Annotated in this window: 58 protein-coding genes; all 58 read right to left on the bottom strand. The window is 49.2% G+C overall.

All coding sequences use genetic code 11. The features are described 5' to 3' along the window. On the bottom strand, positions 1–1,565 hold a 1,565-nt coding region (locus WC592_01605), incomplete at its 3' end, for a hypothetical protein (protein ID MFA4981152.1). Positions 1,566–1,696: 131 nt separating this feature from the next. Continuing rightward, positions 1,697–2,290 (bottom strand): hypothetical protein, encoded by a 594-nt coding sequence (locus tag WC592_01610; protein ID MFA4981153.1) that lies wholly within the window; start codon positions 2,288–2,290, stop codon positions 1,697–1,699. Further along, a complete protein-coding gene (locus WC592_01615) occupies positions 2,291–3,274 on the bottom strand; it encodes a PDZ domain-containing protein (protein MFA4981154.1) in 984 nt (327 codons plus the stop codon). A 9-nt stretch (positions 3,275–3,283) separates the two neighbouring features. Then, a complete protein-coding gene (larC, locus tag WC592_01620) occupies positions 3,284–4,456 on the bottom strand; it encodes a nickel pincer cofactor biosynthesis protein LarC (GenBank protein MFA4981155.1) in 1,173 nt (390 codons plus the stop codon). A gap of 59 nt (positions 4,457–4,515) precedes the next feature. After that, positions 4,516–4,965: a four helix bundle protein gene (locus WC592_01625; GenBank protein MFA4981156.1), complete on the bottom strand. Its 450-nt coding sequence runs from the start codon at positions 4,963–4,965 to the stop codon at positions 4,516–4,518. 8 nt (positions 4,966–4,973) lie between these two features. Next, positions 4,974–5,717 (bottom strand): nickel pincer cofactor biosynthesis protein LarB, encoded by a 744-nt coding sequence (larB, locus tag WC592_01630; protein MFA4981157.1) that lies wholly within the window; start codon positions 5,715–5,717, stop codon positions 4,974–4,976. Positions 5,718–5,720: 3 nt separating this feature from the next. Beyond that, positions 5,721–6,119, bottom strand: coding sequence for a helix-turn-helix domain-containing protein (locus WC592_01635; GenBank protein MFA4981158.1), 399 nt, complete (start codon positions 6,117–6,119; stop codon positions 5,721–5,723). 10 nt (positions 6,120–6,129) lie between these two features. Further along, a complete protein-coding gene (locus tag WC592_01640; GenBank protein MFA4981159.1) occupies positions 6,130–6,669 on the bottom strand; it encodes a polymer-forming cytoskeletal protein in 540 nt (179 codons plus the stop codon). A gap of 29 nt (positions 6,670–6,698) precedes the next feature. Beyond that, positions 6,699–7,370: an MgtC/SapB family protein gene (locus tag WC592_01645; GenBank protein ID MFA4981160.1), complete on the bottom strand. Its 672-nt coding sequence runs from the start codon at positions 7,368–7,370 to the stop codon at positions 6,699–6,701. A 37-nt stretch (positions 7,371–7,407) separates the two neighbouring features. Next, positions 7,408–8,415, bottom strand: a complete 1,008-nt coding sequence (gene tsaD, locus WC592_01650; GenBank protein ID MFA4981161.1) for a tRNA (adenosine(37)-N6)-threonylcarbamoyltransferase complex transferase subunit TsaD — start codon at positions 8,413–8,415, stop codon at positions 7,408–7,410. Between the two features lie 10 nt (positions 8,416–8,425). Next, on the bottom strand, positions 8,426–9,274 hold the full coding sequence (locus WC592_01655; GenBank protein ID MFA4981162.1) for a divergent polysaccharide deacetylase family protein: 849 nt from the start codon (positions 9,272–9,274) through the stop codon (positions 8,426–8,428). Beyond that, on the bottom strand, positions 9,271–10,566 hold the full coding sequence (locus tag WC592_01660) for a S41 family peptidase (protein ID MFA4981163.1): 1,296 nt from the start codon (positions 10,564–10,566) through the stop codon (positions 9,271–9,273). The genes WC592_01655 and WC592_01660 overlap by 4 nt, the downstream gene beginning before the upstream one ends. Beyond that, complete coding sequence (gene gatB / locus WC592_01665) at positions 10,563–11,993, bottom strand: Asp-tRNA(Asn)/Glu-tRNA(Gln) amidotransferase subunit GatB (protein MFA4981164.1); 1,431 nt, start codon at positions 11,991–11,993, stop codon at positions 10,563–10,565. Before gatB ends, WC592_01660 begins: the two co-directional genes overlap by 4 nt. Positions 11,994–12,062: 69 nt before the next feature. Further along, complete coding sequence (locus tag WC592_01670; GenBank protein ID MFA4981165.1) at positions 12,063–12,434, bottom strand: four helix bundle protein; 372 nt, start codon at positions 12,432–12,434, stop codon at positions 12,063–12,065. Positions 12,435–12,466: 32 nt separating this feature from the next. Further along, the gene (gene gatA, locus WC592_01675) at positions 12,467–13,924 is read right to left on the bottom strand and encodes an Asp-tRNA(Asn)/Glu-tRNA(Gln) amidotransferase subunit GatA (protein MFA4981166.1); all 1,458 of its coding nucleotides are present in this window, start codon (positions 13,922–13,924) and stop codon (positions 12,467–12,469) included. Then, entirely contained in the window at positions 13,925–14,275 is a 351-nt protein-coding gene (gatC, locus tag WC592_01680) for an Asp-tRNA(Asn)/Glu-tRNA(Gln) amidotransferase subunit GatC (protein MFA4981167.1), read from the bottom strand. A gap of 151 nt (positions 14,276–14,426) precedes the next feature. Then, complete coding sequence (gene rsmA / locus WC592_01685) at positions 14,427–15,266, bottom strand: 16S rRNA (adenine(1518)-N(6)/adenine(1519)-N(6))-dimethyltransferase RsmA (GenBank protein MFA4981168.1); 840 nt, start codon at positions 15,264–15,266, stop codon at positions 14,427–14,429. A 151-nt stretch (positions 15,267–15,417) separates the two neighbouring features. Further along, a complete protein-coding gene (gene pdxA, locus WC592_01690) occupies positions 15,418–16,392 on the bottom strand; it encodes a 4-hydroxythreonine-4-phosphate dehydrogenase PdxA (GenBank protein ID MFA4981169.1) in 975 nt (324 codons plus the stop codon). Continuing rightward, on the bottom strand, positions 16,370–17,317 hold the full coding sequence (locus tag WC592_01695) for a peptidylprolyl isomerase (protein ID MFA4981170.1): 948 nt from the start codon (positions 17,315–17,317) through the stop codon (positions 16,370–16,372). Before WC592_01695 ends, pdxA begins: the two co-directional genes overlap by 23 nt. Positions 17,318–17,324: 7 nt before the next feature. Then, positions 17,325–18,209, bottom strand: a complete 885-nt coding sequence (locus tag WC592_01700) for a peptidyl-prolyl cis-trans isomerase (protein ID MFA4981171.1) — start codon at positions 18,207–18,209, stop codon at positions 17,325–17,327. Between the two features lie 51 nt (positions 18,210–18,260). Next, a complete protein-coding gene (mfd, locus tag WC592_01705; GenBank protein MFA4981172.1) occupies positions 18,261–20,165 on the bottom strand; it encodes a transcription-repair coupling factor in 1,905 nt (634 codons plus the stop codon). A 170-nt stretch (positions 20,166–20,335) separates the two neighbouring features. Next, a complete protein-coding gene (gene argS / locus WC592_01710) occupies positions 20,336–22,021 on the bottom strand; it encodes an arginine--tRNA ligase (GenBank protein MFA4981173.1) in 1,686 nt (561 codons plus the stop codon). Positions 22,022–22,035: 14 nt separating this feature from the next. Next, positions 22,036–22,449 (bottom strand): ribosome silencing factor, encoded by a 414-nt coding sequence (gene rsfS / locus WC592_01715; GenBank protein ID MFA4981174.1) that lies wholly within the window; start codon positions 22,447–22,449, stop codon positions 22,036–22,038. A gap of 66 nt (positions 22,450–22,515) precedes the next feature. After that, a complete protein-coding gene (locus WC592_01720; GenBank protein ID MFA4981175.1) occupies positions 22,516–22,659 on the bottom strand; it encodes a DUF5679 domain-containing protein in 144 nt (47 codons plus the stop codon). Positions 22,660–22,742: 83 nt separating this feature from the next. Continuing rightward, positions 22,743–23,312 carry a nicotinate-nucleotide adenylyltransferase gene (gene nadD / locus WC592_01725; protein MFA4981176.1) on the bottom strand — a complete coding sequence of 190 codons (570 nt, stop codon included), beginning with the start codon at positions 23,310–23,312 and terminating at the stop codon, positions 22,743–22,745. A gap of 115 nt (positions 23,313–23,427) precedes the next feature. Continuing rightward, complete coding sequence (locus WC592_01730; GenBank protein ID MFA4981177.1) at positions 23,428–24,684, bottom strand: glutamate-5-semialdehyde dehydrogenase; 1,257 nt, start codon at positions 24,682–24,684, stop codon at positions 23,428–23,430. A 9-nt stretch (positions 24,685–24,693) separates the two neighbouring features. Beyond that, positions 24,694–25,785: a glutamate 5-kinase gene (gene proB / locus WC592_01735; GenBank protein ID MFA4981178.1), complete on the bottom strand. Its 1,092-nt coding sequence runs from the start codon at positions 25,783–25,785 to the stop codon at positions 24,694–24,696. Then, positions 25,772–26,758, bottom strand: coding sequence for a GTPase ObgE (gene obgE / locus WC592_01740; protein MFA4981179.1), 987 nt, complete (start codon positions 26,756–26,758; stop codon positions 25,772–25,774). Before obgE ends, proB begins: the two co-directional genes overlap by 14 nt. A gap of 4 nt (positions 26,759–26,762) precedes the next feature. After that, positions 26,763–26,993 carry a bL27 family ribosomal protein gene (locus WC592_01745; protein MFA4981180.1) on the bottom strand — a complete coding sequence of 77 codons (231 nt, stop codon included), beginning with the start codon at positions 26,991–26,993 and terminating at the stop codon, positions 26,763–26,765. A gap of 68 nt (positions 26,994–27,061) precedes the next feature. Beyond that, a complete protein-coding gene (rplU, locus tag WC592_01750; GenBank protein MFA4981181.1) occupies positions 27,062–27,385 on the bottom strand; it encodes a 50S ribosomal protein L21 in 324 nt (107 codons plus the stop codon). A 173-nt stretch (positions 27,386–27,558) separates the two neighbouring features. Further along, a complete protein-coding gene (locus tag WC592_01755; GenBank protein ID MFA4981182.1) occupies positions 27,559–29,430 on the bottom strand; it encodes a hypothetical protein in 1,872 nt (623 codons plus the stop codon). A gap of 79 nt (positions 29,431–29,509) precedes the next feature. Then, complete coding sequence (locus WC592_01760; GenBank protein ID MFA4981183.1) at positions 29,510–31,027, bottom strand: Rne/Rng family ribonuclease; 1,518 nt, start codon at positions 31,025–31,027, stop codon at positions 29,510–29,512. Further along, positions 31,027–31,320: a TIGR03936 family radical SAM-associated protein gene (locus WC592_01765; GenBank protein MFA4981184.1), complete on the bottom strand. Its 294-nt coding sequence runs from the start codon at positions 31,318–31,320 to the stop codon at positions 31,027–31,029. The genes WC592_01760 and WC592_01765 overlap by 1 nt, the downstream gene beginning before the upstream one ends. A gap of 1 nt (position 31,321) precedes the next feature. Next, complete coding sequence (locus WC592_01770) at positions 31,322–32,998, bottom strand: secretin N-terminal domain-containing protein (protein ID MFA4981185.1); 1,677 nt, start codon at positions 32,996–32,998, stop codon at positions 31,322–31,324. Then, complete coding sequence (locus tag WC592_01775; GenBank protein ID MFA4981186.1) at positions 32,991–33,371, bottom strand: hypothetical protein; 381 nt, start codon at positions 33,369–33,371, stop codon at positions 32,991–32,993. The genes WC592_01770 and WC592_01775 overlap by 8 nt, the downstream gene beginning before the upstream one ends. Positions 33,372–33,394: 23 nt before the next feature. After that, positions 33,395–33,973 (bottom strand): type 4a pilus biogenesis protein PilO, encoded by a 579-nt coding sequence (pilO, locus tag WC592_01780; protein ID MFA4981187.1) that lies wholly within the window; start codon positions 33,971–33,973, stop codon positions 33,395–33,397. 20 nt (positions 33,974–33,993) lie between these two features. Beyond that, positions 33,994–34,674 carry a hypothetical protein gene (locus WC592_01785; GenBank protein MFA4981188.1) on the bottom strand — a complete coding sequence of 227 codons (681 nt, stop codon included), beginning with the start codon at positions 34,672–34,674 and terminating at the stop codon, positions 33,994–33,996. 121 nt (positions 34,675–34,795) lie between these two features. After that, entirely contained in the window at positions 34,796–35,827 is a 1,032-nt protein-coding gene (pilM, locus tag WC592_01790) for a type IV pilus assembly protein PilM (protein ID MFA4981189.1), read from the bottom strand. Further along, a complete protein-coding gene (locus WC592_01795; GenBank protein ID MFA4981190.1) occupies positions 35,827–36,327 on the bottom strand; it encodes a hypothetical protein in 501 nt (166 codons plus the stop codon). The genes pilM and WC592_01795 overlap by 1 nt, the downstream gene beginning before the upstream one ends. Positions 36,328–36,339: 12 nt before the next feature. Beyond that, positions 36,340–37,683 (bottom strand): hypothetical protein, encoded by a 1,344-nt coding sequence (locus tag WC592_01800; GenBank protein ID MFA4981191.1) that lies wholly within the window; start codon positions 37,681–37,683, stop codon positions 36,340–36,342. Between the two features lie 13 nt (positions 37,684–37,696). Next, a complete protein-coding gene (locus WC592_01805; GenBank protein ID MFA4981192.1) occupies positions 37,697–38,302 on the bottom strand; it encodes a hypothetical protein in 606 nt (201 codons plus the stop codon). Continuing rightward, entirely contained in the window at positions 38,277–38,777 is a 501-nt protein-coding gene (locus WC592_01810) for a type II secretion system protein (protein ID MFA4981193.1), read from the bottom strand. The genes WC592_01805 and WC592_01810 overlap by 26 nt, the downstream gene beginning before the upstream one ends. Continuing rightward, entirely contained in the window at positions 38,774–39,130 is a 357-nt protein-coding gene (locus WC592_01815; GenBank protein ID MFA4981194.1) for a prepilin-type N-terminal cleavage/methylation domain-containing protein, read from the bottom strand. Before WC592_01815 ends, WC592_01810 begins: the two co-directional genes overlap by 4 nt. A 247-nt stretch (positions 39,131–39,377) precedes the next feature. Next, positions 39,378–39,737 carry a prepilin-type N-terminal cleavage/methylation domain-containing protein gene (locus WC592_01820; GenBank protein ID MFA4981195.1) on the bottom strand — a complete coding sequence of 120 codons (360 nt, stop codon included), beginning with the start codon at positions 39,735–39,737 and terminating at the stop codon, positions 39,378–39,380. 166 nt (positions 39,738–39,903) lie between these two features. Next, positions 39,904–41,118: a type II secretion system F family protein gene (locus tag WC592_01825; protein ID MFA4981196.1), complete on the bottom strand. Its 1,215-nt coding sequence runs from the start codon at positions 41,116–41,118 to the stop codon at positions 39,904–39,906. A 1-nt stretch (position 41,119) separates the two neighbouring features. Continuing rightward, positions 41,120–42,844: a GspE/PulE family protein gene (locus WC592_01830; GenBank protein MFA4981197.1), complete on the bottom strand. Its 1,725-nt coding sequence runs from the start codon at positions 42,842–42,844 to the stop codon at positions 41,120–41,122. After that, on the bottom strand, positions 42,841–44,568 hold the full coding sequence (locus tag WC592_01835) for an ATPase, T2SS/T4P/T4SS family (protein ID MFA4981198.1): 1,728 nt from the start codon (positions 44,566–44,568) through the stop codon (positions 42,841–42,843). The genes WC592_01830 and WC592_01835 overlap by 4 nt, the downstream gene beginning before the upstream one ends. Positions 44,569–44,603: 35 nt before the next feature. Beyond that, entirely contained in the window at positions 44,604–45,053 is a 450-nt protein-coding gene (locus WC592_01840; GenBank protein MFA4981199.1) for a hypothetical protein, read from the bottom strand. A gap of 21 nt (positions 45,054–45,074) precedes the next feature. Further along, positions 45,075–46,139, bottom strand: coding sequence for a type IV pilus twitching motility protein PilT (locus tag WC592_01845; GenBank protein ID MFA4981200.1), 1,065 nt, complete (start codon positions 46,137–46,139; stop codon positions 45,075–45,077). Positions 46,140–46,170: 31 nt separating this feature from the next. Next, the gene (locus WC592_01850; protein MFA4981201.1) at positions 46,171–47,586 is read right to left on the bottom strand and encodes a diguanylate cyclase; all 1,416 of its coding nucleotides are present in this window, start codon (positions 47,584–47,586) and stop codon (positions 46,171–46,173) included. Between the two features lie 90 nt (positions 47,587–47,676). Next, positions 47,677–49,365 carry a TIGR03960 family B12-binding radical SAM protein gene (locus WC592_01855; GenBank protein MFA4981202.1) on the bottom strand — a complete coding sequence of 563 codons (1,689 nt, stop codon included), beginning with the start codon at positions 49,363–49,365 and terminating at the stop codon, positions 47,677–47,679. Between the two features lie 565 nt (positions 49,366–49,930). After that, positions 49,931–50,725 (bottom strand): hypothetical protein, encoded by a 795-nt coding sequence (locus WC592_01860; GenBank protein ID MFA4981203.1) that lies wholly within the window; start codon positions 50,723–50,725, stop codon positions 49,931–49,933. Positions 50,726–51,116: 391 nt separating this feature from the next. Further along, the gene (gene rodA / locus WC592_01865) at positions 51,117–52,205 is read right to left on the bottom strand and encodes a rod shape-determining protein RodA (protein ID MFA4981204.1); all 1,089 of its coding nucleotides are present in this window, start codon (positions 52,203–52,205) and stop codon (positions 51,117–51,119) included. Continuing rightward, a complete protein-coding gene (mrdA, locus tag WC592_01870; protein MFA4981205.1) occupies positions 52,206–53,927 on the bottom strand; it encodes a penicillin-binding protein 2 in 1,722 nt (573 codons plus the stop codon). Beyond that, positions 53,924–54,436, bottom strand: coding sequence for a rod shape-determining protein MreD (gene mreD / locus WC592_01875; GenBank protein ID MFA4981206.1), 513 nt, complete (start codon positions 54,434–54,436; stop codon positions 53,924–53,926). The genes mrdA and mreD overlap by 4 nt, the downstream gene beginning before the upstream one ends. Continuing rightward, entirely contained in the window at positions 54,424–55,203 is a 780-nt protein-coding gene (mreC, locus tag WC592_01880; GenBank protein MFA4981207.1) for a rod shape-determining protein MreC, read from the bottom strand. The genes mreD and mreC overlap by 13 nt, the downstream gene beginning before the upstream one ends. A gap of 37 nt (positions 55,204–55,240) precedes the next feature. After that, positions 55,241–56,314, bottom strand: a complete 1,074-nt coding sequence (locus WC592_01885; protein MFA4981208.1) for a rod shape-determining protein — start codon at positions 56,312–56,314, stop codon at positions 55,241–55,243. A gap of 62 nt (positions 56,315–56,376) precedes the next feature. Next, complete coding sequence (gene aroA / locus WC592_01890) at positions 56,377–57,648, bottom strand: 3-phosphoshikimate 1-carboxyvinyltransferase (protein MFA4981209.1); 1,272 nt, start codon at positions 57,646–57,648, stop codon at positions 56,377–56,379. Positions 57,649–57,671 lie beyond the last annotated feature (23 nt).

The raw sequence follows: 57,671 nt of genomic DNA on the forward strand, positions 1-57,671 counted from the left end.
GTATGGCCATCCGGTAGAGCGGCCTCTTTCAACATGCCGGCGAAGGATCCGGAATCGTAATAGGTATAGATGGTGCCGTCGGGGAGGGTTGTTTCAGAAAGAACCCTATTATTATCGTAGAGCTTAATCACTTCATCTTTCATTCTAAATACGGAGCCGGTATAAACGCCATTTTCATCGTAATTATGGGTAAAGATACCGTTGTCTATCTTAAAATCTTCAAACTTCCACGAGGCGTCATACTCATACACACCGCCATTTGCCTCTATGCTGAATTTACCGCTTGCGGGGTCTTTCAGGTATTTAAACCGCCTCACGTTCCCATGATCATCTATGGTGACATCGCAGCTTAATCCGTCTTCTGCATAGCTATACGATGTCTCCACACCCAGCGCGTCTATAATACCTGTTATTTCCCTGTCTTTGACCGTAACCTTGACATCATCGGCATATTCGATCGTTCCGCTTATCAGCTCACCAACCTCATTCAACTCAAAATTCCTTATCATTCTATCCGAAAGCTGGATCGCCGAAATATTATTATTCACCAGCAGATATTTAATATTGCCTTTAGTTATAGAATTAAGCGATACGTTATATTCTGCCTCGTCACCCTCGCCGGTCCCGATCTCCTCATATTCATAGATAGTCCCATCGTCATCTTCTGCGGCCGATAAGATACCGCTATTGTATACAACTTCCCTGCCTGTAGCGAATATGACGTTTTTAAGCTTACCCTCGCTATCGTAATAAGACGTCTTTTTCGGAGGCGAATTAAAAGAAAAACCGGTTTCTATTGTCCCTGAATAACTGCCCTGCACGAAATCTGCTACGGTAATATCACCGGAATTATCTGCCGGATAGGTATAAACGCTTAATGCGCCGTCCTGATACATAACGAACGTGACGCGCTCGCCTTCGCCGTAATACAAGACAGTGCCGTCCGGCATCGTTACCGAAAACGTCCGGGATTGCCTAATTTCCTGGATCGTACTATCTCTGTACTCGACAGTAGCCCCTATTAATTCACCGTTCTGAATATCCAGGTTTCTTATGAGCTGTATTACCGGGTCATTAATCGTTTCGATATAGTCGATTTTGCCGTCTGCCTTATAATGAATGATGTCGCCCGCCGAGGTGGTGACGCTGAGTAGAGCACCTTCATCTAAACCGGGAAGCGACTGAATCGGCGATCCTTCACCGGATGCGTCCATACTGACAAGACCGCCGGTTTCGCCTGAGCCCATGGGGCCTTTCAGGCTTACTTTATCATCGTCCGCGTTCTCTGCCGCGGGTTCGCTGCCTTCGGCAAGTGAGGAGCTCAGCTGACTTTGATAGTCTTCGATATCCTGATTCAGATTTACGAGGTCCTGGTGGAGAGCCTGCTGATTTTGCAGATAGGCCGGCGCGAAGGTCTGGGTCTGCTCGGCGTCCTGGCGGTTGATTGTGTCGGTTGCCCAATTAGCCAGATCGCCTGCCCATGAGATCTGCTGGAATAAAAAAATCCCGGCTACAATAGCCGAGATCGTCCTGAATAGCATCTTTAGGTTCCTTGGCAAAATCATGGGGTTCCTCTTATTATGTCCAGTACCGCCAAGCACTTCAAAGTATAGCACGCATTTCCAAATTTGTCAATTATATTTTCATCTTTTGTCAAATCATAATATTCTTTCGCTATATATTTTATATTAACAGTCTATACCTTATACTTATTCAGGTCCTTGATGAGGTCTTTGATCTGGTGGTCGACGCGGCCCAGGCCCGCGATGACGGAGGCCTGCTCTTCCGGCTTTGAGCCGGATATGGATTTGAGACCGTCAAGTTCGCCGGATATCTTCTGCAGGCGGTTCCTCTGGTCGGTTAGATTACCCTTCATCGTCTTGATGAGCTGGTTTATCTTTTCGGCGAGGCTCATTAACTCGTCGCCTTTCCTGAGGATAAGATATGCGCTAAAATCGCCGTATGTCATATTGTTTATGAAACGTTCGATCCTGACGAGCGGGCCGGCTATCTTATGGGACAGGAAAATTCCTATTACGGCCACTAACGGCGTCACTATCAAAAGGCTAAAAAATATCTTAAGGTTTATTGCCTTCATTATTGAGACAAAACGGCCCTGGGGATATATGAGCGCAAGCTTTTCACCGAAACTCGCCAGGCTCGTCTGGTATACGGCATATGAGCACAGGGCCGCCGTGCAGAACATGAATATCAATATCATCCCCACATATTTAAGCTGGAACTGCCTTGATACGAGATACTGTTTCCTTTTAACAGCGGATATCGGCATTTAGTCGCTCCTCCACATTATAATTTCACGCCTTAACGTAAACCTGGCCGTGTCTCTCTTCGAATCCTTTATCATCCCAACAGCGTCATTAATCGGCATATAACGCGTAGGCCGGCCATCTATCGCGGTGACGAGGTCGCCTTTCTTCAGGCCCGCGCCGGCCGCGGCCCCTTTCCTGTCAACCTCTGTAACCGTCAATCCATCGAATTCCATCCCGAACGACGCGCCCATAAGAGACTTGATGCTCGACAGGAAGTTCCTGCGCGGATTTATCATGACGTCCACAGTCCGCTCGATGGAGCACTTTATTTCAAGGGCCGGCTTATCGAGAAGCAGGTCCATTATCTCTTCCTCCTGCATATAACCCGTCAGTTTGCCCCATATCGCGACAAGGGCGTCGCCGGGCTTTATGCCGGCTTCGGCCGCCGAGGATCTCGGCGCGACCTTTTCTATTATAATAACACCGTCTTTCGACCTGAGGGTAATGCCGAGCGTCCTCTTTGTTTTCGCCGCTTTTTCGGCGAGCCCTTCCCTGTCGCCTTTGTCTTTTGCCACAAAACCGCCTGTGCGCTCTATAACCTGCTGCCTCTCCACGCTGTCCTCTTTGCCGCCTTCCTCTTTGCGGAAAAGATAGCCGTCCAGGAAGATCATCCCGTCCCTTGCCGCTTTGAAATTTGGATTCAGGCCGAGAGCCATCTTGTAATACGCGTAAGCCCTGTTATAATCGCGGCGCGACCACGCCCCTTCAGCCAGCCTTACGAGGTTGTCCTCGGGATTGTCGAAACGCATTTCGCGTATCGCCGATTTCAGGACGGCAATCTCGCCTTTCTCCGTAGAGAGCACAACCCTGTCTTTATATTCTTCGACGACTATCCCCTTAAGCTCATTCCCGTCACCGGTATAAATGGTGTCGGCAAGCGCCAAGCCGCAGGCCGCGGCCCCGACACCTGTAATAATAATTAGCGCTGCCAGCATCAGACGCATAGTAATCCCCTAAATTTTTACCGCCCTCTTCGCCTCATCGTAAACAGACTTTAACGGAACTTTCTTTTTGCGCGCGAGCTTCACGCATTCGTCGTATTCGGGCGACGCCGTGAGGATGCCTTCCGGGCCGCTCGACAGCTTCACCGTAATATTGCCGTATTTTGTCTTTACAGAGGTGGATGCGCGCTCAAGCTTTAGCCTGTCCGCTTCATAATATCGAAGGCCTATGGCGGTACTCTCACTGAATATCGCCGACGATATACGCCCTATCAGGCGAGGCTCAGCCAGGACAGTCAACTTGAACGCCGGTCTCGTTTTCTTCATCTGGATCGTCGTCGTGTAGACATCCAGCGCGCCTTCTTTGAACAATTTTTCAAACAGATATTCGAAACTCTGGGGGCTCATGTCATCGATATTAGTTTCTATAACGAATATCCTGTCTTCAATGAAAGATGGCTGGGTCTCGCCTATGAGGACGCGAAGCATGTTCGGCCTCGTCTCCAACACCCTCGTCCCGGCGCCGTAACCTATACTCGAGATCTTCATCTGCGGTATACTGCCGAAACCTTTCGAGAGCGTCTTCAATATGCCGGCCCCGGTCGGCGTTACGAGTTCGGCTTCTATCTCTGAAATATTAAGAGGGACGCCTTTTAGTAGTTCCAGCGTCGCCGGCGCCGGTATCGGCAGGACGCCGTGCTTAGAATTGACGAATGTCCTACCCAGACTTATCTTCGACGAATAGACGGCTTCTATGCCGAGTTCATCGAGTGCTATCGCGGCGCCGACGATGTCTATAATGGAATCGATGTCGCCGAGCTCGTGCAGCCGCAAGTCGCTCGACTTACTTACCCCGTGGATCCCGGCCTCGGAGCTTCCTATATTTGTGAATATCGCTTTCGCGCTATCTTTGACCTTCGCGCCCAATGAACTGTTGTCGATTATCAAGAATATCTCTTTTATGGAACGGTGCGAATGGCCCGCCGATCCGGTTACAACGCATTCAAATCTTGTCCCGCTGATCCCGCCCCGCATCGCCTTAGTCTTCTTTAACTCATAACCCCTAAGCTTAAGCTTCCCGAGAGCTTTGGTAAGAGCGTCGAAATTGAGCCCGGCGTCGAGTAACGCAGCGATGGTCATGTCGCCCGATATGCCCGAGAAACAGTCGAAATAAGCAACTTTCATAATAAACATCCCTTGAATGTTACGTAAGGTTATAGAACGTTAATTAAGGTTACGTAAGGTTACTTTCGAAATTTCTCTCCCGGTACCTTCCATGTCCCTTCCCGTTCCATCTTATATAGCGATTTCATAAATTGATTTGCCATATATGTAGCACTCTGAAACATTCTTGAAAACTCATCAAACTCTTCATTTGATATCAGACCATCTTCAAGGCAATCTTCGATATCGCCACTTAACTCTTCTAATGATCCAAGGCTAATTTTTATGCTATGACTATATTCTCCTACAGTTCCCTTTCTGTAACCTTCGCGTATATTTTGTTTTGCACTTCTAGCGGCGTCTCGCATCTGAGAAACCAATCTAAAATGATTCTTAGAAAATCTTTCTGTTAAATTATGAATAATCTTGCGTATTTGACAAATATCCTGATAAAATTTCAAATTTTCATAAGCTGGCTTTCGCCATCGTCGCTGTAACCTTACGGAACCTTCTCTAACCTTACGTAACATTATGTAACCTACCTATTGACCAGACTCGCGAAATACGCCGCTCCAAAACCGTTATCGATGTTCACTACCGCCACCCCCGGAGAGCAGCAGTTCATCATCGTAAGAAGCGGCGCGAGCCCGCCGAAAGAAGCGCCGTAACCCACGCTCGTCGGGACCGCTATGACCGGCTTAGAGACGAGCCCGCTCACTACGCTGGCCAACGCGCCCTCCATCCCCGCTATCACTATGATCACGCTCGAGCGCTCCAGTTCGGCCTTCTTATCGAGAAGCCTGTGGAGGCCCGCCACGCCAACGTCATACAACATCTTAACCCTGTTGCCCATAAGCTCGAGAGTGACTCTCGCTTCTTCGGCAACCGGCATATCGGCAGTGCCCGCTGTTATCACCAGCACCTCGCCTTTTTTAAACACAGGCCTGGCCCTGCAATAGCTTATCGCGTTCGCGTCTTTATCGAATCTGGCTTTGGGGCACGTCTTCTTGAGCAGGCGATAGACTTCTTCGTTTGTGCGGGTCACGAGCAGGATGCCGTCGTGGGCTATAATGCGTTTGGCTATTTTAATAATCTGGGCCGGCGTCTTCCCTTTACCGAACACTACCTCGGGAAAGCCGCGGCGAAGGCTCCTGTGGTTATCGATCTTGGCAAATCCGAGATCCTGGTAGGGAAGGTCCTTCAAGCGCGCGAGCGCCTCGCATACGGAGACGCGGCCCGACTTCAAATTATTCAAAACCTTACTGATCTTTTCGGTCATTATATTTTATCTGAAGATAAGAAACATCAATACGCCTATTATAAGGAAGGAAAGGATGTAGAAATCGTTGAAATAGAAAAAATCTTTCACCCTTTCGACCGTAGTATAGTCGTATTGGCCCGTCACAGGCTCCCTGCGCTTTATCTCCCTCTCCATGTCCGTGTATGGATGGCCGGGGGCATTTTTGCCGGCCGGCGCGGCTGGGCCCTGCCCGGCGGGAACGCCCTCCTCGATCTCGGAGATATCGAGCTTTATGGCGTCAATCTGCTCTTTCCTGAACCGCAGGAAGGAGCCGCCTATCTTGTATGCCGGTATCTCGCCGATATCCACGAGCCTCATGACCTCTTCTTCGGATACCTTAAGATAATCCGCGACCTCTTTTATACTCATTAATTTCTCGGGCATATGCGCTCTCTTATTTGATCTTCTCCGACGCCACCCATTCGTCTATCTTCGAGCGGTCGAACCTCCAGCTGTCGCCGTCCTTCATGCCCGGCAGCTTTCCGGAGTTCACCCACTCTGCGATCATGGCGGAATCCACCTCCAGATATTTGGCCAGCTCATCCGGCGACATGGTATTCAGCCTATGTGCGTGTTCGGCTTTTGCTTTTGACATCATATTGCAGTTCCCCTCAAATACCGCGCCCTCGGCTACACTCAAGAGCGGCGTCTTTATATCGCCTACCACAACGGCAGGGGCTATCAATTTCAATTCCTTCAGGGCGCTAATATTGCCGTTGACCTTGCCGGCGATGACGATAGATTCTCCGGTGATATCGGCGATCACCGCGGCATGTTCGCTTATCATGAGATTTCCCTTGGTATGGAGCGTGCCTTCGAACCTGCCGTTGATCTTCAGATTTACAGGATCCTTGAATACGAGCGACCCTTGCATCGAAGCGTCAACATCCAACACCCTCTCCCCTTCATGCCTTCTATCCTTTTTTCCCATCATATCTCACCTCCTGATTTTGCGAAGCAAAATCAATCCGTCTCCCACTTCACGTTCCTGACTCCGTCCAGATGGCTTATCTCCGTTAATATCTGGTCGGCAAATTTCGTCTGATAAAATTTCAAGCCGAGTTTCAATATCATATTGGAGCCGTCCTTGGAACGCTCAACTTCGAAATCGGTTATCTCGGTCCTGTATTCCGCCAATATCTCCCTGATGATCTTCAACTGCTCTATACCGTCTTTTGTGTCAATGATTATATTCCTGTACCAATCCTTCCTGATCATCGCGTGTTCAAGGCGCGAAAATATCATCAGCGCTATCAGGGTCAATGCCGCCGTTACCACCGCGCCGAAATATAATCCCGAACCTACGGCAAGCCCTATGCCGGCCGCGACCCACAGGCTCGCCGCTGTCGTAAGGCCTCGCACTGAAGAACGGTAATGCATTATCGCGCCCGCCCCCAGGAATCCTATACCCGTGATGACACCGGCCGCGATCCTTGCCGGATCGATGGGAGCCTTGGATGAATATACGTCGAACATGTGTATCGACGTCAGCATCACAAGCGTCGATCCTACACAAAGCAGTATGTGCGTCCTGAACCCCGCGGCCCTGCCGTGGAATTCGCGCTCAAAACCTATTGCCCCGCTCAATACCGCTGCCAGCACAAGCCTGAATAGCATCACCCAATTCGTCAACATACGCAACAACCCTCCGGCGAAGTTAAAAGATACACTTTTACCTTAATTCTAAATTCGGTTCAGCGCTCAGATAAAGATCGGACTTATAGCCTTTCTTATATAATGCCTCACCCAGGACCCCGACCATGGCCGCGTTATCGACGCAATATTCCATTTTCGGAAAATAGACCTTTACGCCAAAGTGCTCCGAATCTATAAGAAGTTTCTGCCTGAGCCTTTTGTTCGCGGCCACGCCGCCGCCTATAACTATCCTGTTGGTCTTGCAAAACCTTGCGGCGCGGTACGCCTTCTCGACCAGCACATCCAGGATCGCCTCCTGGAATTCATAACATATATCATTGACGAGCGCCTTATCCGGCTTTTCCTGCCTTGCCCTTACATAATATAATACCGCAGTTTTGACCCCGCTGAAACTAAAATCTAAAGAATCTTTTCCGAGATAACTTCGCGGAAAAGAGACATTGGTTTTGCCCGTCGCAAGGCCTGCCGCCTTTTCGATGACCGGCCCGCCCGGATATCCCAGGCCCAGCAGCTTCGCCACTTTGTCGTAAGCCTCACCCACAGCGTCGTCCTGCGTCTGCCCGAGGAGCTTCTGCTTATCCACGTCTTCACAAAGGAAGAGCGCCGTGTGGCCGCCCGATACAACAAGCCCCACAAAAGGGAATTCAGGCCTGTCATCCTCATTCAGGAACGAGCTGTAAAGATGCGCGAGTATATGGTTCACTCCTATGATAGGAAGATCGAGGCAGTAACTCAACGATTTGGCCATCGATATTCCTATTAATAGAGCCCCGACCAGGCCGGGCCCGTTCGTTACGGCAATAAGTTTTATATCTTTAAGCCCTTTGCCGGAATCCTTCAGCGCTCCGGCCATCACCTCGGAGATATATTCCACGTGGTACCGTGAGGCTATCTCGGGAACAACGCCGCCGTATTTCTTATGAAGGTGGACGCTCGATGATACCTCATTAGACAGGACAGATCTGCCTTCCGACACCGAAACGCCTGTTTCATCGCATGAAGTCTCTATACCGAGCGTCAACATATATTCGATATCACTCCATCATCCTGGAAAGAGGCACGAAGATTATGCCTTCCCTGCGCATCTCGGGCATCATCTTCGCAAGGACCGAGATCGTATTCTTCCTGTCATGGCAGACCGCTATAGCCCTGCCGTTCCTGAGCGCCGATCTCTTAAGCTCCATTAGCTGCTTTTCTATATACGCGGGATCGTTCGAATTGTCCAGGAAGACGTCCCTCCTCGCGTAACGGATCCCCGCGGCGGCTGCCGCTTGCCGGCATATGGAATTCTCCGAAGTAAGGCTGTCAAAAAAATACAACCCATGCTTTTTTAAACGCTTGAATACGGCCGACATGACCTTCACATCTTCGGTAGCCTTCGAGCCCATATGGTTCGACACGCCCTTTATCCCGGGAACACTCGCTATCTCCTTGTCAACCACCGCGAATATCTCCTCCTGAGTCATCCCGGACTTTATCGTATCCTGTTCTTCCCTGACGTCTTTCCGGTGAGGCTCTAACGGCATATGCAAAATAACTTCCTGGCCGCGCAGGTTCGCCAGCCTCGCTATCTCGGAGGAGTAACGCAGGTTCGGCAGCACCGATAATGTTATCGGCTCTTTTATATCAAATAGATCGTCCAGATTGGACACATTGTAACCGAAGTCGTCCATCACTATGGCGACTTTGGGGCCGCCTGCTTTCTTCTTCGCGGCAGTGGCCGCGGAAGCCGCCGGGGCTCTCTTCTTCGCGGCCGGAGCGGCGACGCGTATCCTCGGCGTTTCCTGTTTCGGCCGGAAGAGATGCGTATTCCGCCAGTATATTACTCCTGCGATTATGACCAATGCCGCTATTACCGCAAATCTGATTAATCTGGTATTCATTTTTCCTGTGGTTTATATATTTTAAAGGCCTTTATCAAATTCACCGCCATATCTAGCTGGTTATCCATCTCGACCTTATCCTGATCGAGCGCCTCTTTCGGGCGCGGCGCGCCTTCTCTTTCGACCTTCTCAAAGACGTCGGAACCATCCGGTTTCTTTTCATCCCTGGACTCTTCTCTATCTATTACCACGTCCGGCACAACACCGGCATTCTTGATAAGCTTGCCGCTCGGCGTTAGATATAAGGCTGTTGTGAACCTGACAGCCGAATTATCCCTTAGCGGGACCACCGTCTGGACAGACGCCTTGCCGAACGTCTTTGTGCCGAGGACTATCCCCCGCTTATTATCCTGGACCGCTCCGGCGACTATCTCCGAAGCGCTTGCCGACCCTTCGTTCACCATCACGACAAGCGGATAGTCCGGGTGCGTAGACTTCCCGCTCGACTTGAATACGGCGTCATTCTCGGAGCTCCTCGATTTTATCGATACAATGACCTTATCCTTAGGCAACAATCTTTCGGACACTCCTATCGCGCCCTCCAGGAGGCCTCCCGGATTATTGCGAAGGTCCAGTATGAGCGCGTTCATGCCGTCGGCTTCGAGCCTCTTCATAGCCGCCTCAAGATCGCGCGCAGTATTCTCCTGGAACTCTACAAGCTTTATATACCCTATCTTATCCTCGAGGAAAACGGCTTTCTTTATGCTCTGTATCTTTATCACCGCTCTCTTAAGCGGCACCTCAAGGATCTTCTGGTCTTTCTCCCTCCATATCGTAAGGGCAAGCGGCGTACCCGGCTTGCCGCGCATCTCTTTCACAGCCTCATCGAGGGTCATCTTCTTCGTAATCTTGCCGTCTATCTTAACTATCTTGTCGCCCGGTTTTATGCCGGCCGTCTCCGCGGGAGTGCCGGATATGGGCGCGATCACCGTAAGTATCCCGTCCTTCATCGATATCTCTATGCCTATCCCGCCGAACTCGCCTTTAGTCTCAAGCCTCAGGTCGTTGTACTCGTCCGGCTCGAGGAACTGGCTGAAGTCGTCCATTGACGAAAGCATCCCCTTCAGCGCGCCGTAAACAAGTTTTTTTGAATCCACTTCTTCGACGTAATCGCTCCTTAAGATGCTTATGGCGTCGGCAAAGAGTTCCAGCTGCGCGTACAGGTTGTCTTTGGACCTCTCTTTATCCGGTTTGCCTTTTTCGAATCCGCCCGTCGCGATCGACGTTACAAGGACCAGCAATATCATGAAAAAGAATATCTTCCAACGCCTTGATATCGTCATTATCTTCATTCCCCCAGGACCTTTTTAAGAATCTTATTCACGACCGCGGGATTCGCTTTGCCTTTCGTCTGCCTCATGACCTGCCCAACGAGGAAAGTGAACGCGTTCTTCTTCCCGAGCCTGTAATCATCGACTGATTTTTTATTAACCTCCAGAACAGCCTTCACCGCTTCCTCCAGCTTCCCGGCGTCGCTTATCTGAGACATCCCCTTGCTCTTCACGATCTCATGCGGTTCTGTTCCGGTCTCGATCGCCTCCGCAAGAACCGACTTCGCCATCTTTCCGCTTATAGTGCCGTCGTCGATCATCTTTATCAGGCCCACCAGCCCTTCAGGCGGAACCTTCAGTTCCTTTATCGATATTCCCTTCGTATTCAGGTGGGCCATGATATCGCCCGTAATCCAGTTCGTCAGCGCCTTTGCGCCGGTATATAGTTTTACGCATTCTTCAAAATAATCGGCCAGGTCTATCTCGCTCGTCAGGACATTGGCGTCGTACTCGGAAAGGCCGAGATCCTTCTTATACCTCTCTGACCTCGTCTCCGGCAGCTCGGGCATCTGGTCGAGAGCCTTCCGGACGACCTTAGCGTCGACTACAAAAGGGACAAGGTCAGGTTCGGGAAAATACCTGTAATCCTCGGCGTACTCCTTGGAGCGCATCGATACGGTGACCTGCTTTTCCGCGTCCCACAACCTCGTCTCCTGGACGATCTTCTCGCGGTCCGCCATTGCCGAGACCTGCCGCTTCGATTCATGCTCGAGGGCGAGCCTCACGCCTTTGAATGTATTCATGTTCTTGACTTCGACTTTCGTGCCGAGGACCTTCTCACCCTGCGGCCTGATCGATATATTCGCGTCACACCTGAGCGAACCCTTCTCCATATCGCAATCCGACACCTTTAGATACTGCAGTATCGATTTCAGCCGCGTCAGGTAATCATAAGCTTCGTCCGGCGCGCTCAGGTCGGGTTCCGTCACTATCTCCAGAAGCGGCATTCCGCTGCGGTTATAATCGACGAGGCTGTAACTCTCGCCTTCCGGATGAATAAGCTTGCCCGCGTCCTCTTCGAGGTGGACGCGCTTTACCCTGATGCGCTTCTTCGCGCCCCGGGGGGCTATGTCGACGTATCCGTCGTAAGAGAGCGGCATATCATACTGCGATATCTGGAAATTTTTCGGCAGATCCGGATAGTAGTAGTTCTTCCTGTCGAACTTAATAAGTTTCTGTATCTTGCAGTTAAGGGCAAGCGCGACTTTTATCGAATAGAAGAACGCCTCTTCGTTCAACACGGGCAGGCTTCCCGGAAAACCCATGCATACCGGACAGACCTGAGAATTCGGCCTCTGTCCGAATTTCGTCGCGCATCCGCAGAACGCTTTAGTCTGCGTCGCAAGCTGCAGGTGGACCTCAAGCCCTATTACTGTCTCGTATGTCATATCATAATTGTGTAATGTTTATTGTGTAAAGTGTAATGCAAGTTTAATGTTTTATTGTGTAACGGAAAATTATACAGACGCTATAAGCTTCCCGAGCATATTACATATATGGATACAATTTTGTCTCAGTCCCGTGTGGCGCTGTTCTGAAATAATATTTTGCCTGGCCAGTATAGTCAGCATAGGAATACATTCTCGTGCAGAATTCAAAGAGATGCGATAGAATTGAGTCTTTTCTCTCTTCGATAATTTACCACTGCCCTCTGCCATATTATTAACTATCGATAGAGATGCTCTGCGTAATTGATCCGCCAGGGAGAATTGGTAATCCCGCGGCAATTCTTTTGTCACATTAAATATATCCTGCACAAATTCTAATCCCATCCCATACACTTTTAATCTTTCAAAATCAAATATATATAGTTCTTTTTCATTATACATAGCAACATTCCACCATCATTACACATTACACCTTACACATTACACAAATCTGGCTTTCTTCTATGGTGTTCTGTCGACTGCTCAAACGCGTACGCCGCGCGCAATATCGTCTCTTCATCGAACGCCTTCCCTATCACCTGCAGCCCTATCGGGAGCCCCGCCTTAGTGAAACCGCACGGCACCGATATCGCGGGAAGCCCCGCCAGGTTCGCGGGAATAGTAAATACGTCCGAGAGATACATGCTTATCGGGTCTTCGGACCTTTCTCCGATCTTAAACGCGGCTGTAGGCGACGTCGGAGTGACGATGCAGTCGCAGTTATTCTCAAAAGCCTTCTCAAAATCCTCTTTAATCTTCGTCCTGACTTTCAAGGCTTTCACATAATACGCGTCGTAGTAACCCGTCGAAAGGCAATAGGTCCCGAGAAGGATCCTGCGCTTAGCCTCATCGCCGAAACCCTGCGAGCGCGTTTTGATATACATATCTATCATGTCTTTCGGGTCTTCCGCGCGGAGCCCATATTGGACGCCGTCGAAACGCGCGAGGTTCGAGCTCGCCTCTGCCGGACCGATAATATAGTAAGTGCTGACCGCGTATTCGGTGTGCGGCAGGCTTATCTCTACGATCCTGGCGCCGAGGCCTTTCAACACCTCAATGGCTCCCCTCACGCCTTTTTCTACCTCTTCCTCGATACCCTTTATGAAATATTCTTTCGGGACGCCGAGGCGCATCCCTTTTATGTCTTTGACGAGCGACTTCGTGTAGTCAGGCACCGGCGCGTCGACAGACGTTGAATCCATCTCATCGTGGCCCGCGATCACGCCAAGGAGAAGCGCGGCGTCCTCCACGTCCTTTGTTATCGGCCCTATCTGGTCTAGGCTGGAGGCGAACGCAATGAGCCCGTAACGGGAGACCCTGCCGTATGTCGGCTTCATACCGACGACCCCGCAGAGGCTCGCGGGCTGTCGTATAGATCCGCCCGTGTCGGAACCGAGGGCGAGTATCGTCTCATCGGAGGCGACTGCCGCGGCGCATCCTCCGCTCGAACCGCCGGGGATCCTGTTAATATCCCACGGGTTCTTCGTCGGACCGTAGCAGGACGTCTCGCATGACGAGCCGAACGCGAACTCGTCCATGTTCGCCTTCCCTATCAGGATCGCGCCCTCTTCGTTCATCTTCCTGATCACGGTCGCGTCGTACGGCGGCTTGAAGCCTTTCAATATCCTCGAGCAGCAAGTCGTCTCTTCTCCCAGGACGCACATATTGTCTTTTACCAGGACCGGGATGCCGGAGAGCCTCCCGCGCTTATTGGCCTGGGTCTTTGCGCGCTCGACCGCCTTCTCCTTGCCCGGAAGCGCGAATGCCCTGATGCTCGGCTCGACAGCGCTTATCCTGTCGAAAAGCTCGTCGACTATCTTAGACGGCTGCAACCCTTCGCCGCTGATCAGTTTTTTCAGTTCATGGGCCGTCAATGAATACAATTTTTCCATCTATTTGCCTTCTATCCTTCGACGGGGCTCAGGATAGAATCCTGAGCTTTTGCCGAAGGATTCTATTATCTGCGGAACTTTAAAAAAGTCGCCTTCTTTCGATGGCGCGTTCTTGAGGGCCTCTTCCGGCTTTAACGATCCCTTAGGCGCGTCTTTCCTGAAGACGTTCTTAAGGCTCGCCAAAGGGTGGCTTGTAGGCTGGACGTTATCGGTGCTTAATTGATTTAATTTGCTTATATAAGATAATATAGATTCCAATTGTCCGGAATAAGAGCTAAGCTCTTTGTCGCTAAGACGAAGCCTGGCGAGAAGAGCGACATGTTTTACGGTCTCTTTGTCAATCTTTGGCATAATATTATTACCTTTTGATATACCTTACCACAGTATATCGAGAATGTCAAATTTGCGTGCAAATTTGATACTGAGGCATCGAAAAAAATGCGACTAGCGAGAGCATTTTTAGATGCCGAAGTATCTTTAAAATTTGCGTGTAAATTTGGTATCAATCGATTGAGTTCGCGATCCGCGCGAAGTCGGCGAGGCTTAAAGATTCCGGCCGGGAGGCCGGATCTACGGCTATCTTTTCTAATATCGAGGAAAGGCGCTCTTTTGGGATGCCGAGGACCTCTTCCCTGGAGAGGGAATTTATTATCGACTTGCGCCTCTGGTTAAAAGATCCTCTTATGACCTTAAAAAGCGCTCCGTCATCCTTCGCCTCTACGGAAGGCCTGTCCAGGATATCGAGCCTTACCAGGCTTGAATCGATGTCAGGCGACGGATAAAAAGACGTCCTCTTTATTTTGTATATATGCTTTGGTCTTGTATAGTATTGGATAAAACAGCTGAGCGAGCTGTAATCTTTCGCGCCCGGTTCTGCCAGGATGCGGTCGGCAAACTCTTTCTGGACCACCATCACCACATATTTTATCGACAATCTGTTATCGATCAGGCACTCGATGATCGGGGTCGTGATATAATACGGCAGGCACCCCACCACTTTAAGCTTGCCCGCGGCGGAGGCCTTTTTGATGTCGAATTTCAATATGTCTTCGTTAAAGATACGCAGGCTGGGAAAGTCGTCTCCGATTATCTCTTCAAGTATGCCGTATGCCTTCTTATCCTTTTCCACCGCGGTCACGGCCGCGCCGGAACGCGCGAGGTCTATCGTAAGCGCGCCAAGCCCCGGGCCTATCTCCAGGACTCTATCGCCGGATAAGGCGCCCGCCTCGGATATTATCTTATCCCTTATATTCCCATCGATGAGATAGTTCTCTCCAAGCCTCTTCAAAGGCCTGAATCCGTATTTCGCAAACACTTCTTTTAGCTGAGTCTTGGTTAACATGTTTTAGTTCAAACAACTTTGTGCAATGTGTAAAGTTTAATGTGTAATGTTGGTGTAAAGTAATCATGTGTAATGGAAAATTCGCTCAATTCAATCTTTTTTCATTACACAATAATCCATTAAACCTGCTTTACACATTACACATCTAACATTACACAAAAGTGTTATGCGTACAAAGCCGGTATGCCAGGAGAATCGCCTCGATCATCGATGATGGGTCGGCCGTCCCTTTGCCCGCTATGTCAAACGCCGTCCCGTGGTCGGGGGAGGTCCTGACGAACGGCAAGCCTATGGTCAGATTAACGCCATCCTTAAAATATAGCAGCTTGAACGGTATAAGGCCCTGGTCGTGGTACATGGCAACGACCGCGTCGTACTTCCCGTTCATTAGATCGGCAAATATCACGTCGGCCGGGATCGGGCCGCTTATCCGGCCGACCTTTGCCGTGGCTTTCTCTATGGCGGGGATTATCGCCTTATCTTCTTCGTCGCCAAAGGCGCCGTTCTCGCCCGCATGCGGATTTAATCCCGAGACCCCTATGCGTGGATCTTTTATGTTGAAATATTCGCGCAGGTATTTATGGGTTATGCATATCGTCCTGCATATCGGCTCCACTGCAAGACTTCCAGGCACGCGCCTTAACGCGATGTGTCTGGTCACGAGCGTGATCTTAAGCCTGCCGCCGACGAACATCATCGCGAAATTCTTCGAGCCCGTCTTTTCAGCGAGATACTCGGTGTGTCCCTCGAACTTTTTAATTCCGGCCATCCTTATGGACATCTTGTTTACGGGAGCGGTTACGAGAGCGTCGGCTTCGCCCTTACGCAGGAGCCGGATGGCAGCGTCCAGATATCCTATCGCGGCTTTTCCAAAGACCGGGCTCTGAACGCCGTATTTAAAAGAGGCTGCAGGTACATTGGCTAGGTCTAAGAGCTCACACTTAAACTTCAGGGCCATGTCGCCCGCCGTCCTGTCCAGGGCGGCCCTGTCCCCTATAAGCAAAAAATCGGCAAGCCCTTTTATCTTTGGACTTGCCAGCGCCTTGAGGGTCACTTCCGGCCCTACGCCGGACGGGTCACCCATAGTAATGACTATCTTTTTTTTATTTGAACGCGATGTATGCATTCTTCTTGAGGCCTTCTATCCACCCCTTTACCTTTTCATTCGTCTTCTCCCTGTACAGAGCCTCCTCCACGTCCCGACGGGCTTCATTCAGGGTAAGCGTCCTGGCAGGCCTCTTCTCGTCGATCTTGAATATATGATAACCGAGGCTCGTCTGGATGACATCAGAGACCTCGCCTTCGTTCATATTGAAGACCGCTTTCTCTATTTCCGGGAGCAGGTCTCCTCTCTTCACATATCCCATGAGCCCGCCCTCTTGCGCGCCCGGGCCTTCCGAGTAGGAACTCGCCAATTCCGAAAAATCTCCGCCCTCTTTAAGCTTCCCGGAGATCTCCCTGGCCAGTTCCAGCGCCTTATTGATATCGGTCCCCTCCTTGACCCTTATAAGTATATTACGAAGCTTCAAAGCTTCTTCCTGGGAAAAATCGTCCAGGTGGTTGTTGTAATAATTATTCACCTCGACGGGCGTAATAGATATTGTGCTTCCGACCTTCATGTCCATCATCTTCCGCGTCATTATCTGTTCCCTGTACCGGCCCTTAAGCTCCTTCAATGTAAGGCGCTGGCTTGCCAGCGCTTCCTCGAAGACCTCCTGAGAACCGAAACGCCTCTTCGCGTCTGCGACCTTCTCCTCTACCTCCCTGTCATCCACTGTTATGTTCTGTTTTTTGGCCTCGCTGAGGACGAGGCGGTCTTCTATCAGGCGTTCTACCGCTTTTTGTCTGGCATCTTCCAACTTTGCCATGAGCGCTTCGCCGCTGTATACCGTCTTGAATTTATCATATACGGGGACGAGCATGCCCTCTATCTCGCTGTCACAGATTATCTCGTCGTTCACCACTATCGCTATCTTATCCACGACCTCGGCATATCCCGGGTTCGCCGCGCATATGGCCGATCCGATAATTACGGCCGGCAGAATCAGCATTTTAGCATTAATTTTTCTCAAGCTTCTCGCCTTCTTTCTCGCTCACGTCTTCAAGGGACTTGAAGACATCCTCTTTAATCTCGACTCCGTATTTTTTCTTGAGGTCCATAACGAAGGTATCGAAAAGCTCGCTGCGTTTCTTCTTCTTGAGCTCGCTTTCGACAAAACGCCTGGTCTCTTCGTAACTCTGTATCTCCGGCTCTTTCTTGTCCGTCAGCTTTATTATGTGATAGCCGAACTGCGTATGGACGACATCGCTCGTCTGACCGACCTCAAGTTTCAAACAGGCTTTCTCGAAATCCTCGACAAGCTGCCCCTGCCTGAAATAGCCTACGTCTCCGCCGCGGTCCGCCGTCGCGTCCATAGAACGCTCTTTCGCGAGGTTCTCGAAGTTAGCGCCCTTGGTAAGCTCATCCAGGATCTCTCTTGCCTCTTTCTCTGTCGTAACCAGGATGTGAGAAGCCCTCCACATCGCGGGCCCTTTAAAACTCTCCTTATTCTCCTCGTAAAATTTCTTCATCTCGTCTTCCGAGACCTTCGCCTTATCCTCTATCTCGTTCTTTATAAGCTTGGCTATGAGTATCTTCTTCTTCGCGGCCTCGACGACCTCCTTCACCTCTTTATCATTCTCGACGCCTTTCTTTACGGCTTCCTCATAAAACATCATCTCTACTATCGTCTCGTCGAGGAACCTCTTCCTGTTCTTTTCTACCATATTCCTGTAATAGGGAGGCATCTTGGCTATTCTCGACTGCAGCTCTGCCAGGGTAATGACTTTATTGCCCACCCTGGCGAGTATCTTGTCGCCTGCCGGCGGTTTCTTTGCGCACCCCGCCATAGCCGCTGACGCGATGACGACCGCAACCGATATATATATAATTATTTTCTTCATATAACCGTTATTGTAGCATTTTAAACGGATTTCTTCAAGGATGTTCCGCTCTTACTTTGCCTTGCCATGTTTTAATCCGTCGATAGCCGATTTCAGGAACCTGCAGTACAGGTCAAATCCTACGGCGTTAATATAACCATGCTGCTCTAACCCTAAGAGGTTACCAGCGCCCCTTATCTGCAGGTCCTCCATAGCAAGCTTAAAGCCGCTCCCCAGCTCCTGGAACTTCTTTATCGCGTATAGCCTCTTCTGGGATTCCGCGCTCATAACGAATTTTTTCGGTATCAATAGATAGGCGTAGGCCTTTTTCGTGAACCTCCCGACTCGGCCGCGCAGTTGGTACAGCTCTGAAAGGCCGAAGGCGTCGGCCCTGTTGATTATTATCGTATTCGCGTTAGGTATATCTATGCCCGATTCGATGATGGTGGTCGATACGAGGCAGTCGATCTTGCCGTTGATAAATTTCATCATCGTATCTTCCAGGGCTTTCTCCGGCATCCTGCCGTGGGCCACCGATATGCTTACGCCGGGCGCCAGGCCGGCGACCGATTTAGCGAGAAGCTCTATGCCCTTTATCCTGTTATTTACGAAAAATATCTGCCCCGACCTCTTCTTCTCCCTCATGACGGCCTGCTTTATCAACGCGTCGTCGTAGTGCGTGACAACCGTCTCTACGGGAAGCCTCTCCGACGGCGGCGTGTTAATGACGGATATGTCTCTGCCGCCCATAAGGGCCAGATAAAGCGTCCTCGGTATCGGGGTAGCCGTAAGCGTAAGGACATCCACGCTGAAACGGAGTTTCTTAAGATATTCCTTATTATGGACGCCGAAACGCTGCTCCTCGTCGATTATCACAAGCCCCAGGTCTTTGAAAGAGATGTCGCCGGAAAGGAGGCGGTGCGTTCCTATTATTATGTCGACGGTGCCGTCGGATATGCCTTTTATTATGGCCCCCTGTTCCTTATCCGTCCTGAACCTCGACAACATCTCCACCGTTACGGGGAAATCCTTCATCCTGCCGCTGAATGTATTAAAATGCTGCTCGGCCAATATCGTCGTGGGAACGAGTATCGCGACCTGTTTATTGTCCATGACGGCCTTGAACGCGGCCCTGATAGCGACTTCTGTCTTCCCGTATCCGACGTCGCCGCACAAAAGCCTGTCCATCGGTTTCGCGGATTCCATGTCTTTTTTAACATCCATCGTAGAACGCGCCTGGTCGGGAGTCTCTTTGTACGGGAATTTCTTCTCCATCTCCTTCTGCCAGTCGGTATCAGCCGAGAATTTGAATCCCGAGACCGTCGAGCGTTTTGCCTGCAGTTCCAAAAGCTCGACAGCTACCTGATGGATACCCTTCTTCGCGTTCTCTTTCGCGCGCTTCCACAGCTTGGCGCCAAGCTTATGGGTCTTCGGGAGGCGCTTTTCAAACCCGAGATATTTCTGCACTTTATCAAGGTCTTCGAACGGAACATAGAGCTTATCGCCGCCGGCATATTCTATGACTAAGTGCTCGACATACTTACCGGCTGTTTTTAGCCTCTCCAGGCCAAGGTACTTCCCGATACCGTGGTCTATATGGACGACGTAATCGCCGGAGTCAATATCGACGAAGTTGTCTATGGGCGATTCTTCTTCGGTTTCTTCAGACCGCTTCCTTATCTTCCTCCTGGATATGCCTTTTATCGGCAGTATGATGGCTACGTTATGCTCCTCGACGATCTCATACGTGAGCGGGTCGAGACTCCTTATCTTGCCGACTTTGTCATGCGAAAATTCGATTCTGAGCGGGTATTCGAACGTTACGGGATATATAGTCAGGGAGTCCCCGATACGGGAAAAGTCGCCTTCCTCGGCGACTCTCTTGCAGGCGCGGTAACCGAACTCTACGAGCCTTGCGGCAAGAGATTCGATATCAATATCGTTCTCATCGACGCGGATTTTTATTGAGTCAAACATATATCATGCAGGAAACACCTTTGTTTAATGTGTAAAGTGTAATGTGTAATGCCGGTGTAATGTATGCATGTGTAATGGAAAATTCTCTTCCATTACACAATTAACCCTTACACCCACTTTACACATTACACATCAAACATTACACAAAGGAATCATTTTTAGCGGTCACACTACATCTTCTTAGGGAGAGAGACGCCGAGCAAACGAAGCCCGTTTGCAAGGACTATCCTTACGCAATCCACAAGCACCAGCCTGGATTTTGCCAGGCTGTGGTCATCGCTTACGACCCTGTGTTTGGTATAGAAGGAATGGAACACAGCAGCCACGTCCTGAAGGTATTGCAGCACGACGTACGGATCGAGTAATTTACCGCTCATGTTCACTATCCAGGGGAACTGCCGCAATAGTCTTATCAGGTCCATCTCTTCCGGCTCCACCAGCAGTTTTGAATCGAACTTCGCCGCCAGATGGGCTGACTTACCGTATTCCATAATAGACCATATGCGCGCGTGCGCGTACTGTATATAGTAAACCGGGTTTTCGGATGATTCTTTCTTGACTGCATCTAGATCGAAATCGAGATGGCTCGATATCCTGCGCATTATAAAACAGAACCTGGAGACGTCCTTGCCGACTTCATCCATCACCTCGCGCAATGTGATAAATTCGCCGGCCCTGGTTGACATGGATACCACCTGTCCGCTCCTATAAAGGGTCGCAAGCTGGACGATCAGCACAGAGAGGGAGTCTTCGGAAAAACCCAGCGCCCTTATGGCCGCCTTCATACGGGGTATGTAGCCGTGATGGTCCGGCCCCCATATATCGACTATCTTCTTGAAACCTCTCCTGTATTTTTCCAGGTGAAAGGCTATGTCGGGGGCGAGATATGTCGCGGAGCCGTCGGATTTAAATACGACCCTGTCCTTATCATCGCCAAACTCGGTCGATTTGAACCAGACGGCGTTGTCTTTTTCGTATATATACCCCTTCTCCTTCAACAACCCTATTGCCTTCTCTACCTTGCCCGACCTTCTCAGGGACTTCTGGCTGTACCATACGTCGAATTTCACTCCGAAATCTTTAAGGTCGCGCTTTATGTCATTCAATATCCAGCGCAGACCGAATTCCCTGAAGACCTTAATATCTGTCGTCCCGGCGAATCTCTTTCCGTATTTTTTTTTGAATGCCCTGGCGATATCCGATACGTAGGAACCTTTATAACCGTCTGAAGGAAATGCTTCTGTACCGCCGAAGAGTTCAAGGTAACGGGAGTGTATGGACTTGCCCAGTATATCCATCTGGGTGCCCTCATCGTTCAGGTAATATTCGCGGGTGACTTTATAACCGAGAAAATCGAGGATGTTGGCGAGGCTGTCCCCTATAGCGGCCTGTCTTCCGTGCGCGATTGTTAAAGGGCCTGTCGGGTTGGCGCTGACGAACTCCACCTGCAGCTTTATCCCTCTGCCTACACTGGCCTTGCCGAAATTGTGCCTCTTTCTCTTTATCTCAAGGAGGACTTTGCAGAGATATTCTTTGCTGAAAAAGAAATTGATGAACCCCGGAGCCTTCGTTTCGATGCGTTCTATTATGCCTTTAAGGCGGAATGTAGCGATATCCTGCTCCAGCTTGGACTTTATTACATCGGCCAGTTCCATCGGTTTCAAGCCGCGAGCGAACTTGGAGGCCTTCATAGCTACATTCGACGAAAGGTCGCCGTTCTGCTTGTCTTTAGGTATCTCTATCTCGGGTTTTATCTCGTGGGCTAGAGGAAGGCTCAGGTCCAGATCCACAAAAACTTCTTTTGCGGCTCTTTCTAAAAGGGAAATAACGTTCTTTTCGATCTCACCATGGCGCATAATCTATTATTCGCTTATTTCTTTCTGGCCTTCTTTTTTTTGCGAGAGACCTTCTTCTTTGCGGCCGGAGCGCGGCGCTTTGCGGGGATTTTTCGGGCTTTGGAGGCGGTCAGTTCCCTGAAGCGCTCTTTGGGCGCGTCGCGCCAGAGTCGTTCCAGGTCATAAAAGCGGCGCGTCTCTTCCAGGAATACATGCACAACAACGTCGCCGGAATCGAGAACTATCCATAACGCTTCCCTCTCACCTTCCGACCGCCTGAGCTTTTCGCCTTTATCCCTTAAAACCTTTATGATATGGTCGGCTATAGCCCGAACTTGAGTAGTTGAAGCGCCGCTTGTTATAACAAAATAGTCACAAACGCTCGACACTTTATTCATCTTTATCAAAACTGTGTCGAGCGCTTTTTTATCAGAAGCCGCGCCGGCCACAACCAGCGCTTTTGCCTTGGAATTTATGACTTACCCCTTCTTAAGCTGCGGGATTATCTATTAAGATTACTTCATTATCTTATACATACCAGTGCCACAAGACGAGCATTTGCCCTTCATAGCCTGTCTTCCATTTTTCATTGTGACTTTCTGGGTGTCCTTCATATCTTTCTTCGCTTTACACTTTACGCAATATCCGATTTCTGCCATTTAATTCACCTCCTTAAATATTTGAATGAATTATACACTAAAAAACTCTCCCGGTCAAGGGGAATAGAGAATATTCTGTCCCTTTAAGTATATAGCTTACCCTCCAATATGTAGTCCCTTACCTTTGCCGGGACCAGATACCTTATGGACCTGCCCTCTTTCAGGCGTTTCCTTATGTCTTCTGAAGACACCTCTATCGGGGTTATGACAACGGTCTCAACGTCCTCGGGGACCTCTTTCACCGGATATCCGGGCCTGTTGGCCACTATGAACTTCGACATCTTGAATATACCGTCTATATCCTTCCACGAAAATAGGTCTTTCAGCAAGTCCGAGCCTGTTATGAAATATAGCTGCGCTTTATCCCCGTAGATCCTCCTGAACTCCTTTAATGTATCTATTGAATACGATTTTTTCTTGGAATCGATCTCAAAAGTGGATACTTCAAAGGCGGGATTGCCCTCGATGGCAAGCTCGACCATCTTCAGTCGGTCCTGCGGCCGTATCTTCACATCCATATTCTTGTGCGGTGGTATAAAAGCAGGGACGAATATGACCTTATCGAGCTTTATCTTATGGAGGGCGTCTTCAGCCAATATCAGGTGCCCCATATGTATAGGATTGAATGTGCCGCCGAGTATACCTATTCTCATAGCTAACTCCATTATAGTTATAAGTTGTAAGTCGTAAGTTGTAAGCGAATTGTATATAACTTATAACTTATAACTTATAACTTACAACTTATAACTTATAACTTATAACTTACAACTACTTTCTCACCTGCCCGCTGCCGTACACCACATACTTATATGACGTCAGTTCCTCAAGTCCCATGGGCCCTCTGGCGTGTATCTTATCCGTAGATATGCCCATCTCCGCGCCTTTGCCGAATTCGCCGCCGTCGGTAAAACGCGTCGACGCATTGACATAGACGCAGGCTGAATCCACTTCCCGCAGGAACTTATCCGCTCTGGCCTTGTTCCTCGTGACTATGGCGTCGGAATGGTATGAGCCGTACTTCATTATATGCCGGATGGCCTCATCCACATCCCTGACCACCTTTACCGAGAGTTTCAGATCCAGATACTCCCTGTACCAGTCATCCTCTGTAGCCAGTTTCACGCAGTCTACCAGATCTTTGACTTCTTTAGAGCCCCTTATCTCGACACCGGAATTTTTGAGCCTTCTTATCATTTTGGGGAGGAAGCTGCCGGCGATCTTCCTATTCACAAGCATGCATTCCATGGCGTTGCATACCCCGGGCCTTTGGACCTTTGCGTTATAGCATATCTCTTCCGCCATCTTGAGATCAGCGCTTTCATCGACATAGGTATGGCACACGCCTTTGTAATGTTTGATGACCGGTATCCTCGAATTTCTCGTAACTTCCCTTATCAAAGACTCTCCGCCTCTTGGTATGACAAGGTCTATCAGGCCTTCCTGTTTAAGCAGCCGATCGACGAGGCCCCTGTCCTTATCCTTGATCATCGATATCGAGTCCGCAGGTATATTGCATTTAACAAGCGCCTTCCGCAGGACGTCGAATATCGCTATGTTAGAATTAAGCGACTCGCTGCCGCCGCGCAGTATGACAGCGTTAGAGGACTTCAAACACAACCCGATACAATCGCTGGTAACATTAGGTCTCGACTCATAGATGATAAGAATGACGCCTATAGGGACCCTGACCTTCTTTATCAGGAGGCCGTTAGGCCTTCTTATGGTATCTATGATATCTCCGACGGGATCCTTAAGCTTCGATATCTTCAAAAGCGAATCTGCCATCGACCTTATCCTCGCGTCCGTAAGCGTCAATCTGTCTATAAGCGCGGAAGACATTTTTTTTGCGCGGGCCATGGCCAGATCCTTACGATTCCGGGAAATAACGAATCTCGCGTTCTTTACCAACGCCGCGGCCATAGCCTCAAGCGCCCTATTTTTGGACTTCGTATTCGCAAGCGCAAGGGCTCTGGAAGAAGCCTTAGCCTTTTCACACAATCTTTTTATATCGTTATTTTTTGCCATATAATATTATTATAGTATCACCAGGTTATCTTTGTGTACAATTTCGTCCTTACCTTTATAGCCCAGAGCGGCCTTGAACTGCGCCGTCTTCATACCTTTTATCTTCGACAACTCTGCCGATGAATAGTTTACGACGCCCCTGCCTATTTCGACGAGGGCGTTATCTACTATGCTGACCACGTCCCCGGAAACGAAATGGCCGCTGACAGCGGACACGCCCGATGCGAGCAGGCTCTTGTCTTTCTTCTTCAGAGCTTCTCGTGCGCCGTCATCTATGCGCAGAGTACCTTTTGGCTTCGAAGAAAAACCTATCCATCTCTTCCTGGCAATAAACCTCTTCTCCCTGCGTCCGAAGACTGTCCCGACGTCTTCACCTGACATTATCCCTAGAAGGACGTCTTTCTTCTTACCGTTTGCTATAACGCATTCTATCCCGGCCTGGGCGCTGTTCTTCGCGCATTCCAGCTTCGTCGACATCCCGCCCGTTCCGAGGTCGCAGGAACTGGCCCCTGCCAATTTCAATATCCTGGGCGTTATCTCGTCGACCGCGCTTATCACATTGCCATCCTGGTCCAGCAGCCCGTCGACATCCGTCAGGATAATAAGCTTATCGGCCTGGCATAAGTCGCCGAGCAGGTTTGAGAGCCTGTCGTTGTCGCCGCATCTTATCTCGTCGGTCGCGACCGTATCGTTCTCGTTGATTATGGGAATGACGTTATGTTTCAGCAGGGCATCTACCGTATGCTTTATATTAAGATATCTTTTCCTGTCGTTAAAATCTTCTTGAGTAAGAAGTATCTGCCCTACAAGATAACCCCTATCCTTAAAATATTCGCTGTAAAGGTGCATGAGATAGCCCTGGCCTATGGAAGCCGCGGCCTGAAGCTCGGCGATGCGGTCAACGGGCCGCTTTTTAATGTTAAGAAGCCACATGCCCGCCCCGATCGCTCCAGACGTCACCAGGAGCACCTTTACACCCTTATCCTGGATATCCGATATCTGCCGGACAAGATCCTTCACCTTGTCCTTGTCAAGAGCCCTGTCCTTGGACGTTATGACTTTTGTTCCGACCTTTATGACTATCCTGCTACACTCTTTCATCTTTAGACGCTTCCTTGAGCCTTTTGCATATTTCGTTAAGCAGTTCCTTTATCCCATCCCCGGCAACGGCCGATATAGGGAACAACTTCCTGCGGCCAAACCTCTTTTTAAACGCCGCCAGATTGGCCTTGCTCTCCGGACAATCTATCTTATTCGGCGCTATAACCTGCGTCTTTTTCGCAAGCTCTTTTGAATATTGCTTCAATTCTTCGTTAAGTTTTATATAATCTTCGTACGGGTCTCTTCCGTCGATAGCGGAGATATCCACGAGGTGCACCAGTATCTTGGTCCGCTCTATGTGCCTCAGGAACTTATGGCCGAGGCCCTTGCCTTTATGGGCGCCTTCTATTAAACCGGGTATATCGGCAACTACGATGCTGTAATCTTCATAAAGCCTTACGACGCCCAGATTCGGTTCTTTCGTCGTGAACGGGTAATTTGCTATCTTGGGCCTTGCGCTGGAGATCTTGGAGATGAGCGTCGATTTGCCGGCATTAGGATAGCCTACTATCCCTACGTCGGCCATGAGTTTTAATTCCAGCAAAATGGTCTTCTCTTCGCCCTGAGCGCCGGGCTCGGCCTCGCGGCCTCTCGAGTTCCCTTTCCCTCCCTTGCCGCCCCTGGCTATGATAACGCTGTCGCCGTTATTAACGAGGTCCCTCAATACGAGCCCCTTAACGGCATCTTTTATCAATGTGCCTGCCGGGACCTTTATGCGGACATCCTCGCCTCTGCGCCCTTTTTTATGGTTAGAGCTTCCGTGAGTGCCGGAGTTGCCTTTGAAGTGCTGCCTGAATTGGAAATCTAGTAAGGTGTGGATGTTGGGATCGGCCTCGAATACTATATCGCCGCCGTCGCCGCCAAATCCGCCGTCAGGCCTGCCTTTCCTGTTGATTATATCCCGGTACAGGCTGTTGCAGCCGTCACCGCCGTCACCGGCTTTGACATATATCCTGACTTCGTCTATAAACATTGCGTTACTTGGAGGCTTTTACAATATTGACGATCTTGCCCGGAGTGAAATTAACCTTGCCGTCGACCAACGCGAATAGCGTGCCGTCCCTGCCGATACCTACGTTCCTGCCGGCCTTAAAGACGAAACCGCGCTGCCTCAATATGATATTGCCGGCCTTCACAGACTGGTTCCCGTACTTCTTTACGCCTAACGTCTGCGGCTGGCTGTCTCTGCCGTTAACTACGTGAGCCATGTTGTCAGTCCTTTCAATTCAAATGTTACGTAATGTTATGTAAGGTTCATTAAGGTTACGTAACGTTACTAGCTCCCTTTTCCTGCTTCTATTTCCTTAACCTTCAGCTTCAGGACATTCTGCCTGTGGCCTATCTTCTTCTTCTCGCTCTTGCGCTTTTTGTATTTAAACGCGACTACCTTATCCTGTCTTATCATGCCAAGGACCTCGCACACCACATGAGATCCCTTAACATGAGGGTTCCCTATATGGAGCGAGTTGCCGTCCTTTACCATCAATACCGTGTTAAGCTTTACCTCGCCGCCCTTCTTAGCGGCCAGTTTCTCAACCAGGATTATGTCGTTCTTGGCTACTTTGTATTGCTTACCGCCTGTCTCTATCACTGCGTACATAGAACCCCCCGATTTGCTGTAATCTCACCCGGGGCAAATCGTCCCGAGGAGCTGTAATCTCACTCATGGTAACGAGGGACTACATCCGAAATACCCCGTTTAGGACGATTAATATATCACAGCGCCGATTACTCCGTCAAGGGAAAAAGGGAGGCCCCCATTCCGGCTCACTCTCAGGGCTCTTCCGCATGGCGCGTGCTGATATGTCGCCCTATAGTGGTAAATTGCATCAATTTTTCCCAAACATCATGATATCTCATATATCTCTTCACATCCGGGTCTTCGACCCTGGCGTAAGAACCCATATATTCCCTGAATTCCTCTTCCAGCGCAGGAAGGTCTTTTCCAAGACAGCCAAGCAATATATTAAGATCATCGGCGCCGCTATCCCTGCCCTTCTTCTTCGCGTCCATGCGTTCGCTCATCTTGACCTGATAATCCATGAACTGCTCATGGTACCTGTTCATGAGAAAAGAGGTAAATGCCCAGCTCTCGCCGTAAGAGGCAAACGCCGCTTTGTTGACCAGGCCCACAAAACTACCTATCTTAAAATTGGTAAGGAACTCTATCGGGTTGAGCTCATTCTTCCTCACCGCTTCCTGGTATGAGAAGAGCCATTCTTCGTCGACGGATCCGATCGGATCGGTCCCGCAGTAAGTCGCGATCCCCTCATTCAGCCAGGATTGGGCGCTCGATTCGTTTATAATATCCTCTCTCTTGATCTTCTCAAGGTCCTTCGATGTCTCCCTCCTGATCTTCATGATCTCTTCCAGGATCTCTTTCTTCTTCTTCCAGTCTTTCTCCGCCATCAGCTCTTTCTTCTTTTCCGCCAATTTCTTGTCGTCCATATCGGGTTTCATTATCACGATACTCTGCAGGCCGTAATTATGGAATACCTCGTGGGTAAATTCATGGCGCAGGACATCAAGGGACCCGTAAAGAAGTTCGCTCTTATATATACTGTGCATCTCCCAGAATATGTCCGTAAATTCCTTCGCCTGGCCTTCGAGAAAGATGTGGTAACTCTTAACCACGTTATCTTTCACCTTGTCTATCACCTCTTTATTGAAGGCGCCGGTCTGGCCTTCCACTATCTCAAGGACCCATTTCTCCATCCTATTGCCGAACCCGTTATACGTATAAAGCACTTTGTTCAGCGGACTAAAATAGCCTACTACAAGCCATCCGGGCACACCGTCCGTAATCGCATATGTCCAGTAATCTTCTATGTCATCGAACATGACCAGAAAATTCTGGCACCCGGCGGTCCTACCCTTAAATATCTTGAAGAACTTGAAATAGATATCGGTATGAGCCTGCCTGACCGTCTTGACATAAAGGTCGATCGATTTTGCGTAAGAATCGGAGAATAGCACTATGTCCCCTTCTTTATACATCTTCATCTTGGGGAACTGCTCCTTCAGGCGTCTCTCTATATCGTCGGATTCTTTATTCAGGGCGGGAGCGAAGATAAGGTAGTCGATATCGGCGCGTTTTACGGTCATCTCGAGTCCGCCGCCGCCTTCATCAAAAGACATCGTCATCTCATCACCCGTTATATCCGTTATCTTTCCGTCGAGGACCACGCCGTTGGTCCTCTTCGCGACAATGTCGTTCTTATACGGCCACTGGGCCTCCTTCCGGCTCTTGCGCTCTTCCCGGACCACCTGTTTGGCGCTCACTGCAAATTTCTCGTTATCCCATTCCACAATATATTCATCGGCTTTCTTTTCCAGCAATCTGCCGTTTATCACCCCTCCGTGTTTGAGGTATAAAGTTATTCCGTCATCCTCATCGTCTTTTTTCAAGACATCCGGAAGTTTTACGGACTTCGTCACTTTCCTGATAAACTTTTCCTGCTCTCTGTTCATTCCGGTAATAAGACCGCCTGCCCGGTCGCCGACGCCTTTAACAAAATCGACGACTCTTGCAACCCTGGTATTAAGCGCGAGATTTGTCCGCAACTCGGACCTGAAGTGCCTGTATCCGTCGACTGCCGCCGCGATAAACCCTATCACAAAAAATAATATTATAAGCCTTTTCATGGAACTCCCGGAGGGATAAGCCCTTCATAAAAATAGGGCCACGCCCGTTAAAGACATGGCCCTATTTCGTTAAAACGGTTTATACTTTCCCTTCCTCAATTTTAATATCCTCTATGTGAAGATTGGGATCCTCGATAACGCGGATAGTCTTCCTGAAACGCCTTTCCAGCGGCCTTATCATGTTCTTTTCCGGGGCCGCGATATTATACGCCACTTCCGGATGAAGGGAGACGAAGACCTCTCTCTTGCGGGAATCCTGCAAAAATCTCTCAAGTTTCCGCAACAGCTCTATCGACACCGTCGATATAGACTTGACAATCCCCCTGCCGCTGCAGTACGGGCACCTCTGATAGCTCTTCGACTCTATACTCTTCCTGACACGCTGCCTGGTCATTTCAATAAGGCCGATGCTGGAGATGTTTAGTATCTTAGTCTTTGCTTTATCGCCCTCAAGGTGCTTTTCCAGAGTTTTGTATATAGTCTTCCTGTGCTGGGGGATCTCCATGTCGATGAAATCTATAATTATTATCCCGCCGAGGTCGCGCAACTTCAACTGCCTGGGCACCTCCTCCGCCGCTTCGATATTAGTTTTGAACGCCGTGTCCTCGAGGTTGCGCTTTCCCACAAATTTTCCCGAGTTGACGTCGATGGCGACTAGCGATTCCGTTTGATCGAATATGAGGTATCCGCCGCTTTTCAGCTGCACGATCCTGTTGTATATCTTTTCTATCTGGCGCTCGATGTCGTGCTTCTCGAAAAGAGGTATCCTGTCCGTATGAAGCCTCAGCCTTGGCCTGAGATGCGGGGCAAGGATCTTCAGGAATCTCGATATCCTCTTAAATTCATCTCTTGAGTCTATATCCAGTTTCGACACATCATTGGTGAAGATGTCCCTGGCCACTCTCAGTATAATATCGTATTCCTGGTGTATAAGGCACGGTGGTTTGGCCTTTCTCGCCCTGGACTTTATATTGTGCCACAGGTTGGTGAGATACCTCATCTCCCTGAAAAAATCCTTCTGGCTGGCGCCCTGGGCCGCGGTCCTGACTATCACGCCCATATCCTTTGCTATCTTCAATTCCTCAAGTATCTTCCTTATCCTGTCCCGCTCTTCTCTCGATTCGATCCTCCTCGAAAGGCCTATATGGTTATCGAACGGCATGAGGACAAGGAACCTCCCCGGTATGCTGACATGAGTGGTAAGCCTGGGCCCCTTCGTGCCTATCGGTTCTTTCACTACCTGGACAAGCACATCATCGCCCTTCTTAAGCAGCTCGCCTATGGAAGGAAGCGGCTTTTTCGGCTCGCCCCTTTCATGGCTTTCCTCTATAGGCCCGCCATCAAGCAGTTTCTCGTAACCCAGGGGATCCGACACGACGTCGGTCACATACAAAAATCCGTTCTTCTCCAGCCCGATGTTTACAAATGCGGCGCCCATTCCGGGCAACACAGATTCGACCTTGCCTTTGTAAATGTTGCCGAACAGGCTTTTCGCGCTGTCCGGCCTTTCAATATAAAACTCTTCTATCCTCTTATTCTCCATGACAGCGACGCGTTTTTCGTGCTGCGTCACATTAATATATATCTCTTTTTGCATTACACCGTCTCCTCTGCCTTTATAATCCTTACCCCCTCAGGCAATTGTTCATTGATTTTCCCGATAAATTCCTGCGGCGACAATCTCTTATCCATATGGAAAACAGCCTCCTGATCCATGCCCTCTACGCCGAGCTTGAGGGCTCTGGTTATACTTATCTTAAGGTGGGGACTGAACCCTTTTGTCACGCTTACCGGAAGCGCCGCTCTCCGGGACGCCCTTTGGAAAAGCCTCATGAGATCCAGATGCGAAATAAAACGCGCGTTGCCGGTCTTGGAAAACGTTACTTTCATATTACCAGAATTTTTTATTCGGCCTCTTCTTGGCGGTCACGTCTTTCTGCTGAGTGATCGTATACATAGGCACATAAGCCTTGTTCACATCCGGCAGGTCCTTGATTACACGCCCCTTATTCATAAGATTGACCGTGATAAAGAAAATAAGTTCCGTCTTCTGTTTTGTTATCTCTTTCTTAGTAACCAGGAGTCCCAAGTACGGCACATCGCCGAATATGTCTCCCAGGAACGGAAGCTTCTTTCGCGTATCGATAATGTTCTCCTTTATCAATCCGCCGATAAATATCGTGTCCCCGTCTTTTACCATGACCTGCGTCTTGGCCTGCCGCACCGAGAAGACAGGCGCGACTACTCCGCTTGACTTATCAAGCGTATCGTATCTCAACAGGTCGCTTATCTGCGGCGTCAGGTCTATTACTATCTCATCCTTGTCGTTGACATGAGGGACAACCTTAAGCATTATGCCAAGATCTTTCGGTTCATACCCCGTTATCTCCATCTTTCCGGTAGTTGAACTCCTCTCGTATTTAGGCATATTAAGCGTATTTCCGACATTAATGAAGGCTTCGTTGTTGTTAAGGGTAGTAATCCTGGGATTCGATATGAGGTCGGTGTTGGACCTTGATTTTATCATCTCCAGGACAGCCGAAAATTGGCTGAAATCAAGAGTGCCGAACGTGAACTGGTCTGTTCCGGCATAAGGAAATCCGAAACTCCCTGATTTTCCCCCATTAGCAGGGAACTCGCTGGCCGTTTCCGAAGCTACGCCTCCGCCCGAGGTAGTGGTCGTTGTCGACGGGCTGGAGCTCAAGACCTGCGGGAAAAATATCATACTATCCTGCGCCGAGTTAAACGGCATCTTGAAATAGTCAAAGGGAAATGTTGTCGGCCTCTTGGCGCCGCTGACGGAGAGCTTGACGTTCCAGTCAATGCCCAGTTTTTCGCTGTCATCCAGCGCGGTCTCTATTATCCTGGCCTCTATGAGGATCTGGTCGGTCTGTTTGTCGAGCCTCTCAACGACCTGGCCGATCTTGTATATGTTAGTGGGGATATCGGTAACGAGGACTGTGTTGGTCCTTTCGTCGTATGTGACCTTGCCCCTTTCGCTGACTATATCCTTTATCGATGTGGCGACATCCTTTGACTTGCTGTAATTGAGATTGAAGGCCTGTGTTGTCAGCTCTTCCGCCTTGAGCTTATCGACAGTCACCACCCTTATTATATCCCCCTCCCTTTCGTAGGCAAACCCGTAGTTCCTTAAGATGATATCGAGCGCTGTCTTCCATGGCTTATTCGTCAATTTCAGGTCTATGGTGCCTTTTACATCGGGCGCAGGCACGATATCCACTCCGGAGACTTCCGATATGTACGCCAGTACCGTCTTGATATCGGCGCCCTTAAAGTTGACCGTCACGTTGCCGGGTTCGACTCTGGCTGCCGGAACATCGGGTTCTTTCGGCTCTTCCGGTTGAACCGCGGCTGCTGGGACCACAACCGGCGTCATCATCTCATTCTCCTGGGGCCTATATGCCTGATCCTGGCCGATGGGGACCGCCTCCTCTACCGGCGGCTCTTTATAATTCTTTTCCTGCGCGACCGACACCAACGAGGAATCAAACAATAGACATAAAGAAATAGTCAAGAAGCCGACCAGACAGATCTTTTTATTATTCACTCTTTACCCCTCCTTCTTCGGATAACTTCACCGTATGTTCGTTACCGTCTAAATGTAATATTATAGAGTTCGGGCCGATCTTCTTTATCACAAGCTCCCCCGTTTTCTCACTTTCCCTGATTATCTCTCCGTTCAATATGGCCAGTCTCTTTCCGTCGGCTCCCATAGCTATTCCTTCGAGGTTGATCTCATATATCGACGTCACGTCTTTAAGTTTCGTAGTGACGCTCTTCTCCTGGCCTACAAGCGGCACAAGAGGGTCACGTCTCCCGTGCGCATCGTACCTTATGGCCTCCATGCCATGAAGATACGTGGCCGCCACAAGCGCCGCGAGGGCTAAACCGCTGATCTTACAGGCTCTGAAAAAAAACATTTAAATATCCACCTCACGGGCGGTTAGCCGCCCTTCTTCATTTTATAAGTCATGACCACCAGCTCGATATCATGTTTTTTCGGGTTGGAGCTGTTCGACTTCACGGCTATATCGACTATCTTCATGAATCTTTCGCCACCCTCAAGGCGGGCAAGAAAATTCCCGAGCTCATGGTATCCCGACTTTGCGCTTATGTGGATAGGTATCTCCTGAAAAGGGGTGTCTTTCCGCGCTTTATCCTCTTTTACGATATTCGGAGTTATGGCGGTGATCTTTACATTGGAGCTCTTTGCGACCGCATTAAGGTTCTCAAGCAGACCGGATATCGGCTGTTCGGCAGGCAGCATCTTCTCGTAGAGATCCATCTTTTCTTGTATGGCCGCCAGGTCGTTCTTAAGTTTGTCTATCCTGGCTATGTCTTCTTTGGCCTTGGCCAATTCAAAACGAGCCTCATTCATTTTGACGAAACTGCCGAAGACCCCCACTAACTGCGGTACAAGCAGGAAATTCAAATAAAATATGAATGCGATAACGGATACCAGGACGATCAATATCATCGTTTGTTTCTGGTTCTTATCGAATGTAAAAGGCAATTTTATCATATTTTCCGGCGATCCGGTTTCTATTCTTTGCTGTTAAAGAGGCAAGCTATCTTAAAATTCATTACCTCCTGGTCATCGAACTTGCTGCTTTTCATCGACACAAGTTCAATCTGCTGAAAATCTGAATAAAAAGAGGCGTTATCCTTAAGGCTGCTCATGAACTTGCCTATAAGCGCCGTTCCCTGCCCTCCTAGACTCGACGCGTAACCCGTCAATACAAGATATTTGAGCACAGAGCTTTCCGGCGGCTTTGTGGTATCTTTTTTTACCTTTGCGCCCGCCGGTGGAGGAGCTTTTTCCTTTTGCCTCTCCTCGTAACCGAAATCGGACAACCAGATACCCGATGTCATTGAATCGCTCAATTCGTTCAGCTTCGCTGCCCAGCTGAACCGCCCGTCCACAAGCTCATCAATAGCCCTCACCTTTTGATCTTTCAGCTGGATAAGCGTCTTTAAAGACTCCGCATATCTCTTTTCAGGCATCACCGACTCCAACTTCATCGATAGCGAGGCAAGCGTCGACTTACTGTATACGCCGCCAAAGAATAGCGCTATATGCATTACTGCCAACACGGCAACGAAACCTATAGCTATGTTCATAACAGGAATATTCTTTAAAAAATTAAGGTCGGCCAGGCCGATCTTCTTATACGCCGGTTCTCTTTTCCTGTATTCCTGCGGCAATAGATTAATCTGTACCATAAGCCCTGTGGTTGTCCTCGGCCGATAGGCCGTTGTCTTACTCGGGGCAATACTTAAGCGGCTATTGCATTACCGCTCTGCAGTTAACGCCTTGTTCTGGCCGCGAATGTATATCTTCCGCTCATCTCAACGCCAATCCTGCGGCGACGCCGTAAGAACCTTTCGATCCTTCCAGGAGTTTCGCGTCTATTCCGGAGGCGCTTTTATCTAAAAATGCGAGCGGATCCCAGGCGAAAGGCCGGACGCCGAAATATTCCTGAAACAGGTCTTCCAATCCGGCCAGGCCCGAACTGCCGCCCGAAATATAGATCTCGTCGACGCCCCTGCCGTTCTGGTTCTCGTAATAATTGAACGACAACTTCACTTCGTCGAGAAGATTATTGACTACGGGTTTCACCGCATCTACTATCGACTGCCGTTTGTCGTGAGGTGATTCCTTGATCTTATCGGATGCCGCATTGTCCACGCCCAGGACCTTTGATATAGCGGCGCTGAACTCATTGCCGCCTATTGCCAGGTCCCTGATAAAATATGCCGTGCCTTCCCGCACTATGGCCAGATTGGTGAACCTGGCGCCAATATTCAGGATCGCAAAACTCTTATCCGCGGCGGCATCCGCCTTGTTCCTGGAAAATGAGCCCGCCAGAGCCAGGCTGTCCACATCTACTGCCGCCACCGACAGGCCTGAAGCCTCCGCTGCCTTTATCCTGTCTTCGATCATATCTCTTTTAGCGGCTACCAGTATTAAATCTGTCTTGCTCCCGGCCTTGTCCGTACGCAGGACCTGAAAATCCACAACACACTCGCTTATATTAAAAGGTACGACCTTTTCCGCTTCGAACCTTACCGCGCTCTTCAGCTCATCGTCTTTCATCTTCGGCATCGTCACGAATCTCGCTACGACAAACGGACCCGAGACGGAGATATTGGCTTCTTTAGCCGAAAATTTCGATTCCTCGACCAACCGCGTAACCGTTTCTGCCATCTCTATGCGGGAAGCGCCTCTTACCTTCTTCATCCCTAAGGATATCAATGACGGCGAAATGCCGCCGGATACCTCGACCGCCTTGACGAACGAGCTGCCGATATCAAGCCCTACGATCTTTTTCGCGCTGGGGCCGTGTCCGGTCTTTCCGAAAGGAGTTTCCGCCATTATCGTGCCGCTTTATCGTTTGGGCGCTTCGCGCCGGGCTTATAATTAAACTCTATCGATACGAGCTTCTTCAACGACTCGGACATCGCCAGCAAATTTTTAGACTTCTTATCATACGGATTCACTTTAAGCGCCTCTTTGCAGCTTTCGATCTTATTATCCAATCCATCCATAAATTTTTTCTTGTCTTCAGGGCTTACGTTGGCCCAAGTTTTTACCATATTTACACCGACGTCATCTTCCGGATAATCCTGATATAAGGTTTGCAGGTCGGGAGGAATCCCTTTCTTTTCCAATGTCCGGTCCGTCCCTGTTCCGGCTTTGTGCCCATAAGCAGGAATGGCTGCGCCTGGAACCGTCTCTTCCGGCACTATGGCGCGCGCCGGGGCCTTCGTCTCTTTAGCGGAAGTGAAACGAAGCGTCCTGATAAAAAACACAGCCAATGCTATTAATATTATAAAGAGCGCTGTATTTATATACACAAGATTCCTGTCTTTCATATTATAAGGTCCTCAGTTCTGCTGCCATATCGGCTCGAATTCCGTAGCCTCGTTCTTAATCCTGAACAAAAGAGATATCCTGTTATAACCCGGGGGCAGTCCCAGGGGCCAGTTCGCCGGATCGGACCAATCGACGTCGCCTCTGTTAATGTCCCTGTTCAGAAGCCCGGGTATGGGTAATACGGTGTCTATGTCCACATCCCCTTTGGCAAAGATAGCGCCGTCTGTCCTGCCTCCAAATAATGCGTTGAAATCGCCGTTAGCGTATATGACAATATTGCCTCTAACGCCTCCGAACGCCCTTATGCCGCCGGTATTGACATCGCCATACGACACTATGGTCAGCGTATCGTCCAAGCCGTTCGTCGGCTGAACTACAGTGACATCCCCCGTAGCTATGATGGTGTGGCTCGAGTCGCCTCCCCACCATGCTGTATCGCTAAAAAGTATATCCACACTACCGTCAACAAATATTACAGGCGTACCCACGGGAACACTCCATGGATCGAATGTCTGGGAGCCTGTGTAATAATTTTCTTCGCCGGGCGTTATCCCAAGGTCAACCCCCAAAGAGTTATTAGCGGCATCGTCCAGATATGTTGTATAATAATATGTAAAAGCGTCTTTATCATTTATCACGCCGTCGCTGTTGACATCGTCCGCGCTGAATATCGTTTCCTGCCCCTCTGGGATATCCGCGACGGTTACGCTGCCGTCGCTGTTTATATCCGTTATGAGACTGCCGTCGTTATTGGTATCGTATGTATCCCCAAGCCAGAATGAGGGCGCGGAAAAACTCTGGTTCTCCAATGTCTCTCCCGATACCTGCACAAAATTATTTGTCGTAACCGTCGAACCGCTCGCCAGGGGCCCCTCTGCCCTTACCCATGACCTGAATCCCAGCAATTTCGCACCGGATAAGGACATCGGCCCTATACAGCCAAGCGGATAACCGCTGTTAAACGGCGAATCGAAACCATACCTCACTATGACCCTTGACTTACGGCCGTTAACGGTCCCCTCTGACACTATCCCGAATATATCAGTAGTAACTACATCGGCACTGGCGGTAAATGTCCCTACGGTCTGGCCTCCCGCGTTTCTCGTCTTCACAACGCTGTCTGCCGACGGCACGGCCAGAGGCCAGATAACAGTCTGGCCTTCTTTCGATTTCATCAGGGCATACATTATCTCAGCGCCTGATCTCGCGGCGTAACGCGCGGACATAAGATCATTAGCGATCTTCGTCTGCAGTATCTCGCCGGACCCCATGCTGACGACAACTCCCGCTATCAGGACGAGCATTACAAGAAACGCGACGACTATAACTATGACAAAACCTTTATTATGTTTCATATGATACTCTCTGTCAGCTCGCAACGTTCTTTAATGACACTATATCGCTGTACTCGGCTTTGATATGCTGTCCGCCCGGCCTTGTGCCGGCGATATCTTTCTCCACCGTTGCCGTGACTTTGATAAGATTACCGCACCCCAAATATTTCTCAAATTTCAGGTCCGACAATCCGATAGTGGCCATTATCTCATGGACAGTTCCGTCATTATCCATATAATACAGCGCGTTCAGCCCGGATGCGGCATCAATGCCAAGATAAAAAGACCTTTCGTTCGAACCATCCGGCTCAAGAGCGTAATTTATCCTCTGGAGCGAAGGGATATCCGGCTCGGCTATCGCGTTAGCTATACCGTTCCTCCTTTTAAATGTAACCGCGCCCACACTGAATGTCCCAACCGTATCATCCATACTGCCTTCCCGGATCGCCGAAAGGGCGATCCTCGCGATCCGCTGGGCTTCGATACGGGGCGACATCTCGTAAAACCAGGACCAGCTCATCACATATATCGACCATGCCGCCAGAAATATGAACATGGCGATAAAACTTGCCGTCAAAAGCTCTGTTAAAGTGAATGCGCGCCCGGTCCCGGCGTCAGGAAGACGTATGGTATGCGACATAGCAAACCGCCCTTTCGCTGCATGCCTGGCCGTTCATATCTTCATTCCATGTTACGACGAAGCCGACGATTTTAAAAGGAACCCCGATATATGTTATCTGCGTGCCATCGGCATTTTCCACATTATCCGGAAAATAAGGATCCGGAACCAGCGAGCCAACCAGGTCATCGGACGTATCGGCCGTACCCCGAGTATCTATCGTAACGGGTGTCGGATCTGCCGAGGATATCGTTTCGTAATAATCGGCTTCGCCTCCGATCCCGCCGTCATATCCCGCGCGCAATTCCTGTTCCATGTAACCGCTGATGACGTTCATCGCCGCAAGCCTGTGCCTCGCGCGCGAGGCCCCGAGGTTTGAGATGGTAAAAGCGCCGAGGACGCTTACCAAAAGCGTGCCCAGAAGCACTATACTGATAAGGCTTTCGACCAACGTGAGGCCTTTATTGCCGCGTAAAAAAAATGGCCGCAGTATCATGGCAGTGTATGCCCCTCGCTCTCTTTACTGCATCTCACTTGAGGTTTGTCTCCGACAGGATAGATGGTATATACACCCTTGGAAGGACAAGCCGGCTTGCCGCCGTCGATGTAGACATAGATCACTTCTTCCTGTTCGATCGAAGGCTGCGTACCGCTCTGGATAGTATTGTCCAGAGCCCACTGTTCAATGGCTCCGTCAATCTGTTTCAGGTTATTTATACAGGCATTCTTTGCAGCGGCCCTGCCTGTTTTGAGATAATTAGGGACAACGATTGCGAGGATGATTGCGATCACTAAGACCACTATCATCAATTCTACCAAAGTGTAGGACTTGCGGTGGAAGAAGATCATTATTATTATATATATTATTTCTTTTGATATAATTTATCATAATAGTGGTAAGTTGTCAAGCTATAGTGCTTATATATTGAGAAAAGGACCTACGAGGTGCGACGAGTTTAAGTGATCGCTCCTCGTAGGTCTATCATAGATCATTGGTTAACTACAATAAATAACCCCGCGCTTTCCTGCAAGGAGTTCCTTGCATGTAAAGCGCGGGGTCGCTTGTATCATTATGTGCTACAGCCAAACACGGACCTTATAATGTGTGGCCCGTTGTGCTATTCGGACATACCGGAGCAGCAGCCACTGTTGCAGGTGTGGCATACGCAGTAGTTCCGCATGTAGGCCATTTCTTCAGGTAATCAGGAACAACACCGATCGTAGCGCCGTCTGTATCCTTCACTACGGCATCCGTATCGTTCTTGCCCTGATCTATGGCCCACACCTGGATCGCTCCCTGTATCTGCTTCAGGTTGCCGATGCAGGCGTTCTTCAACGCAGTCTGCCTTGCTCTGACGAAGTTCGGAATGGCTATCGCCGCCAATAGACCGATAATTGCGACTACTATCATAATTTCAACAAGCGTAAAGCCTTTCCTGTTCATCTTTATCATCATATATATCACCTTCCTTTCTCCCAGGATTGGGTGCTTTTTTATGGTATAGGAAAGTATAAAACTTTCCTATTTTAATATATAATACCTATAAACCTACTTGCCTCCACCTCAACCTTTCTTTTATTAATATACCATACAATACAGCTATTGTCAAGACCATGGAACCCTACACTCCCATGACAGCGGTTATTTTGAATATCGGCAGGAACATACATATAACAATCGACCCTATAACAATACCCAAAAATGCTATTATAAGGGGCTCTATAAGGCTTGTCAGGGCGCTTACCGAAGAATCTACCTGTTCATCATAAAAATCGGCTATTTTTGACAGCATTTTCTCCAACTGACCTGATTGTTCGCCCACAAGGACCATCCTGGTAACCATAGGAGGAAATATCTTTGACCTTGCCAATGGCTGAGCTATACTTTCTCCTTCCTTAACACTCGTTCGAACATCATCTATGGCCTTTTCAACTACCTTATTTCCCGATGTTTTGCTGACTATTTCAAGCGACGCAAGTATTGGGACACCCGATTTTATAAGAGTAGCGAGAGTCCTGGTAAATTTGCTTATGGCAACCTTTCTGAACAGGATGCCAAAGATCGGCATTTTTAGCATAAATGAATCGAGCCGGAACCGCCCTTTTTCTGTTTTAAGGAACTTGTTAAGCATAAATCCGCCGGCAATCAATCCTATAAATATCACCGCCGCGAATTTCTGGAGCGCATCGCTGATACTGAGCAGGATACGGGTCGGCATTGGCAACTCTGCCCCAAATCCTTCAAATATGGTCCTGAATACAGGCACCACCTTCCATAGAAGAACGAAAGTAATACCAATAGCCATTAAACTGACTATAGCCGGATAGACAAGAGCTGATTTCACCTTCTTTTGAAGAGAGCTCGTCTTTTCCAGGTATTCCGCAAGTCGGTCGAGTATCTCGTCCAACATACCGCTCGATTCGCCGGCTTTTACCATATTCACAAACAGGGACGAGAAGATGTTTTTCTGCTTTGACATGGCGTCTGAAAGGCTGGCGCCCGCCTCCACGTCGCTTCGCACATTAACGACGATGGCGGCAAAGGCCTTGTTGTCCATCTGCTCACCGAGAATATCAAGCCCTCCTACAAGAGGTATGCCCGCATCCACCATAGTGGCAAGCTGCCGCGAGAATATCACTATATCATCCAATTTTACTTTCTTCTTGCCGCCGAGCAGGGAGGGAAATTTAAAACCGGAAACCTGTTCGCTGACCGAAACTATAATGACATCTTTTTTCCTGAGTATATCTATGACTTCCGCGCGGTTCTTTGCCTCAATGGTCCCGGTTACCGCATTCCCGCTATTGTCTTTTGCCGCATATTTGAACTTTCCCATCTCAATCCTCCGAAGTGACTCTCAAGACCTCTTCGAACGTCGTGACACCGTTCACAAAATTCTCTATGGCATTATCCCTCAGTGTCTTCATATGGAGCTCTTTTACGGCGTAATTTTTTATATCGTCACTGCCGCTCTTTTTCATTACCATATCGCGTATAGAATCATCAAGAAGGAGGGCTTCGAGAATACCTATCCTTCCATAATATCCCGTATCGCTGCATTTAGGGCAGCCCCTGCCCTTAAAAAATACCTTTCTGTCTTTTTTAACCACTTCATCGATATTAAAGCCTGCCCTTTCAAATACGTTCTTCGGGATCTCGACTTCCATTTTACAATTAGGGCATATCTTCCTCATGAGGCGCTGCGCCGACGACAAGACAAGGCTCGACGCGACAAGGAAAGGCTCGACTCCCATATCTATCAGGCGGGTTATCGCGCCCGCTGAATCGTTAGTGTGCAGGGTGCTGAGGATCAGCTGCCCGGTAAGCGAGGCCTTGATAGCGATATCCGCGGTCTCAAAATCCCTTATCTCTCCCACCATCACTATGTCCGGGCTCTGCCTCAATACGGACTTAAGGCCGTTTGCGAAAGTCAACCCTATCTCGGACCTTGCCTGTATCTGAGTAATGCCTTCCACCTCATACTCGACCGGATCCTCAAGAGTAATTATATTGCGTTCCGGCGTGTTAAGCTGCGTTACTATCGAATAGAGCGTCGTCGATTTTCCGCTGCCTGTAGGGCCGGTAACAAGTATCATACCGTACGGCCTTTCAAGCGCGGTCTTAAAGGTGCCAAGCGGGCCCGGCAGGAATCCGAGCTTATCCAGCCCGATGCTTAGGCTCGATTTGTCGAGCGCCCTTAAAACTATCTTTCCGCCGAACGCCACGGGAAGAACCGACACCCTGAAGTCTATCTCGTTCCCCAGAAAGTTTATCCGGAAACGTCCGTCCTGCGGCATCCTCGTCTCGGTGATGTCGAGCCTTGACAGGATCTTAAGGCGCGCCAGGACGGCGTTCTGGTTCTTCTTAGGCAGTGAAAATACATCGTGCAGGCTGCCGTCTATCCTGTATCGTATCCTCAGGTTCTTCTCGCACGGTTCGATATGTATATCGCTCGCGCGGCGTTTCAAGGCTTCATTCAATATCAGGCCCACCATCTTTACGATCGGCGCGCTTTTCGATTCTTCGGCTACCTCGCTTATATCGACCCTGTCTTCCTCTTCCACCTTCTCTATCTCTACGGCCTCCGAAGAGACCTCCTCCAGGAGCTTTGTTATCTCCTGCGCATGGCCCCCGTAATAGTTATGTATCCCCTGCATGATGTCGTTCTCTGTGGCTATCACAGGGTCTATCTGGAAATGGGTAAGCATCTTTATATCGTCTATCGCGAGTATATTAAGCGGGTCCGACATAGCTATCGTAAGGACGCCGCCGATCTTCGATACGGGTATTATCGAATACTGCCTGGCCATCTTCTCCGGGATCAGCGGGATAAGCGACTTATCTATCTTATATTTCGTCAGGTCTATAGGAGGCATGTTAAGCTGGCGGCTCATCACCACCATGAGGTCCTTTTCCGATACGAAACCGTTCCCGATCAATATCTTTCCAAGACTTCCTCCGGATTTTTTCTGTATCTCGAGGGCGCGGTCAAGATCCTTCTGCTTTACCATCTTACCGTTAACCAGAAGGTCTATGAGCTTATATCTGAATGATTCTATCATACCGTATCCAGGTCCTGTTCCCCGACTGTTACCCGAAGCACCTCGTCCAGGGTTGTCACGCCGTCGAGCGCGTTCTGCATCCCGTTCTCCCTGAGAGTCTTCATGCCTTCACGCCTGGCCTCTTCCCGTATCTTATATTCCTGGGCTTCTTCCAGTATAAGGACCTTTATTCTTGAAGTTACCGGCAAAACTTCAAGTAACGCCGTCCTTCCCTTATAACCCGTGCCCAGGCATTTATTGCACCCTTTGCCGCGATAGAACTTAACGCCCTTCTTATCAGTATCTATCTTAAGCTTTTCGGCCATATCTTTGCCGAGTTCGAAAGGCTCTTTGCAGCTCAGGCATATCTTGCGGACAAGCCTCTGCGCGCCTACCATTATTAAGGATGAGGTTATTAAGAACGGTTCGACGCCCATGTTAATAAGGCGGACTATGGAACCGGTAGCCGTCGTCGTATGCAGTGTGCTTAAGACCAGGTGGCCCGTCAAGGCCGACTTGATCGCTATATCGACAGTCTCGAAGTCCCTTATCTCCCCTATCATTATAACATTCGGGTCCTGGCGCAATATCGAGCGTAAGACACTCGCGAAAGTAAGCCCGATATCGGGTTTTGCGGCGACCTGATTTATGCCTTCGATTATATACTCCACAGGATCTTCGACAGTGACGATATTCTTTTCGGGAGAATTCACATGCTGCATTACCGAATAAAGGGTGGTGGTCTTGCCGCATCCGGTCGGCCCGCATATCAGGATCATACCGTGCGGCTTTGAATCGGCTTTCTTTATCTCCTCCAGGGACCGGGTGTCAAATCCCAGCTTCTCTATATCAAGGGTAGCCTGGGACTTGTCCAGGATCCTCAACGCGACTTTTTCCCCGCGGCTGGACGGAAGAACCGAGACCCTGAAGTCCACTTCCCTGCCGCTCAACTTTACCTTAAACCTTCCGTCTTGAGGCAGTCGTCTTTCCGCTATGTCCAGGTCCGACATTACCTTTATCCTGGATATTATGGCGTTCTGGAATGCCTTCGGCGACCGCTTGCCTTCGCGCCATATGCCGTCAACGCGGTATCTTATACGGACCTCGGTGTCGAGAGGCTCGATAAGTATATCGCTGGAACGCATTGAAACGCCTTCCGCGAGAAGCATATTGGTGATCTTGACCACAGGCGCATCCTGGGTCATCCTCAATATGTCTGTGGAACTCTGCGATTCTTCGCCGGAGAGATTATCAATAAGCTTCAGGTCATCGATATCGCCCACTATCTTCTCTATCGCCGCATAAGCATCCTCGTCATAATAATGGCCGAGCGCCTCCCTGATATCCTTTTCATACGCGATGACCGGGCTTATTTTATATCCCGTGAGCGTCTTTATATCGTCTATCGCGAATATATTAAGAGGATCAGCCATGGCTATCATCAAGGTGTCTCCGATCTTCGATATCGGCAGGATCATGTAATTTCTCGCTGTCTTTCTCGGCACCAATTTTATGACAGCGGGATCTATCTTATAGCGTGAGAGGTTTATAGGAGGTATGCCGAGCCCCTGGCTAAGTGTAACCATCAGGTCGCTTTTCGATACAAGGCCCAGGCTGATAAGTATATCGCTTAAAGACCCGCCCTTTTCCTTCTGGAATGAAATGGCCTTTTCGAGATCGGCAGGTTTAATGAGCTTCTTATCGACCAGTAATTTCGCAAGTTTCTCTTTTAATTCTGTAGCCATATTTATCCGGTCCTATGATCGCGCAAAACCGCGTCTCAATGGCGGTTATAGTTCTTGCTTATCGCGTTAGTCACGTCGGTCATCGTGCTCACGAAGACCTGGACCTTGCACTTCGTAAGCATCTCTATATCCTCAACTGCCTGGAAATTCAGCGGATTCGACATCGCTATCGTAAGGAGGTCGCCTATTTTATCTATAGCTATAAGGTTATATTGTTTAGCGACGTGCTCGGGTATCATCTTGACGGCTTCGCTATTCACCTCATAAAATTCCAGAGGAAGATAGGGGAAACCGTATTGGACGGTCAGGGCCTGCGCTATCTCCTCTTCCTTGGCGAAACCCATCGCGACCATTATCTGGCCTATCAGGCCGCCCTTCTCCTCCTGAACCTTCAAGGCCTTAGCCAATTGCGACTCGTTTATCACGCCTCTTTCCAGTAGAAGTTCACCCAATTGTTTCGAGACAATACGTCTTATTGGAGACATCGGAAACCTTTACTATCACGCCTACTTTTTAAATATCCTCTTAAGATCATCGACATCAGTGGATCTCTCAAGTGCCTCTTCGTAAGATATAAGCTTCTTCTGGTATAGTTCATAAAGGGCCTGGTTCATTGTCCTCATGCCCTCTTTCTGCGAGGTCTGCATGACGGAATATATCTGATGGATCTTAGACTCCCTGATCATGCTGCGTACAGCGGCCGTGATCAATAAAATCTCTACAGCCAGGACGCGGCCGTGGCCTCCGACCTTCGGCAGCAACTGCTGGGCCATAACGCCTATAAGGACAAATGAAAGCTGCGTCCTTATCTGGGCCTGCTGATAAGCGGGAAAGACGTCTATGAGCCTGTTTATCGTCTGGACGCAATCCGATGTATGGAGCGTGGCAAAAACGAGGTGGCCTGTCTCTGCGATTATAAGCGCGGATTCTATCGTCTCGAGATCCCTTAATTCCCCTATTAATATTACATCGGGATCCTGGCGCAGGACATGTTTAAGGGCCCCGGTAAATGAATAGGTGTCGCTTCCAAGCTCGCGCTGGTTGACAATGGCCTTTTTATTCCTGTGAAGATACTCTATAGGGTCTTCGACTGTTACAATGTGACACGGCCTTGCGGCGTTTATCGAATCTATCATCGATGCCAGGCTCGTCGATTTTCCGCTTCCGGTAGCGCCTGTGACAAGCACGAGCCCTTTCGGACGGTTACATAAGTCCTTCACGACATCGATAGGCAGGCCGCATTCTTCTAACGGCCATATGTCGTGCGGTATCACCCTTATCGAGCACGCGATAGAGTCCCTCTGCTTGAAGACATTCACCCTGAACCGGCCCAGGCCGGATACTCCGAAAGCCAGATCAAGCTCCAATTCGCGCTCGAACTTCTCTTTCTGCGCGTCGTTCAGCAACTTATAGGTCAGCTCTTTCGATTCCACCGGGGTGAGGATACCTCCTTCAACCGGGATGAGTTTTTCGTCTACGCGTATAACGACCGGCGCTCCCGCGGTAATATGGATATCCGAAGCGCCTTTCTCTACCATCATCTTCAATAGCTTATTCATGTCGTGAGGCATCTATCGTTCTCCTCTCAAAAAAATTTTAATTTTAAGCGAAGACCCTGTTCTTCCCGGCCGTCTTCGCCTCTTTGAGTAAATTCATGGCCTTTTTATATAATTCGTCTCCGGTCGCCCCGTCGATCGGGTTTTCGCTGACACCGCATGAAACGGTAAGCGCGGCCTTACCTACTCTTACGAGATTCGCGGCTTCTATCCTTTTCCTAAGGTCTTCGGCGATATCGGTCGCCTCTTTCTTGTTCTTCTCCGGCATGAGGACAGCGAATTCATCCACGCCGACCCTCGCCGCCTTGCCTACCGGCGGGATATTGTCCTTTATCAGCTTGGCCATCTTATTCAGAGCCTCTTCTGCGGCCAGCTCACCGTGCGTCTCCCTGAAGTTCTTGAAATTGTCGATATTAAATACGATGAACGCGCAAGGCCTCTGATAGAATATCGAGCGCTTTATCTCTTCCTCGAGCCGTGTGACGATAAAATTCTTATTATAAAGGTCTGTCAAATCGTCTTTTATCGAAAGCTCTTCGGTCTTCCTGTTCAATATGTCGCTCTCGATAGCTATCGTTATCTGTTTTGCGAATACCTTGATCATCTCTATATCGTCGTTCTTGAATTTGAAATCATCGGCCCTGCTGCCGACGATAAAAAGCCCCAGGTTATTTCGTCCGGAAAACAAAGGGACGGCTATGATATTCTTTAATCCGTATCCGGCCTTCAACTCTTCCACCTCTTTCGACGGCTTCATCCCTTTATCCAGGACAAAAATAGCGCGTTCCTGCACGGCCCTTTCCAGGACACTGCGGCCGGTCTTCCTGATCACCAGGTTATCGAGGCTCTCCTTATCGAGGTTGTAAGAGGTCTTTACCGAAAAATCCCCATTCCCCGCCTTGGGCATGTACAGCGCGCCGAAACCTGTATCGAATACCAGCGAGGACTTTTCCGTTATCATCTCCAGCAGCGGGTCGAGCTGTATGGAGCCTGCCGAGATCATGTCCCCGACCTGCAGGAGGCTCGACAATGCCAGGACCTTTTTGTTTATGTCTACATTTATCTCCCGCATCCTCTGTCCGTAATTCTTCAGTTCATCCAGGTTCGATCTTATCTTCTGGGTCATGGTGTTTATCGAATATGCCAGGTTGCCTATTTCGTCTTCGCTCGACACAGACAGTTTCCTGTCATATTCGCCGTTGGCCATTATCTTGGCCTCGATAGCCATATCAATTACGGGATCCACCAGCCCCTTAGCCAGGGCAAGGCCCAGAATAGCTATTATTATCGAAGAGACCAGCACGACACTTATGGTAGATATTCCGTCGAGATTCGGAAAAACATAAGTCGAGATAATATACATCGAAGCGAGGAGAGGTATGATAGACATCAGGCTGAAGGCGAGAAGAAGTTTGTATCTCAAACCCTTGTGGACTATGGTTAAACGCTTGAAGATATTCATAATATCCTCCTAAATGAGATTATATCCCTAATATATTAATTTTATGGAAAGTATACTATATATATGGCAGTTTGTCAAACAGGGGGCGCTTCAAGATGTTATGATGATAAAATCCCAGGGCAATATTTCATCGGAAAGCCGGGCCCTGCCGGCATAGAACGAGTGGTCGACGCCTGCCTTCTCGAACGCCGCCATCCAGAGATCGAAATTGAACCTGTCTTTCCATCCGTCAAAACGCGCGCCGGACTTCCAGGCCTCATACACAACAGCGGCAAGAGCCCTGTCCCCTCTCGAAAAGACAGCTTCAAGATAACTCATCTTGACGGAATGAAAATCCATTTCGACCATCTTTGACCTCATCGACTTCCGCAATAAGTCGATCTTTTTATTCAGGATAGCGGCGCTGTCCATGGGCTCTCTCTGAAAAGGCGTGTGCGGCTTCGGGACGAAGGCATTTATGCTGGCGGTGATGTGGGCGGACTTTCCGTCAACCTCCCTCTTAAGGTCGGAGATCTTGTATATCATCTCAGATATCGAGAGCAGGTCTTTCTCGGTTTCGCCCGGCAGTCCTATCATAAAATATAGTTTTACGTGCCGCCACCCGGCCTTATAAGATTCCAGCGCGGCGTGAAACAGTTTTTCTATGTCGATACCTTTATTAAGCGACTTCCTCAATTCGGGAGTTCCGGCCTCCGGCGCGAACGTAAGGCCCGCCTTCTTAACATTCGATATCAGGAGCGGCAGGTTTTTAAGCGCATCCTCTATCCTGAGCGACGGCACGGATATGGACACGGACCGAGGGCCGAACTCTTCGTTAAGGCGCGCCATGATCTCCGGCAGGCGGGAATGGTCGACGCTGGAAAGAGAGAGAAGAGATATCTCGTCGTAGCCCGTCCGGGCGTAAGATTCCCGGGCAAGCTCCAGGATCTTCCCTACCGACCTTTCGCGGCAGGGCCTGTACGTAACCGTAGCCTGGCAGAATTTACACCCGTGTTTGCATCCGCGCATTATTTCAATTATCAGCCTGTCGTGGATTATCTGGATATTCGGGACTATCTGCTTGACCGGATAATACGCGTCATCTAGATTTCCGACAAATCGTTTTATTATCTTTGCCGGAGCGTCTTTCTCGATAATGGAAAATTTCTTCGGCGTTCCGTCTTCATTATATTCTGTATTATAAAATGACGGAACATAAATACCTTTTATTTTGGAAAGGCGCGTCAATAATTCTTTTCTCGACTCTCCGGCCTTGTACGCATCCACGATCTCCGAGATGACCTCTTCCCCGTCGCCGATAACGAATGCGTCGATAAATTCCGCTATCGGCTCGGGGTTGTAACAGGAAGGGCCGCCCGCTATGATCAGCGGATCCTCATCCGTCCGTTCCGGCGCCCTCAGCGGGATCCGCCCAAGGTCCAGCATGTTCAGCACATTGGTATATCCGAGTTCATAGGTAACGCTGAACCCTATTATGTCAAAATCTTTAATGGGCCTTCTCGTCTCAAGACTAAAGAGGTCGAGATTATTTTTTCTTAAAACATCTTCGAAATCGCCCCATGGAGAAAAAACTCTTTCGCAAAGGCAGTCATCCCGGTCATTCAGTATCCCGTATAATATCTTTGTCCCGAGATAACTCATCCCCACTTCATAGAGGTCGGGAAACGCGAGGAGCACCTTAACCTTATCGTCCGTCCACTCCTTCCGGACAGAGTTCCACTCCCCTCCGCAATACCTCCCGGGCTTCTGCACCGTCAGCAATAATTCTTCAAGATTCATCTTTTCAACTCCATTAAGCCTCGCCTAAACCTAAGCACTGAAAATATTTCCCATTAATTTTTCGGGTCCCCGCCTGCCAGCGAGAGACTGCTTCAGGCGGGCAGGCTGCCGCGGCTTGGACTTTTTCTTTTAAAGGGCTCGTATGGGTTTACAAACTGTAGTCGTAGGGGAGGTTTAAACCTCCCCTACGACATAAGCGCGTATCTATATGCCCGAACTATTCTCTTCTGTATTCGGGACACCCCATCCCTGCCCGCCAGACTTAGCTTGCTGCGATCAGGCGGGCATACTTCGCCCTTTATCGAGAAAAAGTCTGGAAGGAGCGTCACCCGTAAAAAATTCCCACCCCACTTCCTTTTGCCGGCCAGGTTCGCTTTTCGCTCACCTGGCCGTCCTCCAACCTGCTTCCCACAAAGACCTAATATTATTCCCGCCCGGAAACATACGCGGGGCGGGATCCCGCCTCGCGTTAGATTCTAGGCGGGACAATGTGCTCACATAACGTCGGCTTAGGTTTTTAGCACTAAATTAACGTCCTTATAGGTCATCCCTACGAGATCATATTTCAATTATTGCCTATAGTCTTTTGCTCAATGTTTTCTGCTTGAGTAAAATATTTTGATAAATTTGCAGTAAAAAATCTATTATTTTTTTGAAATATCTTTTTGAATTCGCTCTCTTTATCCTTTTTATAATATTTTCTGAATCCATTTGCGAGAGAATGGGCCATCTTCACGCAATATTCTGAATCATCTGCTTCTGAGATACTAACTACTAGCGCTTCTTCGCCCTTAAAATAAGGGGCGTTTGCATACCTGTTAACAGCTTTTGATACCCCCCGCAGTCTTTCATCTATCCACCTTCTCGCTTGCTCCTCAATTATTTCACGTTCTCTAATTTTTAATGAATATCTGTCGTATTTTATAAAAATATTATTTATTCTTTCTTTACAAGACACAATATCAAATATTGAATGTACAAGCGTCAAGCCATACGAAACTAGCCATACATAATTATTTAAGGATGATATTTCTTTATTATTAAGCAAACTACTATTTTTTCGAGCCTCATATGCCTTGATAATAATATCACGGATTTTAGAATCGCTAAAATTATAATATACGACATTAGCATACAATCTATGTCTCGTTAATATATCATTTAACATAATAAGATCATTATAAGAAGCTCCGCTTTTTCGTTCACAAAATTTATATTGTTCTTTTTCTAATAACTCAACGTTTCCCCCGAGGTGACTTATTACAGCAAAACAAAAACAATTATCCTCTTGCTCTAACTCCTTATATCCTGATTCATCACTAAAACAATATAGAGGATTACCTACGATCGCATCATTCATTATTATTCACCATATCTTAATTGTACACCGTCTTTACTAAAATATTTAACCAGTTATTTGGATAAATAATATCTATTACTAAGAAAGCATCAAGTTCGCGCTGCTTCTATATGAAAATTTTTACGGGTGATGCTCCTTCCAGACTTTTTCTCGATAAGGGCGAAGTTTGGGATGGGGCAGTACAGATACGCGCACAGAATATACCTTAATGTCATGACTTCAGTGTCAAGTTAGACCGTTATCTACACCTTTTAGTATAAAGAAATAGGGAGATTGTAAACCCCAAACGAGCCCTTTAAAAGAAAAAGTCGAAGGAGCAGCAGGACCCGTAAAAATTTGATTCCACATAGGCAACTGCCCGCAAGTTCCACGCGGACTGAGATGCGAAAAATTAAAACGTCGAGCGGCGCATGCCGACGTTCAGCAAGAGCCCGATCGCGATGAGCGTAGTGATGAGGCTCGATCCGCCGTAACTCACCAGAGGAAGCGGTATGCCGACGACAGGCATAAGCCCTATCGTCATCGATATATTTATTATCACCTGAAGCGATAACATCACGCCGATGCCGGTAGCTATCGCCTTCCCGTACATATCGTTTGTGAGCGCGGCTATATTGAACGCGCGTTTTACGATGATAAAATACAATAGGATCAGCAGCACGGCTCCTAAAAATCCCCACTCTTCGCCGATCACCGAAAATATGAAATCGGTATGCCTTTCGGGTAGAAAATTCAACTGGTTTTGAGTGCCGTTCATCCATCCCTTTCCAAAGAATCCCCCCGAACCTACAGCTATCTTCGACTGAATAATAGTATATCCTGCCCCTAAAGGATCTATATTAGGATTAAGGAATACCAGGAGTCTCTGCCTCTGGTATTCGCGTAAGCCGTGCCAGAAGAAAGGAAGCCCGGCAAGGCCCAACATGATCATGCCTGCCACATATTTTAAATTAACTCCGCTTACGGCCAGTATAGAGAAAAAAACAGGGATCAACAGAAGCGCGGTCCCAAGGTCCGGTTGGAGAAGGACGAGAACGAACGGCACGGCCAGCAATACAGAAGGGCCGACGATCCCCGTAAAACCGCTCATGGAATTTTTTCTGGTGCCCGCGTAATTCGATAGAGCGAGGATAACGCTTAACTTCATGAACTCAGACGGCTGGAACGCAAACCCGCCGATGGAGATCCATCGCTGGGCGCCAAGCCTGGCGTGTCCTAATACAAGCACCAGCACCAGCAGTATAATATTTATCCCGTAAAATATATATGACAGGTCGATAAATTTCTGGTATGAGACAGATACGCATATTATTAAAAAGACGATCCCGATGATCACGAAATTGGCTTGCCGGAACAGATAGCTTTCGGCGAACGGTAGCGCCTTCGCCTGCGTAGCGCTGAATACGGACAATAGGCCTATTATCAAGATAAGGAACGTTACGGTAATGAGCGTCTTGTCAAGGTCCTTAAAGATCCTCATTTACAGATACCCCTTCTTTTTCGCTTCCTCGAATATTCCGTGCGCGATCGCGGCAGGCTCTATTCCGCCCTTGCCCCCATGTTCGAGAAATACTACTACACAGATCCTGGGATCGTCGTACGGCGCGAATCCGGCAAACCAGGCATGCGTCTTTCCCAGAGGATTCTCTGCCGTGCCGGTCTTGCCCGCGGCGACCACACCCTCTGCCCTTGCGCGCTTGGCCGTCCCGTTCGGGTCATTTATGACATCGAACATCCCTTCCCTTATGCGCTGGATCGTCGAGGTCCTAAGGCCTATCTTCTTCTTTTTCTCGGAGCGCATCTCATCTCCGTTTATCTTTTTCACTATATACGGCCTGACGAGACTGCCGCCATTCGCAATAACAGAGGTCATGCAGAGCACCTGTATGGGCGTTACCATAAGATAGCCCTGGCCGATCGCGTAGTTCACCGTCTCACCTTCATACCATGCGCCTTTCCCCGCGGAGCGTTTCCATGCTTTTCCGGGGACCAGCCCTTTCACCTCGTCCGGCAGGTCTATGCCCGTAAGCGCGCCGTATCCGAAAAGCCTGGCATACGACTCCATGGCGTCGACTCCCGCCGCTCTTCCCGCGCTGTAGAAAAAGAAGTTGCAGGAATTCATTATACCCTTACGCAAGTTCTGCGGCCCGTGCCCCGTCTCTTTCCAGCAATTGAACCTCGCGGAACCCAGCTTATAATACCCCGGGCAGGTAAAGATAGTATCCGGAGATATCTTTCTCGTTTCAAGGGCGGCGGCCGCGGTCACTATCTTGAATACTGAGCCGGGTGGATACAATCCCGATATCGCCCTGTTTGACATGGGTCTTCCCGCCTTGTTCGTGAATAAAAATTCCCTCCGGCCGGATGTATTCGGTTTCACGAAGATGTTCGGATCGAACGGCGGATGGCTGGCGAGAGCAAGCACCTCGCCGCTCCTTGGATCCATGACTATGACCGCGCCCCTATGCTCTCCCAACAATCTGTCGCACGTAGACTGCAGGTCGGCATCTATGGTCAGATACAGGTCTTTCCCGACGGAGGGTTCTTTCAAACCAAGCACCCGTGTCTGACGACCCTTACTGTCGACCTCTATCTGCGTGCCGCCGTCAACCCCCTTCAGGTAAGATTCATAATATTTCTCGAGACCGGAGCGGCCCATAAGGTCTCCCATGCGGTAACCGTACTCCCTTAAGCCCTCTAATTCCTCTTCGGCAACCTCTCCTAAATAACCGAATATGTGGCTGCCGTCTTTGCCGAGCCTGTAATCGCGCTTGGACTTTGTCTCGACCACGAGTCCGCCTATATTAAAGCTTGCCTCTTCGAGCATGACGGCTTTGTCCTTGTCCACATCTTCCGCTATCGTCACCGCGGTGTAAGGCCCGAGGCTCGCCTTTTCCAGGGAATTGATTATTTCGATGCCGGACATCCCTAGCGTCTCTTTCAATACGCGGACGAGCTTTGCCCTGTCGCTCAACTCGCGGTAGATTACAGCCGCGTCAAACGAGAGCCGGTTCGACACAAGCGGTATCCCGTTCCTGTCGAATATTATGCCCCTTGGCCCGTCTATGGGTATTATGCGTATGGAGTTATTCTTGGAAAGCTTCGTATAGTATGGACACCTGATTATCTGCGTGTAAAATAGGCCGACCGCCAGCATAATGAAAAAAGCGGAAATTGCGGAAGTCAATATCCTGTCTCTCATAACAGCTCTTCGATCTCCCTCGGGTCATACATGGCGATGAATCTCGAAAATATGGGAACTGCCACAAGGCTTGTGTAGATACCGGCGGGTATTATAGAAGTGAAGAGGTACTCCGAAAAACGAAGGTCGAGCCATTTTGAAAATACTGAGACGAGGACATAATGCATTGTCATGGAAAATATGGTAAAAAATAATACAAGCAAGCCCTGAGTCCTCTTCGATTCCCTGAAAAAATTAGTACTAAGCATGCCGGCCAAAAGGCCGGTGAGCGCGAATACGAAAGTATTTATCCCGAAGAAGTCCAGGCTGTAAAGGTCTTTCATTAAACCAGCGGCTATACCGCTCTCGAGGCCCATGCCCGCTCCTGCGAAGAGGCCGAAGAAAATGACGCATGCCAGCATTATGTCCGGCTTTGCGCCGAATATCTTCACATAGTCCAGGACGGTGAGGTGGATGAACAACGCTATCAGCAATATAACATAGACGTATATCCTGTTTATTTTATACACAATACCTCTTCTAATTTCGAAAGGTCGTCCGTCGTCCTGACGATCGCCGTCTTATAAAGCCTGCCGGGTTCCTTACTTATGCCCGTTACTTCGCCGACAAGTATGTCTTTAGGGAATATAGGGCCGAATCCGGCCGTTATTATCTTATCGCCCTTGGCTACATCGGAATCAAGAGCGATGTATATCATCTTGCACATGCCGTCCGGCCTGCCGACCAGTATGCCGCCCTGCCTGTTCTTCTGTATCAATACACCGACCTTGGAATTCGGGTCTGTTATCAGCAGGATCCTGCTCGAACGCCTGCCCGCCTCGACCACCCTGCCGACCAACCCTTTAACCGACAGGACAGCCCTGTCCTGCCTGATGCCGTTAGAGAGCCCTTTATCGATTATGATCGAGTTCGACCAGTTGGCGGGATCCCTGCCGATAACCTGGGCGGGAATAGTCGTATGCGGAACGGCCTTCCTGAAATTTATAAAAGATTTAAGCCTCTCATTCTCGTCGTATACCATCTTTGCCTCTTCCAGCTTCCTGGACAGCAGGCTGATCTTATCGCGGAGGATGCCGTTCTCTTCCCGTAAACAGGCGAACGGTACGATCCTTTTGAACGCGGAAAAAAATCCATGGGAATATTTCAGGGGTCTTGAAACGGCATCTGTCACTTTAATACGCGCGGGGCTTATTATATTCTTGGAATTCGCTATCAGGAGTACCAGCAGGACGGCTATTAGCGCAAATTTCAGGATGTTGTTTTTTGAGGTGTGCACATCTTAATTTTAGCTATCAGCTATCAGCTAAAAGCTATTACCTTTCGAGCCTGGGTGTAACGGTCACCTTCTTCAGATATTTTATCTCGCTCAATACCTTGCCTGTGCCGAGAGCTACCGCGGTCATCGGGTCTTCCGACAGGTGGACGGGGAGCCCCGTCTCTTCCGAAATAAGCTTATCTATGCCCCTCAAGAGAGAGCCTCCTCCCGCGAGGACTATGCCCTTCTCTATAAGATCCGACGAAAGTTCGGGCGGCGTGCGTTCAAGAGTTATCCTTACGGCTTCAAGTATCTGCGCTATAGGCTCTGCCATCGCCTCTCTTATCTCTTCGCTGGTTATAGTGACCGTCTTCGGCAATCCCGCGACAAGGTCGCGTCCCTTGACCTCAAGTTTAAGCTCTTCTTCCAGCGGATATACTGAGCCTATCTTTATCTTTATGTCTTCTGCGGTCCTCTCACCAATCATGAGGTTATAATTCTTTTTCATGTAATTTATGATCGCCTCGTCCAGTTCGTCCCCGCCGACCCTCACAGATTTGGAGAAAACAACGCCGGCCAGGGATATGACGGCCATTTCGGTCGTCCCGCCGCCTATATCTATTATCATATTACCGGACGGGTCCTGTATCGGCAAGCCTACGCCTATAGCCGCGGCCATCGGCTCTTCTATCATGAAGACTTCTCTTGCGCCCGCATGCAGGGCCGAATCCTTCACCGCCCTCTTTTCCACCTCTGTTATGCCGGAAGGGATCGCTATAACTATCCTTGGACGGACGAGAGGTTTCGCCTTATTAACTTTTTTTATAAAATACCGCAGCATCGCCTCTGATATTTCAAAATCCGTTATTACGCCGTGCCGCATAGGCCTGATCGCGACTATGTTGCCCGGCGTGCGGCCGAGCATCCTCTTGGCCTCTTCGCCGACGGCAAGGACGTTCGTAGTGCCGGCCTGGACCGCGACGACTGAAGGCTCGCATAAAACGATACCCTGGTTTTTTAGATAAACCAGGGTCGTAGCTGTGCCAAGATCGATGCCCATGTCGTTAGCAAACAGGCCAAGAACCTCATTATATAATTTCGACGCTGTGCTTATAATATTCTTTATATTCATATTATCTCTCTGTTAGGCGATATTAACAAAAAAACAACATATTGTCAAATAGAAACTGCGCCCTATTTTTTTATCTTCTCCAGCATCCCGAAGAAATCCGGAAAGGATTTACTGACGCATGCGGTATCATCGATAACGCTTGAGCCCTTGGCGGCCAGCGCGGCTATTGCCATTGCCATGCAGGTCCTGTGGTCCCCGAAACTGCGTAGTCCCGCGCCTTTAAGCTCTTCAACGCCGTCAATGACGACGTCGGTCCCTTCGACCGTTATCCTCGCGCCCATAGCCCTGAGGTTCTCCGTCATAGACTTTATCCTGTCGGTCTCTTTGACCCTCAATTCGCCGGCGCCTTTTACAACTGTCCTACCGCTTGAGAGAGACGCAAGCACGAATATTACAGGGAGTTCATCTATGATGCCGGGTATTGTTTCTTCTTCTATTATTATGCCTCTGGTCCGGCTATACTCTGCCTCAATGTCTCCCACGGGCTCGAAAGATCCTTTCTTATCAGATATCACGACCTTTGCGTCCATCTTTTCCAATATATCGAGTATCCCCGCCCTGGCAGGGTTTACGTTTACATTAAGTATCTTGACTCTTGAACCTTTTAACAGCATCGCGCCGGCTATAAAAAAGCTGGCGCTCGAGATATCGCCGGGGATCTCCAGAAACTTTCCGCTGAGGGCATGTCCGCCTTCCAGCGAAACATTGGTTCCTTCGGTTTTAACAACCGCGCCGAAATATTTCAACATTCTTTCGGTATGGTCCCGGGATGCGAACTTCTCGCTCACCGTAGTTACACCGTCGGCGTAAAGCGCGGCTAAAAGAATGGCGGATTTAATCTGCGCGCTCGGCACAGGAAGAAGATAGTCGACAGGCATTACGACGCCGCCCCTTATCGTCAGCGGCGCATACCCTCCGGGGCCGGTCTTTATGTTCACCCCCATCATCGATAGAGGCTCGACGACCCTGCCCATAGGCCTCTTCGATAACGACGGATCGCCTTTAAGAACGGTATCGAAATCCTGCCCTGCCAGTATCCCGGCAAGAAGTCTCATGGTCGTCCCGGACTCACCGACATCTATAGGCCCTCTGGGCTTCTTCAGCCCTTTCAGGCCTTTTCCTTCTATCGTCGTTCGGCCGCCTTCTTTCGATATGGCTATCCCCATATCTTTGAACGCCCTGATAGTGTAGTTGCAATCGTCGCAATCCAAAAGGCCTTTTATCTCTGTCGTGCCGACGGCTATCGAACCGAGCATAACCGCCCTGTGCGATATGGATTTATCTCCGGGCATCTCTATGCTGCCCGATAGTTTTTGTACGGGTTCTATCTTCATTTATTCCCCGCTGTATCTACGCC

The organism is Candidatus Omnitrophota bacterium, from assembly GCA_041648975.1.
GTDB lineage: Bacteria > Omnitrophota > Gorgyraeia > 2-01-FULL-45-10 > 2-01-FULL-45-10 > JAQUSE01.

Bases quoted from the DNA above. Each gene is read 5' to 3' on its own strand.
- WC592_01610 (MFA4981153.1), bottom strand. From the start codon at position 2,290: ATGCCGATATCCGCTGTTAAAAGGAAACAGTATCTCGTATCAAGGCAG.
- WC592_01615 (MFA4981154.1), bottom strand. From the start codon at position 3,274: ATGCGTCTGATGCTGGCAGCGCTAATTATTATTACAGGTGTCGGGGCC.
- larC (MFA4981155.1), bottom strand. From the start codon at position 4,456: ATGAAAGTTGCTTATTTCGACTGTTTCTCGGGCATATCGGGCGACATG.
- WC592_01625 (MFA4981156.1), bottom strand. From the start codon at position 4,965: ATGTTACGTAAGGTTAGAGAAGGTTCCGTAAGGTTACAGCGACGATGG.
- WC592_01635 (MFA4981158.1), bottom strand. From the start codon at position 6,119: ATGCCCGAGAAATTAATGAGTATAAAAGAGGTCGCGGATTATCTTAAG.
- WC592_01640 (MFA4981159.1), bottom strand. From the start codon at position 6,669: ATGATGGGAAAAAAGGATAGAAGGCATGAAGGGGAGAGGGTGTTGGAT.
- WC592_01645 (MFA4981160.1), bottom strand. From the start codon at position 7,370: ATGTTGACGAATTGGGTGATGCTATTCAGGCTTGTGCTGGCAGCGGTA.
- tsaD (MFA4981161.1), bottom strand. From the start codon at position 8,415: ATGTTGACGCTCGGTATAGAGACTTCATGCGATGAAACAGGCGTTTCG.
- WC592_01655 (MFA4981162.1), bottom strand. From the start codon at position 9,274: ATGAATACCAGATTAATCAGATTTGCGGTAATAGCGGCATTGGTCATA.
- WC592_01660 (MFA4981163.1), bottom strand. From the start codon at position 10,566: ATGAAGATAATGACGATATCAAGGCGTTGGAAGATATTCTTTTTCATG.
- gatB (MFA4981164.1), bottom strand. From the start codon at position 11,993: ATGACATACGAGACAGTAATAGGGCTTGAGGTCCACCTGCAGCTTGCG.
- WC592_01670 (MFA4981165.1), bottom strand. From the start codon at position 12,434: ATGTATAATGAAAAAGAACTATATATATTTGATTTTGAAAGATTAAAA.
- gatA (MFA4981166.1), bottom strand. From the start codon at position 13,924: ATGGAAAAATTGTATTCATTGACGGCCCATGAACTGAAAAAACTGATC.
- gatC (MFA4981167.1), bottom strand. From the start codon at position 14,275: ATGCCAAAGATTGACAAAGAGACCGTAAAACATGTCGCTCTTCTCGCC.
- rsmA (MFA4981168.1), bottom strand. From the start codon at position 15,266: ATGTTAACCAAGACTCAGCTAAAAGAAGTGTTTGCGAAATACGGATTC.
- pdxA (MFA4981169.1), bottom strand. From the start codon at position 16,392: ATGCATACATCGCGTTCAAATAAAAAAAAGATAGTCATTACTATGGGT.
- WC592_01695 (MFA4981170.1), bottom strand. From the start codon at position 17,317: ATGCTGATTCTGCCGGCCGTAATTATCGGATCGGCCATATGCGCGGCG.
- WC592_01700 (MFA4981171.1), bottom strand. From the start codon at position 18,209: ATGAAGAAAATAATTATATATATATCGGTTGCGGTCGTCATCGCGTCA.
- mfd (MFA4981172.1), bottom strand. From the start codon at position 20,165: ATGTTTGACTCAATAAAAATCCGCGTCGATGAGAACGATATTGATATC.
- argS (MFA4981173.1), bottom strand. From the start codon at position 22,021: ATGCGCCATGGTGAGATCGAAAAGAACGTTATTTCCCTTTTAGAAAGA.
- WC592_01720 (MFA4981175.1), bottom strand. From the start codon at position 22,659: ATGGCAGAAATCGGATATTGCGTAAAGTGTAAAGCGAAGAAAGATATG.
- nadD (MFA4981176.1), bottom strand. From the start codon at position 23,312: ATGAGAATAGGTATACTCGGCGGCACATTCAATCCTATACATATGGGG.
- WC592_01730 (MFA4981177.1), bottom strand. From the start codon at position 24,684: ATGGCAAAAAATAACGATATAAAAAGATTGTGTGAAAAGGCTAAGGCT.
- proB (MFA4981178.1), bottom strand. From the start codon at position 25,785: ATGAAAGAGTGTAGCAGGATAGTCATAAAGGTCGGAACAAAAGTCATA.
- obgE (MFA4981179.1), bottom strand. From the start codon at position 26,758: ATGTTTATAGACGAAGTCAGGATATATGTCAAAGCCGGTGACGGCGGT.
- WC592_01745 (MFA4981180.1), bottom strand. From the start codon at position 26,993: ATGGCTCACGTAGTTAACGGCAGAGACAGCCAGCCGCAGACGTTAGGC.
- rplU (MFA4981181.1), bottom strand. From the start codon at position 27,385: ATGTACGCAGTGATAGAGACAGGCGGTAAGCAATACAAAGTAGCCAAG.
- WC592_01755 (MFA4981182.1), bottom strand. From the start codon at position 29,430: ATGAAAAGGCTTATAATATTATTTTTTGTGATAGGGTTTATCGCGGCG.
- WC592_01760 (MFA4981183.1), bottom strand. From the start codon at position 31,027: ATGCAAAAAGAGATATATATTAATGTGACGCAGCACGAAAAACGCGTC.
- WC592_01765 (MFA4981184.1), bottom strand. From the start codon at position 31,320: ATGAAAGTAACGTTTTCCAAGACCGGCAACGCGCGTTTTATTTCGCAT.
- WC592_01775 (MFA4981186.1), bottom strand. From the start codon at position 33,371: ATGTTTTTTTTCAGAGCCTGTAAGATCAGCGGTTTAGCCCTCGCGGCG.
- pilO (MFA4981187.1), bottom strand. From the start codon at position 33,973: ATGATAAAATTGCCTTTTACATTCGATAAGAACCAGAAACAAACGATG.
- WC592_01785 (MFA4981188.1), bottom strand. From the start codon at position 34,674: ATGGTACAGATTAATCTATTGCCGCAGGAATACAGGAAAAGAGAACCG.
- pilM (MFA4981189.1), bottom strand. From the start codon at position 35,827: ATGGCGGAAACTCCTTTCGGAAAGACCGGACACGGCCCCAGCGCGAAA.
- WC592_01795 (MFA4981190.1), bottom strand. From the start codon at position 36,327: ATGAAAGACAGGAATCTTGTGTATATAAATACAGCGCTCTTTATAATA.
- WC592_01800 (MFA4981191.1), bottom strand. From the start codon at position 37,683: ATGAAACATAATAAAGGTTTTGTCATAGTTATAGTCGTCGCGTTTCTT.
- WC592_01805 (MFA4981192.1), bottom strand. From the start codon at position 38,302: ATGTCGCATACCATACGTCTTCCTGACGCCGGGACCGGGCGCGCATTC.
- WC592_01810 (MFA4981193.1), bottom strand. From the start codon at position 38,777: ATGATACTGCGGCCATTTTTTTTACGCGGCAATAAAGGCCTCACGTTG.
- WC592_01815 (MFA4981194.1), bottom strand. From the start codon at position 39,130: ATGATCTTCTTCCACCGCAAGTCCTACACTTTGGTAGAATTGATGATA.
- WC592_01820 (MFA4981195.1), bottom strand. From the start codon at position 39,737: ATGATGATAAAGATGAACAGGAAAGGCTTTACGCTTGTTGAAATTATG.
- WC592_01825 (MFA4981196.1), bottom strand. From the start codon at position 41,118: ATGGGAAAGTTCAAATATGCGGCAAAAGACAATAGCGGGAATGCGGTA.
- WC592_01830 (MFA4981197.1), bottom strand. From the start codon at position 42,844: ATGATAGAATCATTCAGATATAAGCTCATAGACCTTCTGGTTAACGGT.
- WC592_01835 (MFA4981198.1), bottom strand. From the start codon at position 44,568: ATGGCTACAGAATTAAAAGAGAAACTTGCGAAATTACTGGTCGATAAG.
- WC592_01840 (MFA4981199.1), bottom strand. From the start codon at position 45,053: ATGTCTCCAATAAGACGTATTGTCTCGAAACAATTGGGTGAACTTCTA.
- WC592_01845 (MFA4981200.1), bottom strand. From the start codon at position 46,139: ATGCCTCACGACATGAATAAGCTATTGAAGATGATGGTAGAGAAAGGC.
- WC592_01850 (MFA4981201.1), bottom strand. From the start codon at position 47,586: ATGAATATCTTCAAGCGTTTAACCATAGTCCACAAGGGTTTGAGATAC.
- WC592_01855 (MFA4981202.1), bottom strand. From the start codon at position 49,365: ATGAATCTTGAAGAATTATTGCTGACGGTGCAGAAGCCCGGGAGGTAT.
- WC592_01860 (MFA4981203.1), bottom strand. From the start codon at position 50,725: ATGAATGATGCGATCGTAGGTAATCCTCTATATTGTTTTAGTGATGAA.
- rodA (MFA4981204.1), bottom strand. From the start codon at position 52,205: ATGAGGATCTTTAAGGACCTTGACAAGACGCTCATTACCGTAACGTTC.
- mrdA (MFA4981205.1), bottom strand. From the start codon at position 53,927: ATGAGAGACAGGATATTGACTTCCGCAATTTCCGCTTTTTTCATTATG.
- WC592_01885 (MFA4981208.1), bottom strand. From the start codon at position 56,314: ATGAATATAAAGAATATTATAAGCACAGCGTCGAAATTATATAATGAG.
- aroA (MFA4981209.1), bottom strand. From the start codon at position 57,648: ATGAAGATAGAACCCGTACAAAAACTATCGGGCAGCATAGAGATGCCC.